This window comes from Flavobacterium channae, assembly GCF_021172165.1.
In the GTDB taxonomy this organism is placed as follows: Bacteria; Bacteroidota; Bacteroidia; order Flavobacteriales; family Flavobacteriaceae; genus Flavobacterium; species Flavobacterium channae.
The window spans coordinates 519,042-575,818 of sequence record NZ_CP089096.1 but is presented as its reverse complement, the minus strand read 5'-3'; the positions used below and the strand labels follow the sequence as shown (position 1 = coordinate 575,818).

Annotated in this window: 69 protein-coding genes and 1 pseudogene (1 of these 70 only partly in view); 20 read left to right on the top strand and 50 right to left on the bottom strand. The window is 33.0% G+C overall.

Annotated features, from left to right (window positions below; genetic code table 11):
• Positions 1–13: 13 nt before the first annotated feature.
• From rplQ to rpsL, 32 genes are all read right to left on the bottom strand, one after another.
• Positions 14–499, bottom strand: coding sequence for a 50S ribosomal protein L17 (rplQ, locus tag LOS89_RS02470; RefSeq protein WP_231836134.1), 486 nt, complete (start codon positions 497–499; stop codon positions 14–16).
• 62 nt (positions 500–561) lie between these two features.
• On the bottom strand, positions 562–1,554 hold the full coding sequence (locus LOS89_RS02465; protein ID WP_231836132.1) for a DNA-directed RNA polymerase subunit alpha: 993 nt from the start codon (positions 1,552–1,554) through the stop codon (positions 562–564).
• A 20-nt stretch (positions 1,555–1,574) separates the two neighbouring features.
• The gene (rpsD, locus tag LOS89_RS02460) at positions 1,575–2,180 is read right to left on the bottom strand and encodes a 30S ribosomal protein S4 (protein ID WP_231836131.1); all 606 of its coding nucleotides are present in this window, start codon (positions 2,178–2,180) and stop codon (positions 1,575–1,577) included.
• Positions 2,181–2,264: 84 nt separating this feature from the next.
• Positions 2,265–2,648, bottom strand: coding sequence for a 30S ribosomal protein S11 (gene rpsK / locus LOS89_RS02455; RefSeq protein WP_008254446.1), 384 nt, complete (start codon positions 2,646–2,648; stop codon positions 2,265–2,267).
• Positions 2,649–2,659: 11 nt separating this feature from the next.
• Positions 2,660–3,034 (bottom strand): 30S ribosomal protein S13, encoded by a 375-nt coding sequence (rpsM, locus tag LOS89_RS02450; RefSeq protein WP_231836129.1) that lies wholly within the window; start codon positions 3,032–3,034, stop codon positions 2,660–2,662.
• A gap of 2 nt (positions 3,035–3,036) precedes the next feature.
• Positions 3,037–3,153 carry a type B 50S ribosomal protein L36 gene (gene ykgO, locus LOS89_RS02445; protein WP_002987490.1) on the bottom strand — a complete coding sequence of 39 codons (117 nt, stop codon included), beginning with the start codon at positions 3,151–3,153 and terminating at the stop codon, positions 3,037–3,039.
• Positions 3,154–3,163: 10 nt separating this feature from the next.
• Positions 3,164–3,379: a translation initiation factor IF-1 gene (infA, locus tag LOS89_RS02440; RefSeq protein ID WP_014387717.1), complete on the bottom strand. Its 216-nt coding sequence runs from the start codon at positions 3,377–3,379 to the stop codon at positions 3,164–3,166.
• Positions 3,380–3,384: 5 nt separating this feature from the next.
• Positions 3,385–4,728, bottom strand: a complete 1,344-nt coding sequence (secY, locus tag LOS89_RS02435; RefSeq protein WP_231836128.1) for a preprotein translocase subunit SecY — start codon at positions 4,726–4,728, stop codon at positions 3,385–3,387.
• A 12-nt stretch (positions 4,729–4,740) separates the two neighbouring features.
• Entirely contained in the window at positions 4,741–5,193 is a 453-nt protein-coding gene (rplO, locus tag LOS89_RS02430; RefSeq protein WP_073583310.1) for a 50S ribosomal protein L15, read from the bottom strand.
• Between the two features lie 12 nt (positions 5,194–5,205).
• Positions 5,206–5,388 carry a 50S ribosomal protein L30 gene (rpmD, locus tag LOS89_RS02425; protein WP_111566953.1) on the bottom strand — a complete coding sequence of 61 codons (183 nt, stop codon included), beginning with the start codon at positions 5,386–5,388 and terminating at the stop codon, positions 5,206–5,208.
• Between the two features lie 13 nt (positions 5,389–5,401).
• Positions 5,402–5,926: a 30S ribosomal protein S5 gene (rpsE, locus tag LOS89_RS02420; protein ID WP_035693159.1), complete on the bottom strand. Its 525-nt coding sequence runs from the start codon at positions 5,924–5,926 to the stop codon at positions 5,402–5,404.
• A 6-nt stretch (positions 5,927–5,932) separates the two neighbouring features.
• Positions 5,933–6,283 (bottom strand): 50S ribosomal protein L18, encoded by a 351-nt coding sequence (gene rplR, locus LOS89_RS02415; protein ID WP_231836126.1) that lies wholly within the window; start codon positions 6,281–6,283, stop codon positions 5,933–5,935.
• Positions 6,284–6,294: 11 nt separating this feature from the next.
• A complete protein-coding gene (rplF, locus tag LOS89_RS02410; protein WP_194095193.1) occupies positions 6,295–6,837 on the bottom strand; it encodes a 50S ribosomal protein L6 in 543 nt (180 codons plus the stop codon).
• Positions 6,838–6,852: 15 nt separating this feature from the next.
• Positions 6,853–7,251 (bottom strand): 30S ribosomal protein S8, encoded by a 399-nt coding sequence (rpsH, locus tag LOS89_RS02405; RefSeq protein ID WP_231836124.1) that lies wholly within the window; start codon positions 7,249–7,251, stop codon positions 6,853–6,855.
• Between the two features lie 105 nt (positions 7,252–7,356).
• A complete protein-coding gene (rpsN, locus tag LOS89_RS02400; RefSeq protein ID WP_014387709.1) occupies positions 7,357–7,626 on the bottom strand; it encodes a 30S ribosomal protein S14 in 270 nt (89 codons plus the stop codon).
• Between the two features lie 3 nt (positions 7,627–7,629).
• Complete coding sequence (rplE, locus tag LOS89_RS02395; protein ID WP_194095195.1) at positions 7,630–8,181, bottom strand: 50S ribosomal protein L5; 552 nt, start codon at positions 8,179–8,181, stop codon at positions 7,630–7,632.
• 2 nt (positions 8,182–8,183) lie between these two features.
• Positions 8,184–8,498, bottom strand: a complete 315-nt coding sequence (rplX, locus tag LOS89_RS02390) for a 50S ribosomal protein L24 (RefSeq protein WP_231836123.1) — start codon at positions 8,496–8,498, stop codon at positions 8,184–8,186.
• Positions 8,499–8,509: 11 nt separating this feature from the next.
• Positions 8,510–8,878: a 50S ribosomal protein L14 gene (gene rplN, locus LOS89_RS02385; RefSeq protein ID WP_007803649.1), complete on the bottom strand. Its 369-nt coding sequence runs from the start codon at positions 8,876–8,878 to the stop codon at positions 8,510–8,512.
• Between the two features lie 2 nt (positions 8,879–8,880).
• Positions 8,881–9,138 (bottom strand): 30S ribosomal protein S17, encoded by a 258-nt coding sequence (rpsQ, locus tag LOS89_RS02380; protein ID WP_026725636.1) that lies wholly within the window; start codon positions 9,136–9,138, stop codon positions 8,881–8,883.
• An 18-nt stretch (positions 9,139–9,156) separates the two neighbouring features.
• On the bottom strand, positions 9,157–9,348 hold the full coding sequence (gene rpmC / locus LOS89_RS02375) for a 50S ribosomal protein L29 (protein WP_073583320.1): 192 nt from the start codon (positions 9,346–9,348) through the stop codon (positions 9,157–9,159).
• A gap of 12 nt (positions 9,349–9,360) precedes the next feature.
• On the bottom strand, positions 9,361–9,780 hold the full coding sequence (rplP, locus tag LOS89_RS02370) for a 50S ribosomal protein L16 (RefSeq protein WP_231836122.1): 420 nt from the start codon (positions 9,778–9,780) through the stop codon (positions 9,361–9,363).
• Positions 9,781–9,799: 19 nt separating this feature from the next.
• Positions 9,800–10,531, bottom strand: coding sequence for a 30S ribosomal protein S3 (gene rpsC, locus LOS89_RS02365; RefSeq protein WP_073583322.1), 732 nt, complete (start codon positions 10,529–10,531; stop codon positions 9,800–9,802).
• A gap of 8 nt (positions 10,532–10,539) precedes the next feature.
• On the bottom strand, positions 10,540–10,950 hold the full coding sequence (gene rplV, locus LOS89_RS02360; RefSeq protein ID WP_111566957.1) for a 50S ribosomal protein L22: 411 nt from the start codon (positions 10,948–10,950) through the stop codon (positions 10,540–10,542).
• Between the two features lie 9 nt (positions 10,951–10,959).
• Complete coding sequence (rpsS, locus tag LOS89_RS02355; RefSeq protein ID WP_008254487.1) at positions 10,960–11,238, bottom strand: 30S ribosomal protein S19; 279 nt, start codon at positions 11,236–11,238, stop codon at positions 10,960–10,962.
• Between the two features lie 10 nt (positions 11,239–11,248).
• Entirely contained in the window at positions 11,249–12,073 is an 825-nt protein-coding gene (gene rplB, locus LOS89_RS02350) for a 50S ribosomal protein L2 (RefSeq protein WP_231836120.1), read from the bottom strand.
• Between the two features lie 6 nt (positions 12,074–12,079).
• Positions 12,080–12,370, bottom strand: coding sequence for a 50S ribosomal protein L23 (rplW, locus tag LOS89_RS02345; protein ID WP_231836118.1), 291 nt, complete (start codon positions 12,368–12,370; stop codon positions 12,080–12,082).
• A 7-nt stretch (positions 12,371–12,377) separates the two neighbouring features.
• Complete coding sequence (gene rplD / locus LOS89_RS02340; protein ID WP_231836117.1) at positions 12,378–13,007, bottom strand: 50S ribosomal protein L4; 630 nt, start codon at positions 13,005–13,007, stop codon at positions 12,378–12,380.
• The gene (gene rplC / locus LOS89_RS02335) at positions 13,007–13,624 is read right to left on the bottom strand and encodes a 50S ribosomal protein L3 (RefSeq protein ID WP_231836116.1); all 618 of its coding nucleotides are present in this window, start codon (positions 13,622–13,624) and stop codon (positions 13,007–13,009) included. The genes rplD and rplC overlap by 1 nt, the downstream gene beginning before the upstream one ends.
• Before the next feature lie 237 nt (positions 13,625–13,861).
• Entirely contained in the window at positions 13,862–14,167 is a 306-nt protein-coding gene (gene rpsJ / locus LOS89_RS02330; RefSeq protein ID WP_009779180.1) for a 30S ribosomal protein S10, read from the bottom strand.
• 11 nt (positions 14,168–14,178) lie between these two features.
• Positions 14,179–16,335, bottom strand: coding sequence for an elongation factor G (gene fusA, locus LOS89_RS02325; RefSeq protein ID WP_231836115.1), 2,157 nt, complete (start codon positions 16,333–16,335; stop codon positions 14,179–14,181).
• Positions 16,336–16,346: 11 nt separating this feature from the next.
• On the bottom strand, positions 16,347–16,823 hold the full coding sequence (gene rpsG / locus LOS89_RS02320; RefSeq protein ID WP_231836114.1) for a 30S ribosomal protein S7: 477 nt from the start codon (positions 16,821–16,823) through the stop codon (positions 16,347–16,349).
• A 24-nt stretch (positions 16,824–16,847) separates the two neighbouring features.
• A complete protein-coding gene (gene rpsL, locus LOS89_RS02315) occupies positions 16,848–17,255 on the bottom strand; it encodes a 30S ribosomal protein S12 (RefSeq protein WP_231836113.1) in 408 nt (135 codons plus the stop codon).
• 383 nt (positions 17,256–17,638) lie between these two features.
• Here rpsL and LOS89_RS02310 point away from each other — a divergent pair, with 383 nt between their 5' ends.
• The 6 genes from LOS89_RS02310 (at position 17,639) to rlmB (ending at position 26,541) form a co-directional block, all read left to right on the top strand.
• Complete coding sequence (locus LOS89_RS02310) at positions 17,639–19,252, top strand: BamA/TamA family outer membrane protein (RefSeq protein ID WP_231836112.1); 1,614 nt, start codon at positions 17,639–17,641, stop codon at positions 19,250–19,252.
• Positions 19,253–19,346: 94 nt separating this feature from the next.
• Positions 19,347–22,391 (top strand): SusC/RagA family TonB-linked outer membrane protein, encoded by a 3,045-nt coding sequence (locus LOS89_RS02305; protein ID WP_231836111.1) that lies wholly within the window; start codon positions 19,347–19,349, stop codon positions 22,389–22,391.
• Between the two features lie 8 nt (positions 22,392–22,399).
• Complete coding sequence (locus tag LOS89_RS02300) at positions 22,400–23,887, top strand: SusD/RagB family nutrient-binding outer membrane lipoprotein (RefSeq protein WP_231836110.1); 1,488 nt, start codon at positions 22,400–22,402, stop codon at positions 23,885–23,887.
• 11 nt (positions 23,888–23,898) lie between these two features.
• Positions 23,899–24,756, top strand: a complete 858-nt coding sequence (locus tag LOS89_RS02295) for a hypothetical protein (RefSeq protein ID WP_231836109.1) — start codon at positions 23,899–23,901, stop codon at positions 24,754–24,756.
• Between the two features lie 12 nt (positions 24,757–24,768).
• Positions 24,769–25,737, top strand: a complete 969-nt coding sequence (locus LOS89_RS02290; RefSeq protein WP_231836108.1) for a hypothetical protein — start codon at positions 24,769–24,771, stop codon at positions 25,735–25,737.
• Between the two features lie 69 nt (positions 25,738–25,806).
• Entirely contained in the window at positions 25,807–26,541 is a 735-nt protein-coding gene (rlmB, locus tag LOS89_RS02285; protein ID WP_231836107.1) for a 23S rRNA (guanosine(2251)-2'-O)-methyltransferase RlmB, read from the top strand.
• A 52-nt stretch (positions 26,542–26,593) separates the two neighbouring features.
• On the opposite strand, the gene LOS89_RS02280 is transcribed toward rlmB, so the two are convergent.
• On the bottom strand, positions 26,594–27,346 hold the full coding sequence (locus tag LOS89_RS02280; RefSeq protein WP_231836106.1) for a rhomboid family intramembrane serine protease: 753 nt from the start codon (positions 27,344–27,346) through the stop codon (positions 26,594–26,596).
• Between the two features lie 72 nt (positions 27,347–27,418).
• Between LOS89_RS02280 and LOS89_RS02275 the strand changes: the two genes are divergently transcribed.
• Positions 27,419–28,696 carry a replication-associated recombination protein A gene (locus tag LOS89_RS02275; protein WP_231836105.1) on the top strand — a complete coding sequence of 426 codons (1,278 nt, stop codon included), beginning with the start codon at positions 27,419–27,421 and terminating at the stop codon, positions 28,694–28,696.
• On the opposite strand, the gene LOS89_RS02270 is transcribed toward LOS89_RS02275, so the two are convergent.
• The 8 genes and pseudogenes from LOS89_RS02270 to radC all read right to left on the bottom strand — a co-directional run bounded on the left by LOS89_RS02270 (position 28,693) and on the right by radC (position 35,030).
• Positions 28,693–29,427: a hypothetical protein gene (locus LOS89_RS02270; protein ID WP_231836104.1), complete on the bottom strand. Its 735-nt coding sequence runs from the start codon at positions 29,425–29,427 to the stop codon at positions 28,693–28,695. The genes LOS89_RS02275 and LOS89_RS02270 overlap by 4 nt on opposite strands.
• A 2-nt stretch (positions 29,428–29,429) precedes the next feature.
• A complete protein-coding gene (locus LOS89_RS02265; RefSeq protein WP_231836103.1) occupies positions 29,430–30,122 on the bottom strand; it encodes a YjjG family noncanonical pyrimidine nucleotidase in 693 nt (230 codons plus the stop codon).
• A gap of 50 nt (positions 30,123–30,172) precedes the next feature.
• Entirely contained in the window at positions 30,173–30,664 is a 492-nt protein-coding gene (locus tag LOS89_RS02260; RefSeq protein ID WP_231836102.1) for a hypothetical protein, read from the bottom strand.
• Positions 30,657–31,916, bottom strand: a complete 1,260-nt coding sequence (locus LOS89_RS02255; RefSeq protein WP_231836101.1) for an ABC transporter permease — start codon at positions 31,914–31,916, stop codon at positions 30,657–30,659. The genes LOS89_RS02260 and LOS89_RS02255 overlap by 8 nt, the downstream gene beginning before the upstream one ends.
• Positions 31,913–32,542: an ABC transporter ATP-binding protein gene (locus tag LOS89_RS02250; protein ID WP_231836100.1), complete on the bottom strand. Its 630-nt coding sequence runs from the start codon at positions 32,540–32,542 to the stop codon at positions 31,913–31,915. Before LOS89_RS02250 ends, LOS89_RS02255 begins: the two co-directional genes overlap by 4 nt.
• 467 nt (positions 32,543–33,009) lie before the next feature.
• A pseudogene (locus LOS89_RS02245) lies at positions 33,010–33,669 on the bottom strand (superoxide dismutase); the annotation flags it as partial.
• Positions 33,670–33,909: 240 nt separating this feature from the next.
• The gene (locus LOS89_RS02240; RefSeq protein WP_231836099.1) at positions 33,910–34,314 is read right to left on the bottom strand and encodes a GxxExxY protein; all 405 of its coding nucleotides are present in this window, start codon (positions 34,312–34,314) and stop codon (positions 33,910–33,912) included.
• Positions 34,315–34,346: 32 nt separating this feature from the next.
• Positions 34,347–35,030, bottom strand: a complete 684-nt coding sequence (gene radC, locus LOS89_RS02235) for a RadC family protein (RefSeq protein WP_231836098.1) — start codon at positions 35,028–35,030, stop codon at positions 34,347–34,349.
• Between the two features lie 106 nt (positions 35,031–35,136).
• Here radC and LOS89_RS02230 point away from each other — a divergent pair, with 106 nt between their 5' ends.
• Positions 35,137–35,778 carry a DUF1287 domain-containing protein gene (locus tag LOS89_RS02230; RefSeq protein WP_231836097.1) on the top strand — a complete coding sequence of 214 codons (642 nt, stop codon included), beginning with the start codon at positions 35,137–35,139 and terminating at the stop codon, positions 35,776–35,778.
• 82 nt (positions 35,779–35,860) lie between these two features.
• Here LOS89_RS02230 and LOS89_RS02225 read toward each other — a convergent pair whose 3' ends face one another.
• The 8 genes from LOS89_RS02225 to hpt form a co-directional block, all read right to left on the bottom strand.
• On the bottom strand, positions 35,861–36,307 hold the full coding sequence (locus LOS89_RS02225) for a hypothetical protein (protein WP_231836096.1): 447 nt from the start codon (positions 36,305–36,307) through the stop codon (positions 35,861–35,863).
• Positions 36,308–37,663 (bottom strand): UDP-N-acetylmuramate--L-alanine ligase, encoded by a 1,356-nt coding sequence (locus LOS89_RS02220; protein WP_231836095.1) that lies wholly within the window; start codon positions 37,661–37,663, stop codon positions 36,308–36,310.
• Between the two features lie 69 nt (positions 37,664–37,732).
• Positions 37,733–38,422, bottom strand: a complete 690-nt coding sequence (locus tag LOS89_RS02215; RefSeq protein ID WP_231836094.1) for a tetratricopeptide repeat protein — start codon at positions 38,420–38,422, stop codon at positions 37,733–37,735.
• An 88-nt stretch (positions 38,423–38,510) separates the two neighbouring features.
• Entirely contained in the window at positions 38,511–40,658 is a 2,148-nt protein-coding gene (locus LOS89_RS02210; RefSeq protein WP_231836093.1) for a S46 family peptidase, read from the bottom strand.
• Between the two features lie 182 nt (positions 40,659–40,840).
• Entirely contained in the window at positions 40,841–41,851 is a 1,011-nt protein-coding gene (obgE, locus tag LOS89_RS02205) for a GTPase ObgE (protein ID WP_231836092.1), read from the bottom strand.
• A 4-nt stretch (positions 41,852–41,855) separates the two neighbouring features.
• On the bottom strand, positions 41,856–43,079 hold the full coding sequence (locus tag LOS89_RS02200; RefSeq protein WP_231837028.1) for a hemolysin family protein: 1,224 nt from the start codon (positions 43,077–43,079) through the stop codon (positions 41,856–41,858).
• 168 nt (positions 43,080–43,247) lie between these two features.
• Positions 43,248–43,820: an adenylate kinase gene (locus tag LOS89_RS02195; protein WP_231836091.1), complete on the bottom strand. Its 573-nt coding sequence runs from the start codon at positions 43,818–43,820 to the stop codon at positions 43,248–43,250.
• Between the two features lie 58 nt (positions 43,821–43,878).
• Complete coding sequence (gene hpt / locus LOS89_RS02190; protein ID WP_231836090.1) at positions 43,879–44,409, bottom strand: hypoxanthine phosphoribosyltransferase; 531 nt, start codon at positions 44,407–44,409, stop codon at positions 43,879–43,881.
• A gap of 109 nt (positions 44,410–44,518) precedes the next feature.
• On the opposite strand from hpt, the gene LOS89_RS02185 reads away from it, so the two are divergent.
• The 9 genes from LOS89_RS02185 (at position 44,519) to LOS89_RS02145 (ending at position 51,611) form a co-directional block, all read left to right on the top strand.
• Positions 44,519–45,055, top strand: a complete 537-nt coding sequence (locus LOS89_RS02185) for a HEAT-like fold family protein (protein WP_231836089.1) — start codon at positions 44,519–44,521, stop codon at positions 45,053–45,055.
• Positions 45,056–45,176: 121 nt separating this feature from the next.
• Positions 45,177–46,331: a 5-(carboxyamino)imidazole ribonucleotide synthase gene (locus LOS89_RS02180; protein ID WP_231836088.1), complete on the top strand. Its 1,155-nt coding sequence runs from the start codon at positions 45,177–45,179 to the stop codon at positions 46,329–46,331.
• Between the two features lie 20 nt (positions 46,332–46,351).
• Positions 46,352–46,783 carry an FEKKY domain-containing protein gene (locus tag LOS89_RS02175; protein ID WP_231836087.1) on the top strand — a complete coding sequence of 144 codons (432 nt, stop codon included), beginning with the start codon at positions 46,352–46,354 and terminating at the stop codon, positions 46,781–46,783.
• The gene (purE, locus tag LOS89_RS02170) at positions 46,780–47,262 is read left to right on the top strand and encodes a 5-(carboxyamino)imidazole ribonucleotide mutase (protein ID WP_231836086.1); all 483 of its coding nucleotides are present in this window, start codon (positions 46,780–46,782) and stop codon (positions 47,260–47,262) included. Before LOS89_RS02175 ends, purE begins: the two co-directional genes overlap by 4 nt.
• 160 nt (positions 47,263–47,422) lie before the next feature.
• Entirely contained in the window at positions 47,423–49,447 is a 2,025-nt protein-coding gene (locus LOS89_RS02165) for a M3 family metallopeptidase (RefSeq protein WP_231836085.1), read from the top strand.
• Between the two features lie 112 nt (positions 49,448–49,559).
• Positions 49,560–50,063, top strand: coding sequence for a GbsR/MarR family transcriptional regulator (locus LOS89_RS02160; protein WP_026725674.1), 504 nt, complete (start codon positions 49,560–49,562; stop codon positions 50,061–50,063).
• Positions 50,064–50,119: 56 nt separating this feature from the next.
• On the top strand, positions 50,120–50,452 hold the full coding sequence (locus tag LOS89_RS02155; RefSeq protein ID WP_073583387.1) for a hypothetical protein: 333 nt from the start codon (positions 50,120–50,122) through the stop codon (positions 50,450–50,452).
• A gap of 5 nt (positions 50,453–50,457) precedes the next feature.
• Positions 50,458–51,174, top strand: a complete 717-nt coding sequence (locus LOS89_RS02150; protein WP_231836084.1) for a YqjF family protein — start codon at positions 50,458–50,460, stop codon at positions 51,172–51,174.
• Positions 51,171–51,611 (top strand): hypothetical protein, encoded by a 441-nt coding sequence (locus LOS89_RS02145; RefSeq protein ID WP_231836083.1) that lies wholly within the window; start codon positions 51,171–51,173, stop codon positions 51,609–51,611. The genes LOS89_RS02150 and LOS89_RS02145 overlap by 4 nt, the downstream gene beginning before the upstream one ends.
• Positions 51,612–52,060: 449 nt before the next feature.
• Here LOS89_RS02145 and LOS89_RS02140 read toward each other — a convergent pair whose 3' ends face one another.
• Complete coding sequence (locus LOS89_RS02140; RefSeq protein ID WP_231836082.1) at positions 52,061–52,876, bottom strand: UbiA prenyltransferase family protein; 816 nt, start codon at positions 52,874–52,876, stop codon at positions 52,061–52,063.
• Between the two features lie 150 nt (positions 52,877–53,026).
• Here LOS89_RS02140 and gcvP point away from each other — a divergent pair, with 150 nt between their 5' ends.
• From gcvP to LOS89_RS02125, 3 genes are all read left to right on the top strand, one after another.
• Positions 53,027–55,867 (top strand): aminomethyl-transferring glycine dehydrogenase, encoded by a 2,841-nt coding sequence (gcvP, locus tag LOS89_RS02135; protein ID WP_231836081.1) that lies wholly within the window; start codon positions 53,027–53,029, stop codon positions 55,865–55,867.
• A 113-nt stretch (positions 55,868–55,980) separates the two neighbouring features.
• Positions 55,981–56,352: a group III truncated hemoglobin gene (locus LOS89_RS02130; RefSeq protein WP_231836080.1), complete on the top strand. Its 372-nt coding sequence runs from the start codon at positions 55,981–55,983 to the stop codon at positions 56,350–56,352.
• A gap of 137 nt (positions 56,353–56,489) precedes the next feature.
• Positions 56,490–56,777, top strand: partial view of a 3-oxoacyl-ACP synthase III family protein gene (locus tag LOS89_RS02125; protein WP_231836079.1) — the 5' end (the start) only. It continues 771 nt past the right edge of the window; the window shows 288 of its 1,059 coding nt (coding positions 1–288); it begins with the start codon at positions 56,490–56,492; the stop codon falls past the right edge of the window.

Below are 56,777 nucleotides of genomic sequence, written 5' to 3'. Positions count from 1 at the left end.
AATGGTTTCATGATTATTCTGTAGCTTCAGTATTTTCAGAAGTTTCAGCAGCTGGAGCTTCAGGAGCAGTACCTTCAGCTTTTTTAGCTCTACCACGACGAGTAGTTTTCTTAACTTCTTTTTTACCACCATTGTACAATGTGTTGAAATCTACTAACTCGATCATTGCCATATCAGCGTTATCTCCTAAACGGTTACCTAACTTAATGATACGAGTGTATCCTCCTGGACGGTCACCAACTTTAGCAGCAACTTCTCTGAAAAGCTCAGTAACTGCATATTTGTTTCTTAAATAAGAAAAACAAATACGACGGTTGTGAGTAGTATCTTCTTTAGATTTTGTTACTAATGGTTCAACAAATTGTTTTAAAGCTTTAGCTTTAGCAACAGTAGTATTGATACGTTTATGTTCAATTAACGAACAAGCCATATTAGCTAACATAGCTTTTCTATGTCCTGTTTGTCTACTTAAATGATTATTCTTTTTTCCGTGTCTCATGACGTCTATTATTTATCTTCATCTTGCATCAATCCATTTTAGGAGCGCAAAATATGAAGCAATTATTCTTTATCTAACTTATATTTAGTTAAATCCATTCCAAAAGTCAGGTTTTTATTAGCCACTAACTCATCTAATTCAGTTAATGATTTTTTACCAAAATTACGGAACTTCATTAAGTCGTTTTTGTTGAAAGATACTAAATCACCTAATGTATCAACTTCAGCCGCTTTTAAACAATTTAATGCTCTAACAGATAAGTCCATATCAACTAATTTAGTTTTCAATAACTGTCTCATATGAAGAGACTCTTCATCGTAAGACTCTGTTTGTGCAATTTCATCTGCCTCAAGAGTAATTCTTTCGTCAGAGAACAACATAAAGTGGTGGATTAACGTCTTAGCTGCTTCAGTTAATGCATCTTTTGGATGGATAGAACCATCTGTAATGATTTCAAAAACTAATTTTTCGTAGTCAGTTTTTTGTTCCACACGGAAATTCTCAATAGCATATTTTACATTCTTTACTGGAGTGTAAATAGAATCCGTAAAAATTGTTCCTATTGGAGCATTTGATTTTTTGTTCTCTTCAGCAGGAACATAACCTCTACCTTTTTCGATAGAAAGTTCCATGTTGATAGATGTTTTACTGTCTAAATTACAGATTACTAAATCTGGATTTAAAACTTGAAAACCAGAGATGAATTTTTGAAAATCACCTGCAGTAATCTTATCTTTACCTGAAAGAGAGATAGAAACAGACTCATTATCGATATCTTCAATTTGACGTTTAAAACGTACTTGTTTAAGATTTAAGATAATTTCTGTAACGTCTTCAACAACACCAGCGATTGTAGAGAACTCATGTTCTACACCTTCAATTCTTACTGATGTAATTGCGTATCCTTCAAGTGAAGAAAGCAAAACTCTTCTAAGTGCATTACCAACAGTCAATCCGTAACCAGGTTCCAAAGGTCTAAATTCAAATTTACCTTCGAAATCCGTAGAATCGATCATGATAACTTTATCGGGCTTTTGAAAATTAAATATTGCCATATTTCGACTAATGTCAATTATTATTTGTTATACAACTCAACGATTAGTTGTTCTTTAATATTTTCTGGAATTTGAAGTCTTTGAGGTACAGAAACGAAAGTACCTTCTTTAGTATCATTATTCCAAGTAATCCACTCATAAACTTGAGAAGATGCAGCTAAAGAACGGTCAATAGCTTCAAGAGATTTTGATTTTTCACGTACAGCAACTTTATCACCAGCTTTTAAGTGGTAAGAAGGTACATTAACAACTTCACCATTAACAGTGATGTGTCTGTGAGATACAATTTGACGAGCAGCTCTACGAGAAGGAGCAACACCCATTCTGTAAACAACGTTATCTAAACGTGCTTCACATAATTGTAATAAAATTTCACCTGTTACTCCAGAAGCAGCAGATGCTTTTTTAAATAAATTTCTGAATTGTTTTTCTAAAATACCGTAAGTATATTTAGCTTTTTGCTTTTCCATTAACTGAACAGCATATTCAGATTTTTTACCTCTCTTTTTAGCTAAACCATGTTGCCCTGGAGGGTAATTTCTTTTTTCGAAGGCTTTATCATCTCCGAAGATTGCTTCGCCAAATTTACGAGCAATTTTAGTTTTTGGACCAGTATATCTTGCCATTTTAAAAATTTTAAAAAAGGTAGGAATTATGAATTCAGGTCTATATCCTTCGATAATTTTAAACCTACCCGTATTATACTTAAATTATACTCTTCTTCTTTTCGGAGGACGACATCCGTTATGTGGCATTGGAGTTACATCAATGATTTCTGTAACTTCAACTCCTGAGTTATGGATTGATCTGATAGCAGATTCTCTACCATTTCCAGGACCTTTCACATAAACTTTAACTTTTTTAAGTCCAGCTTCAAGAGCTACTTTACTACAATCTTCTGCTGCCATTTGAGCTGCATAAGGAGTATTCTTTTTAGAACCTCTAAAGCCCATTTTACCAGCTGAAGACCAAGAAATTACTTCACCTTTCTTGTTTGTCAAAGAAATGATGATGTTGTTAAAAGTAGCATTAATATGTGCTTCTCCCGAAGATTCAACGATAACTTTACGTTTTTTTGCAGTTGCTTTAGCCATATTATTACTTATTATTTAGTTGCTTTTTTCTTGTTAGCAACAGTTTTTCTCTTACCTTTTCTAGTTCTAGAGTTGTTTTTAGTTCTTTGACCTCTTAATGGAAGTCCAGCTCTATGACGAATACCTCTTTGACATCCGATATCCATTAAACGTTTGATGTTTAATTGAACTTCAGAACGCAATTCTCCTTCAATTTTGTAGTATGATACCGCCTCACGGATAGCTCCGATCTCGTCATCATTCCAATCTTGAACTTTCTTGTCTTCGCTCACTTGAGCTTTAGCTAAAATATCTTTAGCTCTGCTTTTACCAATACCGAATATGTATGTTAAAGCAATGATTCCTCTTTTTTGTTTAGGTATATCTACCCCTGCAATTCTTGCCATAATTATCCTTGTCTTTGTTTAAATCTAGGATTCTTTTTGTTAATAACGTATAATCTTCCTTTTCTACGTACAATAATGCACTCGGCACTTCTCTTTTTAACTGATGCTCTTACTTTCATTTTAATAGCTTTAGTATCTATAAGTAATTCTTGCTTTAGACAAATCGTAAGGGCTCATTTCAAGTTTTACCTTGTCTCCTGGTAACAACTTAATGTAATGCATACGCATTTTTCCAGAAATATGAGCAATTACAACATGTCCGTTTTCTAACTCTACACGAAACATAGCATTTGATAATGCTTCTACAATTGTTCCGTCTTGTTCTATTGCTGATTGTTTTGCCATAAAAATTAAGCTACTGCTTTTCTATTTTTACCACTCTTCATCAAACCATCATAGTGTTTATTCAATAAATAAGAATTTATTTGCTGAATAGTATCTATTGCAACTCCAACCATGATTAATAAAGAAGTACCTCCATAAAAATAACCCCAAGCACCTTGAACTCCAAGTAAACTTACAGCAATAGCTGGGAACACAGCTATTAAAGCAAGAAATAATGAACCTGGAAAAGTAATTAAAGACATAATTTTATCTAGGTAATCTCCAGTTTCAACACCTGGCTTAACACCTGGTATGAAACCTCCACTTCTTTTTAAATCATCTGCCATTTTATTAGTAGGCACTGTAATTGCGGTGTAAAAGTACGTAAAAATTACGATTAACAAAGCAAAAACAATATTATATACTAAACCGAATGGATCGTTGAACATTCCTGCAATAGAAAGTGCAGTATCTGATTCTTTTGCTAAACCAGAAACAGCAGCAGGAATAAACATAATAGCTTGAGCAAAAATGATCGGCATAACACCTGATGCATTTAACTTTAATGGGATAAACTGTCTGTTTCCACCCATCATGTCTTCTTCAAAATCCCCAGAAACTGTACGTCTTGCATACTGTACTGGAATTTTTCTTACAGCCATTACTAATAAAATACACGCAATTATTACTAAGAACCAAAGTATTAATTCGATAACAATCATCATAACACTACCATTTACCTGAGCAGTTCTAGATGAAAACTCTTGAATAAATGCTTGCGGCATTCTTGCAATAATACCTACCATTATCAATAAAGAAATACCATTACCAATACCTTTATCAGTAATTTTTTCTCCTAACCACATTGCAAAAATTGTCCCTGTAACTAAAATAAGCACAGAAGAGAAAATGAAAGTAGGACCAGTTAACATAAATGCTTCACCTGGTAAAGTTCTGTACAAGTTATAGATATAACCAGGACCTTGAACTAAAGTAATTAAGATTGTTAACCATCTTGTAATTTGGTTAATTTTCTTTCTACCACTTTCACCGTCTTTTTGTAATTTTTGTAAATATGGTACCGCAATTCCCATTAATTGAACTACGATAGAAGCTGATATGTACGGCATGATACCTAATGCAAATACAGAAGCTTGCGAAAACGCACCTCCTGTAAATACATTGATTAACCATCCGATACCTTCATCAGTTTGGTTTGTAAGATTTGTCAATTTAGTAGCATCAATCCCCGGAAGGGTTACTTGTGCACCAAAACGGTACACTAATAATAATCCAAGAGTTAATAAAATACGATTTTTTAACTCTTCGATTTTCCAAACGTTGATGAATGAATCTATAAATTTCTTCATTTTACTAAAGGATTATAAAGTTACAGCTTCTCCACCAGCAGCCTCGATAGCCGCTTTTGCAGATGCAGTAAATTTGTGAGCACTTACTTTAAGTTTTGTTTTTAGCTCACCTCTTCCTAAAATCTTTACTAAGCTATTTTTTGTAGCTAAACGAGTATCTACAAATACAGAAAAATCAACTGTATCAGTTACTACACCGTTATCTACTAATAATTGTAACGAATCAAGATTAATACCTTGATATTCTACTCTATTGATGTTCTTGAAACCAAACTTAGGAACACGTCTTTGAAGTGGCATTTGACCTCCTTCAAAACCAATTTTCTTAGAGTATCCAGAACGAGACTTAGCTCCTTTGTGACCACGTGCAGCAGTACCACCTTTACCAGAACCTTCTCCTCTACCTACTCTTTTATTTTGGTTGTGAACTGAACCTTCAGCTGGTTGTAAGTTACTTAAATTCATAACTGTATAGTGTTATTTAGTTTCTTCAACAGAAACTAAGTGTTTAACTTTATTTACCATTCCAAGGATAGCAGGATTTGCATCATGCTCAACAACTTGTCCCATTTTACGAAGACCTAAAGCTTCCAAAGTTCTCTTTTGATCAAGAGGACAATTGATTTTACTTCTTACTTGTTTTACTTTTAATTTTGCCATGATTTCCTGTTAATTAACCTTTGAATACTTTTTCTAAAGATACTCCTCTTTGTTTAGCTACAGTAGCAGCACTTCTCATTTGCAATAAAGCATCAAAAGTTGCTTTTACCACATTGTGAGGGTTAGATGAACCTTGCGATTTAGATAATACATCGTGAACACCTACAGACTCCAATACCGCACGAACAGCACCACCAGCAATAACTCCAGTACCGTGAGAAGCAGGCATTAAGAATACTCTAGCACCACCAAATTTACCTTTTTGCTCATGAGGAACAGATTGACCTTGAAGAGGAATTCTCACTAAATTTTTCTTAGCATCTTCCACCGCTTTAGCGATTGCTTCAGAAACATCTTTAGATTTTCCTAATCCATGACCCACTACTCCGTTTTCATCACCAACTACTACGATAGCAGAGAAACCAAATGCTCTACCTCCTTTAGTAACTTTAGTAACACGATTTACACTCACCAAACGATCTTTTAATTCAAGACCTCCTGGTTTTACAATCTCTACGTTTTTATAATTATGATACATAATTTCTTAGAATTTAAGTCCAGCTTCTCTAGCTCCTTCAGCTAATGATTTCACACGTCCATGGTACAAATACCCACCTCTATCAAAAGAGATTGTAGTGATACCTGCTTTAAGAGCTTTTTCAGCAACTAATTTACCAACTGCTTTTGCAGTTTCAACAGCAGTTCCTTGTGCAACACCTTTATCTCTTGATGAAGCTGCTACTAAAGTAGTACCGTTTACATCATCTATGATTTGAGCATAGATTTCTTTATTACTTCTGAATACAGAAAGTCTTGGTTGAGCAGCAGTTCCGCTTACAATCTTTCTGATTCTGAACTTAATTCTTTGTCTTCTTTCAGATTTTGTTAATGACATAGTCTTAATTTTTAAGCTGATTTACCTGCTTTTCTTCTTAGTTCTTCTCCTACAAACTTAACTCCTTTTCCTTTATATGGCTCAGGTTTGCGGAAACCTCTGATCTTCGCAGCTACTTGACCTAATAATTGTTTGTCGAATGAAGATAATTTCACTATCGGATTTTTACCTTTTTCTGATACTGTTTCAACAGTAACTTCTTTTACAACTTCTAGAACGATGTTGTGAGAGAATCCTAAAGCTAAATCAAGTTTTTGACCTTGATTAGATGCTCTATAACCAACTCCTACTAATTCTAATTCTTTTGTAAAACCTTCAGAAACACCAACAATCATATTGTTGATTAATGCACGATAAAGTCCGTGTTTCGCTCTCTCAGTTTTATAATCAGATGAACGTTCTACGATAACTTGGTTATCTTCGATTTTAACGGTTACATCAGAAAATTCTTGAGTAAGCTCGCCTAATTTTCCTTTTACTGTAATTACAGCATCTTTAACTTCTACAGTTACACCAGCTGGAATTGCAATTGGATTTTTACCTATTCTTGACATTGTCTCGTCTTTTTATTAATATACGTAACAAATTACCTCTCCACCAACATTTAATTGCTTAGCTTGTTTTCCAGTCATCAATCCTTTTGATGTAGAAACAATAGCAATACCTAAACCATTTAAGATTCTAGGTAAGTCTGATGAACCAGCATATTTACGTAAACCTGGTTTACTAATTCTTTGGATATCTTTGATAACAGACTCTTTTGTGTCTTTATCATATTTAAGTGCAATTTTGATAGTACCTTGAACAGTAGTATCTTCAAATTTGTAACTTAAGATATATCCTTGATCGAATAAAATCTTTGTGATTTCTTTTTTCATGTTAGAAGCAGGAATCTCAACCACTTTGTGGTTAGCTCTTACTGCATTTCTTACACGTGTAAGATAATCGGCAATTGGATCTGTATACATATGTATAGATTTGCGGTTATGGTTTTCAATCCGCCCTCAGCGGATTGAACCTTTAACCAATTAAACTTATTTTTTGGATTGCAAAAGTAATAACTTTTTTTTGAATTACCAAGATGCTTTTTTAACACCTGGAATTAATCCTTGATTTGCCATTTCACGGAAAGTAACACGAGAAATACCAAACTGACGCATATACCCTCTTGGTCTACCTGTTAATTTACAACGATTGTGTACTCTAACTGGACAAGAATTTTTTGGTAATTTTTGTAAACCTTCGAAATCACCAGCTTCTTTTAAAGCTTTTCTTTTCTCAGCATACTTTTCTACTAATGCAATTCTTTTCACCTCACGGGCTTTCATTGATTCTTTAGCCATGTCTTAATTCTTTTTAAAAGGTAATCCTAATTCCGCTAATAATGCTTTTGCTTCTTTATCTGTTTCAGCAGAAGTTACAAAAGTAATATCAAAACCAGCGATTTTATTTACTTTATCAATATCAATTTCTGGGAAAATGATTTGCTCTAACACTCCTAAATTGTAGTTTCCTCTACCATCAAATCCTGTTGATTTGATTCCGTTAAAGTCTCTTACACGTGGTAAAGATGAAGTAATCAATCTATCTAAGAATTCATACATTCTTTCTCCACGTAAAGTTACTTTAGCACCAATTGGCATACCTTTTCTTAATTTGAAAGAAGCAACGTCTTTCTTAGAAATTGTAGCAACTGCTTTTTGCCCAGTAATTTTTGTTAATTCTTCAACAGCGTAATCTACTAATTTTTTATCAGATACAGCTGCACCAACTCCACGGCTTACAACAATTTTTTCAAGTTTAGGAACTTGCATTACATTTTTGTAACCGAACTCTTCTGTAAGAGCAGCAATTACTCTACTCTTATATTCTTCTTTTAGTCTAGGAATATATGCCATAACTATAGTACTTGATTAGATTTTTTTGAAAATCTCACTTTCTTGTCTCCTTCTTGTTTAAAACCAACTTTAGTTACTTCTTTTGACTTAGGGTCAATCAAAGACAAGTTAGACACATGGATAGGAGCTTCTTTCTTAACGATTCCTCCTTGAGGGTTTTTTGCACTTGGTTTTGTATGTTTAGAAACCATGTTAACTCCTTCAACAATCGCTTTGTTTTTCTCACGAAGAACACGAAGAACTTTACCTTCAGAACCTTTATGGTCTCCAGCAATAACTCTTACTACGTCTCCTGATTTAATTTTTAGCTTTATCATTTGTATAAGAATTAAAGCACTTCTGGTGCTAATGATACAATTTTCATGAATTGTTTTTCACGAAGTTCTCTGGCAACCGGACCAAAAACACGAGTTCCTCTCATTTCACCTGCAGCGTTTAACAATACACATGCGTTATCGTCAAAACGGATGTAAGATCCATCAGCTCTTCTCACTTCTTTTTTGGTACGTACAACTACTGCAGTTGATACCGCTCCTTTTTTAACGTTTCCGTTTGGAGTAGCATCTTTAATTGAAACTACAATTTTGTCACCAACAGAGGCATAACGACGTTTCGTTCCTCCTAAAACACGGATCGTAAGAACTTCTTTCGCTCCTGTGTTATCTGCTACTTTTAATCTTGACTCTTGTTGTACCATAATTATTTCGCTCTTTCAATGATTTCAACTAATCTCCAACATTTAGATTTACTTAATGGACGTGTCTCCATAATTCTTACAGTATCTCCAATGTTACAATCGTTTGTTTCGTCGTGTGCAACATATTTCTTAGTTTTCAACACGAACTTACCGTATAATGGGTGTTTCACTTTTGTAGTTTGTGACACAACAATAGATTTCTCCATTTTGTTTGAAGTCACCACACCAATTCTCTCTTTTCTTAAATTTCTTTTTTCCATCTTTCAGCTAGTGTACAATTATTGTAACTCTCTTTTAGTTAACTCTGTGTGTAATCTCGCAACTGATCTTCTTAAAGTTCTTAACTGAAGAGGATTTTGGATTGGAGATATTGCATGAGCATTTTTTAGGTCGGTATACGTTTTCTTTAACTGACTAAGTTGTTCTTGTAACTCAGCTGCAGATAGATTTTTAATTTCTGATTGTTTCATAATAAATTTTGATTATGCTTCGAAATCTCTAGCAACGATAAACTTAGTTTTAACAGGAAGTTTTTGAGCAGCAAGACGTAAAGCCTCTTTTGCTACTGATAGAGGCACACCTCCAACTTCAAACATAATTTTACCAGGTTTAACAACTGCAGCCCAATATTCAACTGCACCTTTACCTTTACCCATACGTACTTCTAATGGTTTCTTTGTAATAGGTTTATCTGGAAATATTTTGATCCATAATTGACCCTCTCTTTTCATGAAACGTGTTGCTGCGATACGAGCTGCTTCAATTTGACGAGAAGTAATAAATGCAGAATCTAAAGATTTGATACCAAACATTCCGTTAGAAAGCTCGTGTCCTCTTTGAGAAACGCCTTTCATTCTACCTTTCTGTACCTTACGGTATTTTGTTCTTTTAGGCTGTAACATTTTTCTTTAGTTTAAATAATTACTTTCTTTTGCGTGCGTTTGGTTTACCATCTCTCTTAGGAGCAGAAGATCCTGAAGGTTTAGACTTTTGTTTGTCCATTCCTACTAACGGAGAAAGATCTCTTTTTCCATAAACCTCACCTTTCATTATCCATACTTTGATACCCATTCTACCATAAGTAGTATGCGCTTCACCTAATGAATAATCAATATCAGCTCTGAAAGTTGACAATGGAATTCTACCTTCTTTGAAGTTTTCAGAACGTGCCATTTCAGCTCCATTCAAACGACCAGAAATTTGTACTTTGATACCTTCTGCGTTCATACGCATAGCAGCAGCAATAGCCATTTTAATTGCTCTTCTATATGAAATACGACTTTCAATTTGACGAGCGATACTTGTAGCTACTAAATAAGCATCTAGTTCAGGTCTTTTAATTTCAAAGATGTTGATTTGAACTTCTTTGTCAGTAATTTTCTTAAGTTCTTCTTTTAACTTGTCTACCTCTTGACCACCTTTTCCGATAATAATACCAGGTCTAGCAGTAGTGATAGTAACGGTTACAAGTTTTAAAGTTCTCTCGATAATTATTTTTGATACACTAGCTTTTGATAAACGTGCATGGATGTATTTACGGATTTTAGCATCTTCAGCGATTTTATCACCGTAATCATTTCCTCCATACCAGTTTGAGTCCCATCCTCTGATGATACCAAGTCTATTTCCGATTGGATTTGTCTTTTGTCCCATACTGTTTATTAATTGCTTTGTGTGTTATTATTTGATCCTAACACGATAGTTACGTGGTTAGAACGCTTTCTAATTCTGTGTGCACGACCTTGTGGAGCTGGACGAAGTCTTTTTAACATCATTCCACCATCTACAGTAATCGTTTTTACAAATAAGCCAGCTTCTTCTAAATTAGCATCAGCATTTTTTTGCTGATAGTTATTAATTGCTGATAACAACAATTTCTCTAATTTTCTTGAAGCTTCTTTTTGACTAAATCTTAATATATTAAGAGCTAATTCTACTTTCTGACCTCTAACTAAATCCGCAACTAAGCGCATTTTTCTTGGTGAAGTAGGGCAGTTATTTAATTTAGCAAAAGCAACTTGTGTTTTTGCCTCTTTAGTCTGCTCTGCTCTTTCTCTTTTACGAACTCCCATAGCTTCCTATTATTTTTTACCTTTATTTTTAGCCCCAGCATGACCTCTAAAAGATCTTGTTGGTGAAAACTCTCCTAATTTGTGTCCTACCATGTTCTCAGTTACATAAACTGGAACAAATTGACGACCATTGTGAACTGCGATAGTCTGCCCAACGAAATCCGGAGTAATCATTGATGCTCTAGACCAAGTCTTAACAACACCTTTATTACCACCAGCAATATTTTCTTGAACTTTCTTCTCTAATTTAAAGTGAACGAATGGTCCTTTTTTTAATGAACGTGCCATGTCTATCTAATTATTTCTTTCTACGTTCTACAATATACTTATTACTCGGGTTAACTTTAGAACGAGTTCTATAACCTTTAGCAGGTAAACCTTTTCTTGAACGTGGATGACCTCCTGAAGAACGTCCTTCACCACCTCCCATAGGGTGATCAACTGGGTTCATTGCAACTGGTCTTGTTCTTGGTCTTCTACCTAACCATCTTGATCTACCAGCTTTACCTGATACGATTAATTGGTGGTCTGAGTTAGAAACAGCTCCAATAGTAGCCATACATGTTAACAAGATTAATCTTGTTTCACCTGAAGGCATTTTAATTGTTGCATATTTTCCGTCTCTTGCCATTAACTGAGCGAAAGTTCCTGCTGAACGAGCGATTACAGCTCCTTGACCTGGTCTTAATTCGATACACGAAATAACAGTTCCTAGAGGAATTTTACTTAAAGGCATTGCATTTCCAATTTCTGGAGCTGCATCAACACCTGAAACTACAGTTTGTCCAACTTGCATTCCATTTTGAGCAATAACGTAAGTTTTAGCTCCATCAGCATACACTAATAATGAAATAAAAGCTGAACGATTTGGATCGTACTCTATTGTTTTAACTGTAGCAGGAATTCCAGCTTTAGTTCTTTTAAAATCAATAATACGATACTTTTGTTTGTGACCACCGCCTGTGTAACGCATGGTCATCTTTCCTTGACTATTTCTACCTCCTGAGTTTTTTTTCGGCGCGATTAATGAACGCTCCGGCTTATCAGTTGTAATAGTGTCAAAGCTATTTACAACTCTAAAACGCTGACCCGGGGTAATAGGTTTTAATTTTCTAACTGACATTTTCTATTAGATATTAGTATAAAAATCTATTGTTTCTCCCTCTTGAACTTGAACAACTGCTTTTTTATATGCATTTGTTTTACCACTGATTAAACCACTTTTAGTGTATTTAACGCTTCTATCCGCTCTGTAGTTCATTGTATTAACAGCAACTACATTCACCCCAAAAGCTGCTTCAACAGCATTTTTGATTTGAATTTTGTTAGCATTTTTATCTACAATAAAACCAAAACGGTTGAAAACTTCACCATCTTTAGTTATTTTCTCAGTTATAATAGGCTTAATTATGATACTCATAATCTTATTATTTACTTAAATTAGCTTCAATTCCGTCTACAGCACCCTCTAAAAGAACTAAACTTTTTGCATTTAAAATCGCATAAGTACTTAATTCCAAAGTAGTTACAACGCTAGACGCTTTTAAATTGCGTGACGACAAATATACATTTTTATTTGTATCACCCAACACAAATAAAGATTTTTTATTCTCTAACCCTAAAGATTTCAATACGTTAATGAAATTTTTAGTGCTTGGTGTGTCAAATGTAAAATCTTCAACTACTACTAAATTTGACTCATTTACTTTTAAAGATAAAGCTGATTTACGAGCTAATCTTTTTAAGTTTTTGTTCAATTTGAACGAGTAGCTTCTTGGTCTAGGTCCAAAAATAGTTCCTCCACCTTTGAAAACTGGACTCTTTGCAGATCCTGCACGAGCAGTACCAGTTCCTTTTTGTTTTTTGATTTTACGAGTACTTCCTGCAACCTCAGCTCTTTCTTTAGCTTTGTGAGTACCTTGTCTTTGATTAGCCAAATATTGTTTTACATCTAAGTAAACAGCATGTTTGTTTGGCTCAATTGCGAAAACTGAATCAGAAAGTTGAACTTTTCTACCAGTTTCTTTTCCGTTGATATCTAAAACTTTTACTTCCATTACTTCTGAACGATTACATAAGAGTTTTTGTGTCCAGGAATTGCTCCTTTAACTACAAGTAAGTTCTTTTCAGCAACTACTTTTAAAACTCTAAGGTTTTGTACTGTTACATTATCTCCTCCCATTCTACCAGCCATACGCATTCCTTTGAATACTCTTGACGGATAAGATGAAGCTCCAACAGAACCAGGCGCTCTTAAACGGTTATGTTGTCCGTGAGTAGCTTGACCTACACCACCAAAACCATGACGTTTTACAACCCCTTGGAATCCTTTTCCTTTAGAAACTCCAACTACATCAACAAACTCACCTTCAGCGAATAAGTCAACAGCGATTACATCGCCTAATTTGTACTCCGTTTCAAAACCTTTGAATTCAACAACTTTCTTTTTCGCAACTGTTCCCGCTTTCTTAAAGTGACCTAACTCAGCTTTAATAGAGTGTTTTTCAGTTTTGTCATCGAAACCTAATTGGATAGCTTCATAGCCATCTACATCATTGGTTCTGACTTGGGTAACAACACACGGACCACACTCGATTACAGTACAAGGAATATTTTTCCCGTTCTCATCAAAGATGCTAGTCATGCCAATTTTTCTTCCGATTAACCCAGACATATTAAACTAATTATTAATTAAACTCTTATTTATAATACAAATAGTATTTGCACACTACTCATTTTGAGGGTGCAAATATATAAATTATTTTTTAATTATCGCAAAAATAAATAGTTAAGTAAAATTTCCTTCAAAAAAGGCCATTTTACCTACTAAAAATTATAAGAAAAAAACCGTAATGTTTATCACATTGACGGTTTTTTATATTAAATCATTGCTTTTTTGCAATTGTGTTTATCACACTTTGATCTCTACTTCAACACCACTAGGTAATTCTAATTTCATTAAAGCGTCGATAGTTTTAGAAGAAGAACTGTAGATATCTAACAATCTCTTATAAGAACTTAATTCGAATTGCTCTCTTGATTTTTTATTTACGTGTGGAGAACGTAATACAGTAAAAATCTTTTTGTGAGTTGGTAATGGAATTGGACCAGTTACAACTGCACCTGTACTTTTTACAGTTTTTACAATCTTCTCAGCAGACTTGTCTACTAAATTATGATCGTAAGATTTTAATTTTATTCTGATTTTTTGACTCATCTCTTTAAAAATTAAGCGTTACCTTTTGCTTTTTTGATTACAGCTTCTGAAATGTTAGAAGGTGTTTCTTCATAGTGAGAAAACTCCATTGTAGATGTAGCTCTACCAGAAGATAATGTTCTTAATGTAGTAACATAACCGAACATTTCTGATAAAGGAACATTAGCTTTGATAGTTTTAGCACCATTTCTATCTCCCATATCATTAACTTGACCTCTACGACGGTTCAAGTCACCTACGATATCACCCATGTTTTCTTCTGGAGTAATAACTTCGATTTTCATGATAGGCTCAAGAACAACAGCTCCTGCAGCTTTAGCTACTTCTTTATAACCCATTTTAGCTGCTAATTCGAATGATAATGCATCAGAATCTACAGGGTGGAATGAACCGTCTAATAAAGTAACTTTTAAACTGTCTACTGCGTAACCAGCTAAAGGACCTTGCTTCATAGCTTCTCTGAATCCTTTTTCTACAGCAGGAATATATTCTTTTGGTACGTTACCACCTTTAACTTCGTTAACGAATTGTAATCCCATTGCTGGTTTACCATCAACGTCGTCAGCAGGCTCAAGACGGAATACGATATCACCGAATTTACCACGACCTCCAGATTGCTTTTTATAAACTTCTCTATGTTGAGCTGACTTAGTGAAAGCTTCTTTGTACTCTACTTGAGGCTCCCCTTGGTTAACTTCAACTTTGAACTCACGTTTCATACGATCAATTAAGATATCTAAGTGAAGCTCACCCATACCAGAAATGATAGTTTGACCAGAAGCCTCATCAGTTCTAACTGTAAACGTTGGATCCTCTTCAGCCAATTTAGCTAAAGCCATACCCATTTTATCTACGTCAGCTTTTGTTTTAGGCTCGATCGCGATACCAATTACCGGATCAGGGAATTTCATAGACTCAAGAATAATTGGGTGTTTTTCATCACACATTGTATCTCCAGTCTTGATATCTTTAAATCCTACAGCAGCTCCAATATCTCCAGCCTCAATATATTCGATTGGATTTTGTTTGTTAGCGTGCATTTGGTAGATACGAGAAATACGCTCTTTGTTTCCAGAACGAGTGTTCAAGATATAAGAACCAGCATCTAAACGACCTGAATAAGCACGGAAGAAAGCTAAACGACCAACATAAGGGTCAGTAGCAATTTTAAATGCTAAAGCAGCAAACGGCTCTTTTGTATCAGGACGACGTAAGATTTTCTTTTGATCTTCTTCTAATAAATCAGCATCATCAGGGTGAATTCCTTCGATACCTTCTTTATCTAATGGAGATGGTAAATACTTACATACAGCATCTAACATGAACTGAACTCCTTTGTTTTTGAAAGAAGAACCAGCAATCATAGGAATAATTGCCATGTCAATTGTAGCAGCTCTTAAAGCATTGTTGATTTCTTCCTCAGTAATTGAGTTTTCATCTTCCATATACTTCTCTAATAAGTTTTCGTCGTAAGTAGCAATCTCTTCAATTAAAATTGAACGATACTCTTTTACTTCGTCAACCATATCAGCAGGAATATCGATAATATCGAAAGTAGCACCTTGAGTCTCATCATGCCATACGATAGCTTGATTTTTAACTAAGTCAACTACTCCTCTGAAATCTGCTTCTTCACCAATTGGTAAAGTAATCGCTACTGCGTTAGATTTCAACATATCTTTAACTTGCTGACAAACTCCTAAGAAGTTAGAACCTTGACGGTCCATTTTATTTACGAATCCCATACGAGGAACTCTATATTGATCTGCTAATCTCCAGTTAGTTTCAGATTGTGGCTCAACACCATCAACCGCACTAAATAAGAATACTAAACCATCTAATACACGTAACGAACGGTTTACCTCTACTGTAAAGTCAACGTGACCAGGAGTATCGATAATATTAAAGTGATACGATTTAGATTCTGGTAAAATTTTACCTTGGTTTGTTGGGAAATTCCATTCACAAGTTGTTGCTGCAGAAGTAATAGTAATACCTCTTTCTTGCTCTTGTGCCATCCAGTCCATTGTTGCAGCACCATCGTGTACTTCACCAATTTTGTGTGATTTTCCTGTATAGAATAAGATACGCTCAGTTGTTGTTGTTTTACCAGCATCAATGTGAGCAGCAATTCCAATGTTTCTTGTATATTTTAAATCTCTAGCCATTTCTATACGAATTAAAATCTAAAGTGAGAGAATGCTTTATTAGCATCTGCCATTTTGTGAGTATCCATTCTTTTCTTAACAGCAGCACCTTCTTCTTTAGCCGCAGCTAAAATTTCAGAAGCTAATTTAGCCGCCATTGATTTTTCATTTCTTTTTCTTGCATAAAGAATCATCCATTTCATAGAATAAGAAATTTTTCTATCTGGACGAATTTGCATTGGAATTTGAAAAGTAGCTCCACCTACACGGCGAGAACGTACTTCAACGTGAGGCATAACATTTGTTAATGCATCTTTCCAAATTTCTAAAGCAGTTTTCTCTGCATCTTGCTTTTTAGTTTCAACGATATCTAATGCATCATAGAATACTTTAAAAGCAGTTGATTTTTTACCATCCCACATTAAGTTGTTCACAAAACGTGTAACTAACTGATCGTTAAATTTTGGATCTGGTAAAAGAGGTCTTTTTTTGGCCTGTCTTTTTCTCATGTCTTTTGTTTAAAAGATTTTAAATTACTTTTTCTTTCCAGCTGCAGCAGGTGCTTGTCCTGGTTTTGGACGTTTAGCTCCATACTTAGATCTACGTTGTGTTCTACCTGCAACACCCGCAGTGTCTAATGCTCCACGTACGATGTGGTAACGTACTCCTGGTAAATCTTTTACTCTTCCACCTCTAACTAATACTATCGAGTGCTCTTGTAGATTGTGACCTTCTCCAGGAATGTATGCATTCACCTCGTTACCGTTTGTTAAACGAACCCTAGCTACCTTTCTCATTGCTGAGTTTGGTTTTTTAGGAGTTGTTGTGTAAACACGAGTACACACACCTCTTCTTTGAGGACAAGAATCTAAAGCAGCCGATTTACTCTTCTTAGTTATTTGGGTTCTCCCTGTTCTTACTAATTGTTGAATTGTTGGCATAATTAAATACTAAAAATTTTTACTGTTTAAAATTCCCGCTTTTTACGGGGTTGCAAATGTAGGAATTATTTTTTACATTCCAAATCATAATTTATTAATTTTCAATAGGATTACATTTTAGTAAATATTTGATATCGATTTAGATACAAAAATGAAAGACAAAAACCACCTAGCCCCGATAGAAGCGAACTACCATGTAGTGCTGATAGCGGGAATATGGAATACAAAAATTTCAAATCCATTCGCTTCAAAATTTCATGAAAGATTCCGAAACAAGTTCATAATGATAAAGTGGATATAAAATTTATTTTTCTTTTTTTCGTTTCTTTACAGCAATGAAATCCTATTTCCTTTTTTTTCTTATTCTCTACTCGCAATTTTCATTGGGACAAAATTTCTATTTAAAAGTAAATGGAACAACAGAACAAGAAAACAAAACGATTGACAGTTTACAATACCAACCCGAACATAAGTCGGTTTCTTTATTACTAGAAGAACAAAAAAGATTTGAAAATAAACTAACTACAAAAGGTTATTTTGATTGGAGTTTATTAGAACAAAGCAAAGTAAACGATAGTACTTTTGTTTTTAAATACAGTTTAGGCATTGCAATCAAAAACAACACTATATATATAGGTAAACTTTCTAATGAAGAAAAACAATTACTTCAATTAGAAAAAGACACTTTAACCATCGCAATTGATGAGATTGAAAATTTCATGAAAAGCAAAATTGCTTTACTCGAAAAGAAAGGCTATTCATTAGCAAATTTGCAATTAATTAATCAACAAAAAACCAATACCAATCTTTTTTCGGAATTACAACTAAAACTAAATTCAAAAAGAAACATAACAGATTTAGTAATTGTAGGATATGATAAATTTCCAGATGGAATTAAAAAAGCAATAACTAAAAAAGCAAAGAAAGCTACTTTTAATCAAGACAACTTAAAACAAATTAATGATGCTTTTGATAAGTTACAATTCGTTAGTCAAGTTAAATATCCTGAAATTTTATTCACTACCGATTCTACCAAAATTTTCGTTTACTTAGAAAAGGCAAAACCCAATAAATTTGATGGATTTATAGGATTTTCAAATGATGAACAAAGCAAATTAATATTTAACGGTTATTTAGATTTACAACTTCAGAACATTTTAAACTCTGGTGAAAAATTTAATCTGTATTGGAAAAATGATGGCAACAAACAAACTTCCTTTAATATAGGAACAGAATTACCTTATATTTTTAAAACTCCCATTGGTATTAAAGCGAATCTGAGAATTTTTAAGCAAGATTCCACTTTTCAAAACACAATTACAGATTTAAATTTAGGCTACTATTTTTCATACAACACAAAAGCTTTTATTGGCTATCAAAAAACTACTTCGGTTGATATTCAAAATTCAAATTCGTTTAGCTTAAATGATTTTACAAATACATTTATAACTTCAAGTTTTGAACACATTGAATTGAATTCAGATAACTTTATATTTCCTGAAAAAGCAAAGTTCTTTTTAAAATTAGGAACCGGAAATAGAACTATAGAATCGCAAAAAACAAAACAATTTTTCACGCAAATAGATGCAAATTATCATCTCAGCTTAAATTCAAAAAACAGCATCTTCATACGAAACCAAACCTTCTATTTACAAAGTAACGATTATGTAATTAATGAGTTGTTTCGATTTGGAGGAATAAATTCTATAAGAGGATTTAACGAAAATAGTTTACAAGCTAATGCTTTTACAGGAATTTTAGCAGAATACCGCTACATACTTGCCTCTAATTTATACCTTCATTCTATTACCGATTTTGGTTATTTTCAAGATAAAACTTCCAATACCGAAGATCAATTATTAGGCTTAGGCCTTGGTTTTGGGCTATTTACTAAAAACGGTCTTTTTAATTTAGTCTACGCAAACGGCAGCACAAGCGAACAAGCAATAAAGCTTTCTAATTCAATAATACACATCAGTTTTAAGACAAATTTTTAATTTCGTACAAAAAAAGTTAAAAAAAATTTAATTTTAGACTAGGTTTGTTATAAAATTATTCAGATTTTTGAAACATTAATTCAAATCAACCAATATGAAATCAAAAATTAACTTATTACTAACCCTTTTGACGTTATTGTTGAGTCAACAATTTTTTGCTCAGGCAAAATCTGTTTCTGGTACAATTATAGACGAAGGAGGAGTACCTCTTGCGGGAGTAACCGTCCTTGAAAAAGGAACAACAAATGGAACGCAGTCAGATTTTGACGGGAATTATCAAATCAATGTAAAAGATGGAGCTACTTTAGTTTTCTCTTATGTTGGAATGATTCCTCAAGAAGTTGTGGTTACATCTTCAAAAATCAACATCACTATGAAAGATGATGTTAAAGAACTTGAATCTGTTGTTGTAACAGCTTTAGGTATCAAAAGAAAGCCAGACGAAATTACAACAGCATCACAAGTTGTAAAATCAGATGAACTTAATCAGGCCAAAGCAACAAACGCTGCAGTTGGTTTAATTGGTAAAGTTTCTGGTTTACAAATCAACACAATTAACAATGGTGTTAACCCAAGCACAAGAATTCAATTACGTGGTTTCCGTTCTATTACTGGAAACAATGAAGCTCTAGTTGTTATTAACGGAGTTATATCAACCTCAGGAGCTTTAGCTGAATTAAATCCTGAAATAATTGAATCTATAAACGTAATAAAAGGTTCTAATGGTGCTGCATTATACGGATCTCAAGGATCAAATGGTGTTATCATTGTTACTACAAAAAAAGGAACTAAAGAATTAAATAAATTCAACATTACTTTAAATTCAACGGTTACTTTTGAAGAAGTTTCGATGTTACCTAAATTACAAAACAGATTTGGACAAGGATATCAAGGTGCTCAAGATTTCACAGAAAACACAAGTTGGGGACCAGAATTAGACGGCTCATTACAACCTACTGGACTTCAACAAACTTTATTACCATATTCTTTTATTAAAGATAATTACAAACCATTCTTCAATACAGGAACAACTAAATTAAATTCTGTTGCTATTTCTTCAGGAAATGAAAATGGATATATAAACTTCTCAATTGGAAATCAAGAAACTGAAGGAATTATTCCTACTGATTCGTTCAAGAAAAATAATTTCTATTTTAATGGAGGAATGTCGAATGACAAATGGAGTTTAAGTGCTAACGTTCGTTATACAACTAGCCACCAAAATACTGCCGGAGGTGTTGAAGGATCTGTTTACAATTCTTTAACTCAAGTACCTGTTAATGTACCAGTAGAAGCATTCTCAAACCCTGACAATGCAACTCACTGGACTTATTGGGAATTAAGTCCATATTGGAGACTTAAAAATGAAAGAGTTGATTCTAAAGGGCAAACTATTGAAGGAGTTGGAGAAATTGGATACAAAATCAATAAAAACATCGACGCAACTTATAGAGCAAGTTTTAGAACAACTTCTTTTAACGGCTATAGTTTCTTTAATGGCTATGAAGCTGAAGTAGTTTATTGGGATTCTCCTTTTGACTACGTATCTTCTTATAGTGTAAACAATAGTAATTCAAGAAGAATTTATTCAGATTTCTTGTTAAATTTCAACTACATGCTTAACGATGATATTTCGTTTAAAGCAAATGTTGGTAATAACATTACGAATATAGAATCAAACGCGACTTCAATTAGCGGAACTAGATTAGTTGTTCCAGGAGTTTATAACATTTCAAACATTACAGGAAACGCAACCCCTACAGATTACAAATCTCAACAAAGAGGTTATGCATTCTTTGCTAATGTTGATTTAGGGTATAAAGATTTCTTATTTTTAAATTTAACTGGAAGAAATGATTGGACATCAGTATTAAGTAAAGAAAACAACTCATTTTTCTACCCAAGTGCTGGAGTTTCTTTTGTTCCAACTAAAGCTTTTGAAAATTTCGGTGGCGATGTGCTAACGCATGCTAAAATTTCTGCAAGTATTGTAAAAGTAGGAAACGCAGTTGTTGGCCCTTACCAAATTAACGATCGTTTTTTAAGTGGTAGTAATATAGGTTTCCCATATAGCACAATTAATTCATTTGTTCAAGATCTAGAACTTACAAAAAGCGATTTAAGAAACGAATACAATATTTCTAATGAAATAAATCTAAATCTTGAATTTTTCAAACGAAGAATTACTTTTGACGCAAGTTATTATACTTCAAAAAACAAAGACCAAATCCTTGGAATTACTCCATCAACCGCTTCTGGTACTAACTCTGCAACAATTAACGTTGGAGAAACCACTTCTACTGGTCTTGAATTGGATTTAGGTTTAACACCTGTTAAAACTGACAATATCACATGGGATTTACGCTTAGGATATAGTGCACCAAAAACAACTGTTGACAAAGTAACTGAAAGTTCTACACAAGCAGCTGTAGGAGATTATCTTGGAACAGCAGGTATTGCTGCAATTGCAGGAGAGCAATTCCCTATGATTGTAGGTACAGGATACCAAAGAGACGAAAATGGTAATGTTGTTATTGATGCTGCTACTGGAGACCCATTAAAAGCAAACAATGTTAAATTAGGAAAAACAACTCCAGATTACATTTTAGGCTTATCGACTTCTTTACGTTACAAAAACTTCAAACTTTCTGGAGTATTTGACTATAGAACAGGACACGTATTTTATGCAGGTGTAAAAGATGCTTTAATTCAAAACGGAACTGATATTTCTACAGCTCAAGGAGGAAGATTACCTTTTGTTTTCCCTAATTCTGTTATCGAAACTTCTCCTGGTGTTTATACAGAAAATACAAACGTGACAACTTCAGGCGGTCAAGATTATTATACAGGAATTTACAGAGAAATTGATGAAAACTTTGTTTTAGACGCAACGGCTTTTAAATGTAGAGAAATCGCATTAACATATACTTTCTCTCAAGATTTCTTAAAAAGAGTAGGCATCAATGGATTATCAGTTGGTTTAAATGCTAGAAATGTATTCATGATTTTACCAAAAGAAAACAGAAATTATACTGACCCAGAGTTTTCATTCACAACTGGAAACAATGTTGGATTAAGCACTGGAAACCAAGCTCCTCCAACAAGAACTTACGGATTTAACATTAACCTAACTTTTTAAGAAATACTATGAAAAATATTTTTAAACATATCGCTTTTGGATTAGTACTACTTACTAGTCTAAATTCATGTGATGATTATTTAGATGTAAATGATGACCCAAACAATCCTACATCTGAAAATGTTGACCCAGAGATTGTACTAGCAGCAACACAAGTATATACATACAATACTTTAGCTAGAGACATGAACCAACTAGGAAATCTTATGATGAACAATTGGACAAGAGACGTCGGGGCTTCAAATTCTAGTTATTATTTTAACGAACATAACTACAATGTGACTTCAGATTTTTATTCAAGTATTTTTGAAAACTTAATGTTAAGAACCTCAAATTATACTTTTATTCAAAATGTTGAAGGATCAGAATATGACAACTATAAGGCTATTGCTAAAATTATGAAAACGTATTATTTTCAATATTTAGTTGACCTATATGGTGACATTCCATATTCTCAGGCACATCTTCGTGGACAAAATTTAACTCCTGCTTACGATGATGATATGGCTATTTACCGTGACTTAGTAGTTGAATTAGATGAAGCAGTTGCTCTTATCGATAACGCATCTTCATCTGCTTTAAATCCTGGAGGAAATGATGTTATGTTAAATGGAGACATGGAAACATGGAAAAAATTCGCTAACACTATTAAACTTAGAATCTTATTAAGAGAATCTGAAAGAGCTGCATCTGGAACTTATGTTCAAGATAAAATTAACGAAATGGAATTAGCTGGTGCTGAATTTTTAGGAGCAGATGATAATATTAAAATTAATCCTGGTTACTCAGCAGCTACAAATCAGCAAAACGGTTTCGCATCATTATTCTTAAATGTAAACGATGCATTTGTAAACAACTACAGTTCTACTGCTGCAACAAAATACACTATCGAATATCTTACTAACACTAATGATACCAGAAGAAATCGTATTTATGCTGCTGCTTCAAACGGAACGTATGCTGGTCATGAACAAGGCTCTGTTTTAAATTCTTCAACAAACTATCCAGTTTCTCATATTGGACCTGGTTTATTAATCAATTCTGCACAAGATGGTATTATCTTCACTGCAGCAGAAAGTTTCTTATTACAAGCTGAAGCTGTTCAAAGAGGATATTTAGCTGGATCTGCAAAAGATTTATACGAAAGTGGAATTACTGAATCTTTCAAAATCTTAGGTTTAACTGCAACTGACGCGATGAACTATTATACTCAAACGACTTCACTTGTCGGTTGGGATAGTTCAGCTGGTAATGAAATTGAAGCAATTATCAATCAAAAATGGATTGCTTTAAACGGAATTAATGGAGTTGAAACTTGGATTGAAAATACAAGAACAGGTTTCCCTGCTCATGTTCCTTTATCAACTGTAGCGCCAGGAACTTCAAGACCTATTCGTCTTTTATATCCAAGTTCTGAAATTGCTGGAAACACCGCAAATGTTCCACAACAAACAGAATCACAAGCATTTACTAGTAAAATTTTCTGGAACGAATAAAAAAAAGAAATATGAAAAAAATTAAAAATATATCATTAGCAATTTTTGCACTTTTAATGGTAACATCGTGTGTTAAAGACGATGATGAAAACATGGCAACTGGAGCTAGAGTTGTAGGATTCAGTAGAAGTTTTAATTCGTTTATCTTTACAGGAGCTGATACTGATCCTTACTTAATAAATGAAAAAATCAATTTTATAGGTGGTAATGACGGAACTCCTTCAAATGAAGACATTGTGATTACATTCTCTATTGATCCAAGTAGTACAGCTATTCAAGGAACAGATTATACTATTTCTGGAAATACAACAACTTTAGCAGCAGGAGCAAATTTCACTCAAATTCCTATTACGATTAATCCATCTGTACTTCCTGGAAATACACCAAAAACAATTGTAATCAATTTAGATGGTACTGATTCTGAAAAATCAGTAGTTGCTAACAATAAAAAACAAATTACAATTACAATTGCTAAATGTGAATCAAACTTAGCTGGAATATACGATTTAGAAGTAACTAGAACTGACAACAACACGACTTATTACTTCCCTAATGAAGTAATCACACAAATTGGTATCGGTCAATATGTAACTTCTTCAACAGGCCCTTATGGAAATGGAGACTTAACTGGTTCAGGTGCTCCTAGAGACGGGTTTGTTTTCAATGATGTTTGTCAATCTATCCAAATTGAAGAACAATACTTAGGTGATTATTACTCAAATTTAGTTGAAGGTGATAGCGACTCTGGTTCGGTAACTTTAGATCCAATTACTGGAGAAGTAGTTTCAATCACAATGTACTATTCTATTAGAGGTTTCTCTTCTGGAACGTATCAGAGAACTTTTACGGCGGTATACACTAAAATTTAATATTGATTAAACATGAAAAAAATAAATATCATAAAACTTCTATTTACAACCGCACTTTTTTCGTCGATTGTAATGCTTACTGGTTGTAATGACGACGATGTTAATTTAGGACACAATGTAAAACCAGTTTTAACTTCTAGTACAACTAGCTATACTGCTAAAGAGGGAGACGTTGTAACACTTAATTTTACGTTAGACAAAGCTATTAACAAACCTATCGAATATCGTTTGGTAATGCTTGACGAAAGTACTGCAACTGATTTAGAAGATTATTCTATTCCAGGTTGCCGTAGTAACGATCCAGATTGTGTAGCGATTGAAGAAAATGGCGGACCAGTAGGTTACATTTTTGAAATCCCTGCTTATACAACGAGTTATAGCCTTGACATTTCATTACTTAATGATTTAGAAATCGAAAGCACTGAAAACTTAAAATTAAAAGTTGTATCAAACAGAACGTTATTAGGAACTGTAGGTGATTTAGTTTTCGATATCAATATTGAAAATTCTAGTGATTTAGTTATTGATTTAAATTGGGCTGGAACATTTGATGATGGCGGAACAATGGTTGACAACTGTGATTTAGATATGGATTTAGAATTACTAGACAGTAATTTTGATTATATCGATTATAGCTATAATGATTGTCCTGAGCAATTAACTTTAAGTACTTCAATGCCAGACGGAACTTACTATCTAGATGTGAGTCTTTGGACAACTTCAGGTTATTTCCAACCAATCAACATCCCAGCTTCTGTTACTTTCAACAAACCTGGTATCCCGCTTTTAGAAACTGAAGATATTTCTTCATATTTCCCAATGGATCAAGGAGGTTTAGACGATGGAAACTCTAATGCTATTATAACATTTGAAATCACTAAAGTGGGTCATAATTTCACAATTACAAACCCAGATAATCAAGTAGTTTTCAACGGAAGAAAAGCAAAGAGAACAGGAAACAGAAGAAACTTGAAAAAATAACTCAAACGAGTTAAAAAACATAAATTAAAAACCACTTCAATTGAAGTGGTTTTTTTATACCTTTGTCCCATGGAAAAAGACAACCAAATATTCGGGATTAGAGCGATAATTGAAGCTATTAATGCAAAAAAAGAAATCGACAAAGTATTCGTTCAAAAAGATGCTCAAGGAGACTTGATGCAAGATTTGATGAAAACAATGAAAAGAAACAACATCAACTTTTCATACGTTCCTGTCGAAAAACTTAACCGATTAACACCAAATAACCACCAAGGCGCAATAGCAACCATTGCTCCTATTTCTTTTGTTTCACTTGAGACTTTAGTAGAAGGTGTTATTGAAACCGGCAAAAAACCTTTATTCCTAATTTTAGATCAATTGTCTGATGCGCGTAACTTTGGCGCAATCATTAGAACTGCAGAATGTACAGGTGTTGACGGAATCATTATCCAAAAACAAGGTTCTGCTCCTGTAAATGGCGATACAGTTAAAACTTCAGCTGGTGCTGTTTTTAACGTTCCTATTTGTAAAGTAGACCATATTAAAGATGCTATTTTCTATTTACAAGGCTCAGGAATTAAAACCGTAGCTGCAACTGAAAAAACAGAACAGCATATTTACGATATCAACTTCAACGAAGGAGTTGCAATTATTATGGGTAGCGAAGATAGAGGAGTTAACCCTTCTGTGTTGAAAATTGTAGATGAAAAAGCAAAATTACCAATGTTTGGCACAATCGAATCATTAAATGTATCGGTTGCTTGTGGTGCTTTTTTATATGAAGCTTTGAGACAGAGAATGTAATCTCATAAAATATTCAACCAAATGCTTCTAAATTCAGAAGCATTTTTTTTAATTATTTCTTCCCTCCTAAAAACTCATAAACTACTCTCATTGAAGAAGTAAAATATTCTCGAATCACATCTTCTGGTTTTGGAGGTGGATTGAAATTTCCTTTTTCATCGAAATTTTTCATAAAAGGATCGAGTTCTGGATTGAAATCGGGTTTTTCCCACTCGTAGAAAATCGGTTTTGAAAATTGGGGTGTTTTTAAGACTAAAGCTAAAGCCAATCCTACAAGAAAACCAGCTAAATGTCCTTCCCACGAAATGCCTTCTTTAATATTCGGAAACATATACCAAACACTTCCACCATATAAAATTACAATCAAAAAAGACAAGGCAACTAATCTATAATATTTAGTAAAAATTCCTTTAAAGAATATAAAACTCACCAATGCATAAATTAGTCCACTTGCGCCAATATGATAACTAGGCCGTCCTAACAACCAAGTACCTAATCCTGAAAAAATAATCCCTAAAAACAATACTACAAACGACTGTTCCTTGTAGAAATATCTCAAAATAGGCAATAATATTAATAATGCTAATGAATTATTAGCCAAATGTTCAATATCACCATGTAAAAATGGACTGAATAGAATTCCTTTTAATCCAAAAGCTTCTCTTGGATAAATTCCAAAATGAGACAAGCTCTCATTAAAATGCATTTCATACCAAAAGATTAACCACAAAGACAAAACAAAAAACAATGGCAAAAAAATTACCGATTTTGTAAACTGAAAAGGATTATCGTGATGTTTTTCCATAGTTGAATGAATTCAAAGATAAAGCCAAAAATATTTCTATGCACATTTGTCATAAAATTGTAATTTTACGACATGAATCAACCATTAGCCGAACGCATTCGTCCACAAGAATTATCAGATTACATCAGCCAATTACATCTTGTTGGTCCTGATGGTTCGTTAACGCAACAAATTGCAAAAGGTTTGATTCCAAGTTTGATTTTGTGGGGTCCTCCAGGAACTGGAAAAACAACTTTAGCTCAAATCATGGCGCAAGAAAGTAAGCGCCCATTTTATCAATTAAGCGCTATACATTCTGGAGTAAAAGACATTCGCGAAGTTATCGACAAAGCAAAACAAAGTAGTGGTTTATTTACCGCAAAAAATCCGATTTTATTTATAGATGAGATTCATCGTTTTAGTAAATCACAACAAGATTCGTTATTAGCTGCGGTTGAAAAAGGTTGGGTTACCTTAATTGGTGCAACAACTGAAAATCCGAGCTTTGAAGTTATTCCTGCATTATTGTCAAGATGTCAGGTTTATGTTTTAAATGCGTTTACCAAAGACGATCTGGAAGCGTTATTACATCGCGCTATGAAAACCGATGTGGAACTTCTAAAAAAAGAAATCCATTTAAAAGAAACGGAAGCATTATTACGTCTTTCTGGTGGTGATGGAAGAAAATTATTAAATATTTTCGAATTGGTTGTCAATGCAACTGAAGGAGACGAAATTGAGATTACAAATGATAAAGTAATGCAATTGGTTCAAAAGAATACGATATTGTATGACAAAACTGGTGAACAACATTACGATATAGTTTCAGCTTTCATAAAATCGATTCGTGGTAGCGATCCTAATGGCGCTGTGTATTGGCTAGCACGAATGATTGAAGGTGGTGAAGATGTAAAATTCATTGCTCGAAGAATGCTGATTTTAGCCAGTGAAGATATTGGAAATGCAAATCCTACAGCTTTGATAATGGCAAATAATACTTTTCAAGCCGTAACAACTATTGGTTATCCTGAAAGTCGTATTATTTTGAGCCAATGTGCCATTTATTTGGCTTCGTCAGCCAAAAGCAATGCAAGTTATATGGCTATTGGAAAAGCCCAACAAATGGTAAAACAAACAGGCGATTTACCTGTTCCAATTCATTTACGCAACGCTCCTACCAAATTAATGAAAGAATTGGGTTATGGTGAAGAATATAAATATTCACACGATTATCCTAATAACTTTGCTGAACAAGAATTTTTACCAACCGAAATTTCGGAAACTAAATTCTTTGAACCTGGCGAAAATGCTCGAGAAAAAGAATTACGTCAATTTTTAAAAAATAGATGGAAAGATAAGTATGGATACTAGAACTTAATCTCTAATTTTTCAGAAACTAATTTTTCAGCATTGTAATATTCGAAAAACCAACTATTATTATTCTTTAATAAAACTCCAGACAAAGCTCCTTTTTGAGCAATAAAAACATTTTCTACTGAAGAAGATTTTAAAATCATAATTGTTTTAGGTTCCGCGTCAACTAATTTAAATCCATTTGATGTTGGAATAGCAAAAAGTTGGTTTTCATTTACAATAACAGTTGCATTAGGAGTTGGCTTTTGTTTATTCTCATTCACAACTACTACAGCAGGAACTTCTTCAGATTTTACAACTTCAATTTCCGTAGGTTTGATTTTCAAAAGTCCACGCATGCTTACTAGAGCAGTTCTGAATGATTCATTATAAGCCTTTTCATATTCTTTATCTCTCGACTCTCCTTGTTTGCTAGTTAAAACCAATCTATTCTGACAATCTTTAATTTCAAAAGTAATCTTTGTTTTTAACATATTACTTTTTTCTAAAACATTTACATATAAAGCAGAACATCTATTAGCAGCTAAATCAGCCGGAAACGGATCTGTATCATAAACAACTTGAAATCCTTCCTTCTCAAAGAAAGACTTCGTGATTGAATTTAAATTGTATTTGTTTTCTTCTTTAAAAAAATTAAACTTTTTAGGAACAATTACGTATTTATAACTTTCTTGTCCAAATGAAAATATACTAACAAACAAAACAAATAACAATACTAACTTCTTCATCTTTATAATATTTTTTTTAATTCTAATAAATGATTTATTTGAAAAACTGGCTTTTCAACTTTACTATTTTGCTCATTAAAAAACACAGCTTCAATACCTGCTTCTTGTGCTCCAATAACATCGGCTTCATAACTATCGCCAATCATCAAACTTTCTTCCTTTGATGCTTTTGCCAAAGATAATGCAAAATCAAATATGTTTCGATGTGGTTTTTTAACTCCAGCTAATTCTGAATTGGTAATCGTTTCAAAATAATGATCAATTTTGGAATTTTTCATTTTTTTGGTTTGAACTGAAGCAAATCCGTTGGTAATAATATGCAATTGATATTTTGGTTTTAAATAATCTAAAACTTCAATAGCACCATCAAACAAATGATTGTACTCGGGAAGATACTTGATATATTCTTCCGAAAGATGGTGTATCATTTCATCTGAAACTTGAAATTGTAATGCATCAAAAACATCCTTTAAACGATAATAACGTAAATCTTCATGCGAAATCTTATTTACTTGATATAACTTCCAATAATGTTGATTTCTTGGAATATAAATATTTAAAAAATCGGTTAACGAAATATCAAAGCCTTGATTTTTAAAAATTGTATCAAATGCATGACCTGAATTTTTATCAAAATCCCAAAGCGTGTGATCTAAATCGAAAAAGAGATGTTTTTTATGTTTGAAAGTAATCACTTTACTATCTTTTAATGATTAAAAAAAGCCCAAACAATTGGGCTTCTAAATTATTTACTTTGAGAAACAATTACTGCGTCTTCGATATGGTAAATCCAATCTTCAACATCCGTTTCATTATATCTAAAAGTTCCTTTTAACGTTACATAAGTATCAGTTTTCAACTTAGGAAAAGCGCCGCCTTTAAATTTAATACCTGCAATAGTTTCTGGTCCCGATTTTCCACAGAAAAAACAAGCTGCAAATACATTTTTACTTAATGCATAGTTTTTATTGTCGATAGGCACAATGAATCCACTCATAACAACTGGTTTCTTTTGCATCATTTTTAATTTCATGTTTACTTGAGGAAATTCAACCTCTCCATAAGTAGCATGTTTTTTTCTTACATATTTGATATCGCCTAACAATTTCCAAGTTAATGTATCTATTGCCATTGTTGTTTTGCTTTCAGATTTCATTGGAGAAACTGTTCGATTTGAAAAGCTCATCATCGAAATGAAAACAACTAAAGCCAAACTTAATTTAATATAATTACGCATTTGCTAATGTTTTTGAAATATTTAAATTGTATGCTTTCACTGCAGGAATTAATGCCGCTATGAAGCCTACAAATATAGTTAGTAAAAATAATGTTCCTTCTTTTTCCCATACAAATTCGTACGGATTAAAACTCATTTTGAAATCTTCTTCCGCTGAATTTGACAACAAGCTCAATCCTACTCTTCCCAAAATCGTACCAAAAGCAAATCCAACAATACATAAAAGTAAACTTTCAATCATAACTACTTTTAAAAGCTGTAATCTTTTAGCGCCATTTACACGCATTAAGGCAAATTCATTTTCTCTTTCTTTCAATGTATTGTACAATGCAATAAAAATTGAAATTCCAGAAATCAACATAATTCCGTAAGCCAAATATTGTAAAGCTGAAATTCCTATTCCAAATAAAGAAAACAAACGATTTACTTCAATTGCAGGTGAAGCCACTTGCATTTTAGTATTTTGAGCAATGATTCTTGGCCAAGTTACGATGCCCATTTTGTTTCTAAACTTTAATAAAACAGCTGTAATTTCCATTCCAGGTTCTGCTAAAGTCATATCTGTTTCTTCATGATGCTCCTCACCTTCTTCATGAATGTGACCTTCTTCACCATGAACTGGATTTGCATTTTCTTCATGTCCGCCATGCATTTGCCATACACTTGGAATTGTACATAAAATCAAATTATCTACCACTTTTCCTGTTGGTTTAGCAATACCCACAACTTTGTAAGCAAAATGATCATGAACTTCTCCTTCAGCCGCATCACCATGAGATCCAAAGAACTCATCTCCTACTTTTAAACTCAATTTTTGAGCAATATCACTTCCGACAACTACATCAAAATTCTTTTCGAATATTTTTCCTTCAGAAATTTTAGCTCCGTATTTATCTAAATAATCAGGAGTTGTTCCTAAGATTTTATAACCACGATAATTATCTCCAAATGCTAATGGAATCGCTTTCTGAACAAACGGATGTTGCATCCAAACCTTTGCCGAATCGTAACTGATATTTCCAGTTGGTGAATCAACTTGATAAACTGCAGACAAAATCAACTGTAATGGACTTCCTTGCGCTCCCATTACCAAATCAACTCCGTCAATATTACTCGAAAATTTTTCTTCAAATTGCTTTTCCACCAATACTAAAGTCGTAATAATAGCAACACTCGAGGTTAGTAAAATAACACTCAAGATGGTATTTAATGGTTTAAACCAAATATTTTTCCAAGCTAGTTTTGCTATCATACTAAGGTAATTTTATTTATAAATCGCTCTTTAATTCTATTGTCATGTGTTACAATTAACAGAGCAGCTTTATATTCTTTAGACAATGATGTTAACAACTCAATTACTTTTTCTGCATTTTTATCATCCAAACTCGATGTAGGTTCATCGGCTAATAAAACTTTTGGTTCGTTCATTAATGCACGTGCAATTGAAACACGTTGTTGTTGTCCAATACTCAATTGTGAAGGCAATTTAGACGCTTGGTTCTCGATTCCCAATTGTTCTAATAATTTCTTTGCTCTTTTGGTATGTTTTTTTCCAGTAGCCAACCAACTTGCCATTTCTAAATTTTCCAAAACAGTTAAAGCGCCAATGAAATGTGATTTTTGAAAAACAACTCCAATGTGTTTTCCTCTAAATTTATCGGTTGCTTTCTCAGATAAAGAAACAATATCTGTATTATCTATTACAATTTCTCCTGTTTTAGGTTTTAATAGACCTGCTAAAATATGCAAGTAAGTTGTTTTTCCTTTACCAGAATCACCTGTTATCAAAATAGTGCTTCCTGCATCGCAATGCAAATCGGGCATATGAAACAGTTGATCTTTATTGTAAGAAAAGGTTATTTTTTTGGTGCTAATCATAGTTCAACCAACATTAATTTTAATGATGCAATATAATAAATTACAAAGAAAAATTTCTCAATTAAACTTTAATAAAAAACCTTGCGCTTTATAACGAGCACAAGGTTTTTTCAAATCAAATTCAATATTTATTCTTCTTCATGAGTACACAATCCTACAATCGTATGAAAAGTGTCGTGTAATCCGTTTAAAGCCTTTGTAATTTTATCATCAGATGCTTTTGCTTTAACTAATTTATCTAAAGCTTTACTATCTTTTGCTAATTTATTTACTGCTGCTACAATTTCTTTTTTATTAAATTGCGCAGGAATTTTAGTAATTTTTAAAGCATTTGCTTTTTCAGCCATTTCAGCACTTCTTTCTTTTATTGGCTGTAAGTTTCCTTCTTCGCTTGGGTGGAAAGTTTGCGACATTACTTTATGAAAAGCTTTAATTTCAGGCCAAGAAGCAAAAGTATCTGGTTTTGGCATTGCCGCTTTATATCTTTTACTTATTTCTGTCCAGTTTACCACATTCCATAAAGCAGATAAATAGTCACCTCTCTTATTTTGATATTTTAAATAATAAGCATGTTCCCAAACATCAATTCCGAAGATTGGTGTTCCTTTTACTTCTGCGTTATCCATTAATGGATTATCTTGATTAGCCGTTGAACAAACAACTAATTTTCCTTCTTTAGTTACAACTAACCAAGCCCAACCTGAACCAAAACGTGTAGCTCCAGCAGCGTTTAATTTTTCTTTCAATCCGTCTAAACCTCCAAAAGTTTCATTTACTGCTTTTTCTAATTCGGCAGACATTTTGGTATTTTTCTCTGGTGTTAAAACCGACCAAAACAACTCGTGATTGTAGTGACCACCAGCATTATTTCTAACAGCAGTTGACATAGATGAAACTTTTGCGAAAATTTCATTTAAACTTAATTTTTCATCAGCCGTTCCAGCTAAAGCTGCATTTAAATTTTTAACATATCCAGCATGATGCTTGCTGTAATGAATTTCCATAGTTTGTGCATCAACAAAAGGTTCTAAAGCATTGTAAGCATATGGTAATGCCTTTTGCGTAAACTGTGCAGATGCCGAAATTGTTACTAAAAGTGTTGCAACTATAAGTTTGATATTTCTCATATTGTAAATTTTTTATAAAAATACAGTTTATCGATAAGATAAAAAATTATGTAATCTTAAAATTTCCATAATTGTTGGATTAAACGAAAAGAGCGCTAAGATTTTTCGCAAAATTCTCAATGAAAAATTTTAATTAAAAAACTATGTGACTATGTGTTAGTTTATTTTTAAACACATAGGCACATAAGTTTATGCTGGCGTGCAAAAGACGTTTCACTATAACAATAGAAAAACATAGATTTATGGTAAATTTCTGTAGATTTCATTTACAAATGTTTTTTGTCCTTCTTTGAAAATATTTTTACAATTAAAATTTATCAAAATCCCTTTTGGAGCATTAAGTAAATTCATATAAGTTAGAATTTGAGACTCAAAAACTTTATGCATATCTATAGTGGATTTCAATTCTACTACAATAAGATTTTCTATATACAAATCACATCTTAAATTTGTTTCAAGTTGCTTTCCTTTGTATATAATAGGCACTATTTTCTCTGTGTGAAAATTTATTTTCCTCAATCGCAACTCTTCTTTCATACATTCGTGATATACAGATTCTAACAAACCCGCTCCCAAATTTTTATTTACTTCAATTGCCGCTCCAATTATTTGAAACGACAAATCATCAATATACTTTTTGTTCATAATAAAATAACTATGTGACTATGTGTTTTGAATCAAAAAATCCCTTCGTCCTGAAAACTCAAATAACCATTTTCAGTAATTATCACATGATCCAAAACATTAATTTCTAAAATTTTACCTGAACTTTTAATCTTGTTAGTAATTTGAATATCGGCTTCACTAGCCATTAATTTTCCAGAAGGATGGTTATGGGTTAAGATTATTCCCGTTGCATTTTGTTCAAAACCAATTTTAAAAATCAATCGAATATCTACAACAGTTCCTGTAATTCCGCCTTTTGAGAGTTGGGCTTTGTAAATTACCTTATTAGAATTGTTTAGATATAACACCCAAAATTCTTCATGTGGTAATTCGCCAATTATGGGTTGCATGATTTCAAAAACAGCTTTACTTGAAGTAATCTTACTTAGTTCTACAGCATCTTCAGCTCTTCGTCTTCTTCCAAGTTCTAAGGCTGCAGCAATTGAAATGGCTTTAGCTTCCCCAATCCCTTTGAACTGCATAAGTTGGGAAACCGACATTTTCCCTAAAGCATTTAAATTGTTTTTTGAAGCTGCTAAAATACGCTGACACAATTGTACTGCACTCTCATTGCGAGAACCAGAACCAATTAAAATAGCAAGTAATTCGGAATCAGATAAGGTAGCTTTACCTTTAAGAAGAAATTTTTCACGTGGGCGATCATCTTCGGCCCATTGATTGATTGGCGTGTACATAAAATTTTATTTTGGCGTTTATAAAAACAAAGTAAATTAATTTTTTAAACACCTCAAAATAAATGGCTTAAAAATTGCGTTTAAATCAACAAACCATAAATAAAACATGAAGCTAATTCTTCCTCTTCTTTTAATATGTTTTTCTTTTGGATGTAAAAAACCTGAAACAAGTGCTGAAAACATATCGGAATCAAAACCAACAACACTACTCATAGAAAACCCAACTGATTTCTATGAAAAACTATCCAATGCAGCGATTTCGATAATTGATCCTGAAGTGATTTATACTCCGGATTATGTTGGGATAAAATATCCAAATGGTGATGTTCCTGCAAAAACGGGCGTTTGTACAGATGTAGTAATCCGTACCTATAGAAAATTGGGAATCGATTTACAGAAAGAAGTTCATGAAGACATGAAAGCGAATTTTTCTTTGTATCCCAATTTAAAAAAATGGGGTTTGAAAACTACCGATAAAAACATCGACCACAGAAGAGTTCCGAATTTAGAAATTTTCTTCGCTCGAAAAGGAACAACTTTACCGATTACTCAAAATCCAAACGATTATAAAGCAGGTGATTTAGTCACATGGATGATTGGTGATAAATTACCGCATATTGGCATTGTAACGCACTTAAAATCTGAAAATGGAAACCTTATGATAGTGCACAACGTAGGAAGCGGACAAGTTTTAGAAGACTGCTTGCTGAGTTGGAAAATTGTTGGGCATTTTAGGTATGGAAAATAACCGCAAACTTGTCATTCCGTAGGAATCTCATAATTTGAGTAACCAAAGAGACTCCTTCGGAGTGACAAAATAGCGTTTAATTCTATTGCTTTAATTCATTCCAAACATTGAAATTGTAATTTTGCAATGAATTTACAAATAAATCTCTTTGCTTTTTAGTGAACTCAATCCTAAAATCTACAATATCATGATTATTCTTTAATTTTATATTCATAAATCTACCTCCAAAATTTCCTGATTTATTATTATAAAATCGAATCTGTTCAATTTGAGTTTTCTGAAAAACTTTTTTTCTAACAAACCAAAAAGGTCTTATAATTGATAATTCGTTATTCGAAACCGTAAAATATTTCAAATAATGAATACAATATAAAAAGGTAATAATCAATACTGCTATTAAATATAAATTAACTTTTTCTGAACCTAAATAATCAACATAAGTAAAAACTGAAACTGAAAGAATTAACAACAAAGTATTCAGATATGAATACCAAGCAATTTTCGAATTATATAAAATTTCTTTCTCCATTTATTTAATCAACCCTTTCACCTCATCAAAATTCAATCCACCGTAATTTCCTGAGCTCATTAATAGTAAAGCGGAATTTTCTAAATTTTGGCTGAATAAAAAGTCTTTGAATTCGACTGGATTAGTGTAAATGATTAAATCTTCTCTTTGAAACGATTGTGCAATTTGGTCGTAGGTAACTTCTTCCAAACGTTTAATTTTTACTGCATCGGGTGAATAGAAAACAACCGCAACATCAACTGCATCTAAAGCTCCTTGGTATTCTTTTAAAAACTCGGCATTTAAACTGCTATACGTGTGTAATTCTAAGCAAGCAACTAATTTTCTATCCGGATATTGTGCTTTTACGGCTTTGGTAGTGGCAGCAACTTTACTTGGTGAATGCGCAAAATCTTTGTAGGCAACTTTATTAGCACTTTCTGCAATTTTTTCTAATCGTTTTGAAGCACCTTTGAAACTTGCAATAGCTTCGTAAAATTCGGCTTCGTCAACACCCATGCATTGGCAAATCCACTTTGCACCGGCTAAATTACTCAAGTTATGTGCCCCAAAAACTTCAATTGGCATTGGACCTTCTGGTGTATCTAATAATGTAGTTCCGTTTTCAACTGAATAACTAGGTGTTTGGTAGGCAATTTTTCTAATTGGATTTTCCGTTTCTTCGGCTACTGATTTTACAGCTTCGTCTTCTTCATTATAAACTAAAATTCCGCCACGAGTGATTTGGTTAGCGAAAATTCTAAATTGTTCAACGTAATTATCAAATGTTGGAAACACATTGATATGATCCCAAGCAATTCCAGATAACAACGCAATATTAGGTTGGTACAAATGAAATTTTGGTCGCAAATCGATTGGTGAAGTCAAATATTCATCGCCTTCTAATACTATAAAATCGTTGTCTTCGGTTAAATGTACCATCGTATCAAAACCTTCTAACTGTGCTCCTACCATATAATCTACTTCAACATTATGATAATGCATTACATGTAAAATCATCGAAGTAATTGTGGTTTTTCCGTGTGAACCACCTATAACAACTCGGGTTTTGTTTTTTGATTGTTCGTATAAAAATTCAGGATAAGAATAAATCTTCAAACCTAATTCTTGTGCTTTCAACAATTCCGGATTATCCGCTTTAGCATGCATCCCCAAAATGATTGCTTCGATATCGGTTGTGATTTTTTCTGGAAACCAACCTTCTACGGCTGGCAATAAACCTTTTTTCTCTAAACGTGATTTTGATGGTTCAAAAATAGCATCATCGCTACCCGTTACACGATATCCTTTGTTGTGTAATGCTAATGCTAAATTGTGCATGGCTGCTCCGCCAATTGCTATAAAGTGTGTTCTCATTTTTATGTCGAATTGTTAAACTGTTAATTTGTCAAATCGATTAAACGATTCAACATTATAACAATTACACTATTTGTTTTCAAATTGTTCTTTTAACTTATTTGCTTTTGCTTTGTCTTTCAACTTGTTCAAATATAAGTCATATAATTTTTCAAAAGTAGTTTTTGAATTACCAATTTCGTGTGCTTTTTTATAATTGATTTCCGCTTTTGTATAGCGTTCAAAATATACATCGATATAACCTTTTGCCAAATAACCATCTACTTTTGAAAGTGCCATTAATTCATCGGCATATTTTTGGGCTTTTTTTTCGCTTCCGCCAATGATTCCGGGCAATTCGATGTATAACATAACTAATGCCCAACGCGTATCGATATGCTTTGTATCTAATTTGGCAGCGGTTAAAAAGGATTCTTCTACTTCATCAATCATCCCTAAAGCCTTAAATTTATTAGAATTTTTAGCTTTCATTCCCAATGCGCCACCATATTTGTACCAATAATTAGCGTTTTTGGGATAACTAACTTTTAGTTTCTTATAGTTGGTAATCGCAGCATCCCAATCTTTTTGATGTCCAGCAATATCGCCAAGAAATTCTATAGCTTTAGCATGATTGGGTTGTAATTTCAAATGTTCAGAAAATAGTTTCTCGGCTTCGTTGTATTTTTTTTGAGCATACAATTTCTCTGCCTTTTCAAACGTTGATTGTGAAAAGACTGAAAACGAAAACATTAGAAAAAAGATTTGAATGATTTTCATTTTTCAAAAATAGTGAAATGATTTTGGATATTACGCATAAAAAAACGACTTGAGAAATCAAGTCGTTTTAATTGTTTTTATTTAGAAATTACTTCACAATAGTCATTTCGTCTACAATGTGTTTAGCACCTGAGAAATTCTCAATTACCCATAACACATAACGAATATCAACGTTAATTGTTCTTTGTAATTTTTTGTCGAAGATTACGTCACCTGCCATAGCTTCGATATTTCCATCAAATGCTAAACCGATTAACTCCCCTTTTCCGTTTAATACTGGAGAACCTGAGTTACCACCAGTAATATCATTATCTGTTAAGAAACAAACGTGTAAAGAACCGTCTTTATCTGCATAACGACCATATTCTTTTTTAGCGCTCATGTCTAATACTTTTGTAGGTAAATCAAATTCTAAATCACCTTTTTTGTATTTTTTAACTTGACCAGCTAAAGTAGTGTAGTTGTTGATTGTTGCATCATTACGTTTGTCAGCAGGTAAAGCACGAACTTTTCCATAAGTTAAACGTAAAGTTGAATTTGCATCTGGATATTTGATTTCACCAATTTTAGATTCTCTTAATCCTTCAACTAATAAACGGAAAGATGCTCCAAAATCGTTTTGTGCTTTAGTTAATTCCTCACTTCTTGCGCTATAATGATTTAATAAATCATTAGATAAAACGTTTAATGGATCATTTTTAACTAATTCTTCTGATGGTAAATCTAAGAATGCTTTTACTCTATCAACAGAAGTAAAAATACTTAAATCAAAAGCAGCATTTACATATTTTGTAAAATCACCATTGTTTTCTTTAGCTAATTTTTCAACCATTGGCGCTAAAGTATAACCTGCTTTTTTACTATACAAACTCAATTGAGCAGCTAAGATATCTTTTTCAGCAGGAATGTGTAATTCACTGTGCATTCCTTGAGCCATTTCTAAAATAGCTGGAGCCATTTGTGCTCTTTTTGTAGCATCAGCTTTAGCATACGCTTCTAATTGTCTTCCTAAACCTCTACTAACAGTTCCGAAAGCTGAAGTTCTCAATAACTGCATTAAATAATTGTCATGACGAGATTTCTCATTCGTCATTGCATAATATTTATTGATTGTAGGCACAACATTTCCGTATTTTGCTTTGTTCTCTGGTTTATTAGCCCATTTGTGGAATTTAGCTTCTTGAGCTGCTTTTGTTTTAGCTGTACCAAATTTAGTCAACGCATCAATCATTCCTTGACGGTTTTTCCAGTAGTTAGCCACACCAGCAAATTTTGAAGCATAAACAAGATTTAAAGCTTCCGATTGAACCATATATTTTTTCATATTGTCCATACCCACTTTTGAACCTTCAACCCAAGCTGGGTAAGCAAATTTTACGTTTTGCTCAATTCCACCTGCTGGCATCCAACGGTTAGTTCTACCTGGATAACCTAAAATCATAGCGAAGTCATTTTCTTTAACTCCTCCAATATTTACTGGTAAATGATGTTTTGGTTTTAATGGAACGTTGTTAGTTGAATAATCTGCTGGATTTCCATTTGCATCAGCATAAACTCTGAATAAAGAGAAATCAGCAGTGTGACGAGGCCATTCCCAGTTGTCTGTATCACCACCAAATTTTCCTAAACTTTCTGGAGGAGTTCCTACTAAACGAACGTCTTTATAATCTTGGTAAACGAAATAGTAATATTCATTTCCTTGGAAAAATGGACGAACAGAAACGGTATATTTTCCACCTTCGTTGTTTTCTTTTTCAATTTTAGCGATTTCAGCATTAATAGCTTTTTCTCTATCTGCTTCGCTCATACTAGGATTTACAACAGATAAGATTCTTTTTGTACAATCGTCCATACGCACAAAGAAACGTACATATAAACTTGAAGGTTTTAATTCATCAGCTCTGTTTTTTGCCCAATATCCATTTTTTAAATAGTTTTTTTCTGCTGAAGATAATTCTGCAATTGCATCATACCCACAGTGGTGATTGGTTAAAACTAATCCGTCTTTTGAAATCATTTCAGCAGTACATCCACCGTTAAATTGCACGATTGCATCTTTTAAACTGTGGTTATTAATACTGTAAATTTCTTCGGCTGTTAATTGCAAGCCCATTTTTTGCATGTCGCGGTGATTTAAACGCTCAATGAACATTAAAAACCACATTCCTTCATCTGCTTTTACCGAAGCTGGCACAAGCATAATAGCAGAAACGACAAATAATAATAATTTTTTCATAATAAATCTGTGTTCTTTTGATTTGTGAGGCGAATATACTTAAAAATACGATTTCGTTAAAATTATCATTTCAAAATCAGATTAGATTGAGTTAATTTTAACTTTTTATTATATAAACTGATTTAAAAATAAAAAAGCACCTTCTAATAGAAGATGCTTTTTCTTACTTTTTATATTTTTTTTTATTTTTCCTCAGCATTTAGCATTTGCCACAATTTGTCTTTCAATTCTTGCAAACCTTGTTGGGCAACAGATGAAATAAACATATAAGGTGTTCCTTTTAACTCTTTATCCAATTGTTTTTTCAATTCCGATTTTAATTCGTCGTCTAACATATCACATTTTGAAATAACCACTAAACGATCTTTGTCTAACATTTCTGGATTATATCTACGTAACTCATCCAATAGAATTTCGTATTCTTTTTTAATATCTGTTGCATCAGCTGGAACTAAAAACAATAACGTAGAATTACGCTCAATATGTCTTAAGAAATAATGTCCTAATCCTTTTCCTTCCGCTGCACCTTCAATAATTCCAGGAATATCGGCCATTACAAACGATTGGAAATCTCTGTAAGCTACAATTCCTAAATTTGGTTTTAAAGTTGTAAAAGGATAATCTGCAATTTTTGGTTTAGCCGAAGTTAACACAGAAAGTAAAGTCGATTTTCCGGCATTTGGAAAACCTACTAACCCAACATCTGCTAATACTTTTAATTCCAAAGTAACATCAACTTCTTTTACAGGCATACCAGGTTGTGCATAACGAGGTGTTTGATTCGTAGCACTTCTAAAATGCCAGTTTCCTAAACCACCTTTTCCGCCCTCTGCTAGAATTTTCATCTCATCATGTTCTGTAATTTCAAACAAAACATCACCTGTTTCTTGATCTTTTACAACTGTTCCTAATGGTACTTCAATAATTTTATCTTCTCCATCATGTCCTGTACTTCTAGAACTTCCTCCATCTCCTCCATGACCAGCACGCATATGCTTCATGAATTTCAAATGAAAAAGCGTCCAAAGATTTTTATTTCCTTTGATATATACGTGTCCACCACGGCCTCCATCTCCTCCATCAGGACCACCTTTTTCAATAAACTTTTCTCTATGTAAATGCGACGAACCTTTTCCTCCCTTTCCGGAAGAAACATATATTTTTACGTAGTCTACAAAATTTCCCTCTGTCATTGTTTTATTCTTTTAAATTGGTGATTAAAACTTTATCAATTTTAACACCGTCCATATCGATAACTTCGAACTCTAATTTGTTCCAAATTAACTTTTGTCCTTGTTTTGGAATTACTCCTAATTCCGTTATAATTAACCCACTTACTGTGGTAACATCATAATCTCCAATTAACTCATCCATATCAAAATAAGTTAAGAAATCATGTAACGAATAATGACCATCAACTAACCAAGAGCCATCTTCTCTTGCTACTAATTTAAACTCATCTTCGTAGAAATCTGCTGCATCACCTACCAAGGCTTCTAAAATATCATTCAAAGTGATAATTCCCTGAAAAACTCCGTGTTCATCGGTAACTAATGCGTAATGCACTTTCGTTTTTTTGAAATTTTCTAACGCTTTGTAAGCCGAAGTGTGTTCGATAAAATAAACAGGCTCTTGAGTAATTTTCTTCAAATCAAAACTACCCTGCTCAAAACTAGCAAACAAATCTTTTAAAGAAACCACTCCTTCTACATCATCTAAATTATCTTCACAAACGGGATAAACCGAGTGTAATTCGTCTAAAACTTTTGCTTTGATTTCTTCAATTGTATCTTCGTATGACAAATAAACAATCGATTTTCGATGCGTCATTAACGAATTTACCTTTCTATCTCCAATATGAAAAACTCGCTCTACTATATTTTGTTCAATTTCTTGAACCTCTCCAACTTCAGTACCTTCTTTTATAATTGCCTTAATTTCTTCTTCCGTAACTTTTCCATCAGCTGTTGGTTTTATTTGAAAAATTTTCAATAAAAACTCTGTAGAAGTTGTTAGTAACCAAATAAAAGGCATCGTAACTGTTGAAACCAATTTCATTGGAACAGCAACTGCTTTTGCAATTCCTTCAGGATAATTCAAACCGATTCTTTTTGGCAATAATTCTCCTAAAACTAGAGAGAAAAAGGTTAACACTACAACTACAATTCCAACAGCAATTGATTCCGAATACGGTTTTAATGCTTCAAACCCTGAAACAAAATTTTGAACATCAGTCGTGATTTTATCTCCTGAATAAATACCCGTTAAAATTCCAATTAAGGTAATTCCAATTTGAACGGTTGACAAAAATTCGTTTGGTGAATTGGCTAAATCTAAAGCGGCTTTAGCATTTTTATTTCCTTTTTTAGCCGCAGTTTCTAGTCGATTCTTTCTAGCCGAAATCAATGCGATTTCCGACATTGAAAAAACGCCATTCAAGACAATAAGAAAAAGAATAATTAAAATTTCCATAGTTAAAATTACAAAAAAAGAGCAATATTCCGTTTTAAGAAATCGCTCTTTTCCGTTTGCAAATATCTAAAAAAAAAATGAAAGCCCGAAATTTATCTCTCGGGCCTTATTTTATCATTAAAATGTATCTAAAACTAAACTTAATCTTTCAGTAACTTCTTCGATAGTTCCTATCCCATCAACAGCATAAAACTTATGTTGCGCTTTATAAAAATCCATTAATGGCGCTGTTTTTTCATTGTACTCTTGGTAACGATTTCTGATTTTCTCTTCGTCTTGATCGTCTGCTCTTCCTGAAGTTTTTCCTCTTTCTAACAAACGTTTTACTAAGATTTCATCATCGGCTTCTAAAGCAACTGTAGCTGTGATTTCTTGATTTTTACTTTCTAAAAATTTATCTAAAGCTTCAGCCTGAGCAATTGTTCTTGGAAAACCATCAAATAAAAATCCTTTAGCTTGTGGATTTTTCTCTACTTCGTCTTGTAACATATTAATGGTTACTTCATCTGGAACCAAATCACCATTATCGATGTATGATTTTGCTAATTTCCCTAATTCAGTGTCGTTTTTCATGTTAAATCTGAAAATATCTCCAGTAGATAAATGCACTAAATTATATTTATGTTTTAAAAAATCGGCTTGTGTTCCTTTTCCTGCTCCAGGTTTACCAAATAATACGATATTAATCATTGTTTTTGTTGTGTTTAATTTTTTTTTGTCTTTACTCTATTCTCTTTTTCTGTTTTCTTTATACAGATAATTGATAAATGTCTTTTAAATTTCTTCCTAATCCATCGTAATCTAAACCATAACCAACGATGAAACGGTTTGGAATACGAATACCTACATAATCCAACTTAATGTCTTTTTTATAAGCTTCAGGTTTTAAAAATAACGTAGCAATTTTAAAATGCTTAACCTTATGTTGTTTAAAAATTGCTTTTAATTCTTCAATAGTATTTCCTGTATCTACAATATCTTCTACAATAATTACAGAACGACCTTCTAAATCTTGGTTCAAACCAATCAATTGCTTTACTTCATTTGTAGTTTGTGTTCCTTCATAAGATGCCATTTTTACAAACGAAACTTCACAGTTATGACTGTATTTTTTTAGCAAATCGGCCACAACCATAAAAGAACCGTTTAAAACACCTACAAATACCGGAACGTCATCACAAAAATCATCTTCAATTTGTTTGGCCATGTTTTCAATGGCGAAGTTAATCTCCTCTCCCGAGATAAAAACTTCAAATTTTTTATCGTGTAGTTGTATCACTTTAGGTTAGTTTTATAAATAAACAACAAATTTAAGAAAGTCAACCGAATAGCTCCAAAGTATTTCAACTTTTTTGCAAATTTGATATATTTACCAAATGAAAACTCAGATGTATCAGAAAATTGAAGCAAGTACTTGCCATGTAGCAAGCCGAAAAATGGTAAGCAATTTTGCAATGAAAAATGAAAATCATCTCAGCGAAATGATAACATTCGCATTTGATATCAATAATGAATTACATGTAAAAGCATTTTGGAGTTTGGATTTGGTTTGTGAAAAAAAATTAAAACAATTTGTTCCTTATATTGAAGACTTCTGTAACATCCTTCCTAAAATAAAAGACGATTCTGCATTACGACCAGCAACAAAAATCGCCTATTTTCTTGCTAAAAGTAATCATCGAAAAAATGGCATTTCGCTAACGCAAGAACAAGAGCATAATTTAATTGAAGCCTTAATAGACAGACTAATTCAGGAAGAAAAAGTAGCTTCAAAAGTGTATGACATGAAAGCACTTTTTGTTTTAGGAAAGAAATACAATTGGGTTCACGACGAATTAAAAACCATCATTTCGCAAGATTATTCCAACCATTCCCCTGCTTATCAAGCAGCAACAAGAAATCTATTAAAAAAACTCAATAAGTAACAAATTGTTAATTATCAATTGTTAATTATCAATTGTCTAAGTATCTTTGCAACACAAACAACAACACACAACGATTCCGATAATATAAAGGAGGAATCGAATTAAAAATAACTACAACAAAATGAATTATTTTTCTTCTGATTTTAAATTAGGAATTTTAGGAGGAGGTCAATTAGGGAAAATGCTTTTGACCGAAACTCGAAAATTCGATATTCAAACTTTAGTTTTAGAACCAAGCGAAGAAGCTCCAGCACGATATAGTTGCAACGGATTTTACAAAGGCAGTTTAATGGATTTTGATACGGTTTACCAATTTGGTAAAATGGTCGATTTGTTAACGATCGAAATTGAAAATGTAAATTTAGATGCATTAGATAAACTGGAAGAAGAAGGACTACCGATTTACCCTTCGCCAAAAACCTTACGTTTGATTCAAAACAAAGGAAAACAAAAAGATTATTACGTTTCAAACGATATTCCCACTTCGCCACACCAAAGATTTGTTGACTTAAACGATTTGAGAAACGCTTTAGCCAAAGACGAATTAGAATTTCCGTTTGTTTGGAAATGTGCGCAATTTGGTTACGATGGAAATGGCGTTAAAATTTGTCGCTCTGCATTAGACTTGGTAAAATTACCAGATGTAGAATGTATTGCTGAAGAAATGGTTCCGTTCAAAAATGAATTGGCGGTAATTGTAGCGCGTTCAGTTTCTGGCGAAGTGCAAACCTATCCAGTTGTAGAAATGGAGTTTCATCCAGAAGCCAATCAAGTAGAATATGTAATTTGTCCAGCTCGAATTGACGAAAAAGTAGCGCAAAAAGCTACCGAAGTTGCCTTAAAAGTTTCAGAAGCTTTCAATCACGTTGGACTATTAGCTGTGGAAATGTTCCAAACAGAAGACGATGAAATTTTGGTAAACGAAGTTGCTCCTCGCCCACATAATTCTGGACATTATTCCATTGAAGCGAGCTATACTTCACAATTCGAAAACCATTTACGTGCGATTTTAAACTTACCTTTAGGAAACACCGATAGCAAAGTTGCCGGTATTATGGTAAATTTGGTTGGTGAAGAAGGTTTTTCTGGACAAGTAGTTTACGAAAACATCGAAAAAATCATGGCAATTGATGGCGTAACTCCACATATTTACGGAAAAAGAGAAACCCGACCTTTCCGAAAAATGGGACACGTTACAATTGTAAATGAAGACATGACGGAAGCAAGAAGAATTGCAGAGGAAGTGAAGAATTCAATTAGAGTAATTAGCCAATAAGACAATGTGTCAATTTGAAAATGATAAATAAAATAATATTTTTCTTCATATTGATAAGTTTGAGCATGAGTTATGGTCAAAATAAATCATTTCAAGATGCTATCGATGAAAGTAATGTAAATAAAATATTACTTGAAATCGATTGCAATTCTATAAATCCAATAGTTGAAGAAGATATTAAGAATGAACGTGTTTTTATTTTTCTAAATGGAGGAGCATCGCCCATCAGATTTAGTAATGATGATTCTTTTGAAAAGAAATATAACATTTACTTTTTCGAACAAGGATGTATAAATAGTCTATGTGCTGAAAGTTATAATATGATAATATTTGATTATCTAAAAAAAACTTATGGCAAAAAGTGGATGAAAGAAATTAGAGATGATGCTGTCGGATTTAAAAAATGGAAAAAACTTAACCGAAAACAAAAAAACAAGAACAATAAAACATGAGTAAAGTAGCTATCATCATGGGAAGCATTTCGGATATGCCGGTAATGCAAGAAGCCATCGACATATTAAAAGGATTTGATATTCAAACCGAAGTAGATATTGTTTCGGCACATAGAACACCTGAAAAATTATTTGACTTCAGTAAAAACGCACACCAAAGAGGTATTTCAGTAATTATTGCTGGTGCTGGTGGTGCGGCTCATTTACCTGGAATGGTTGCTTCTATGTCGCCACTTCCTGTAATTGGTGTTCCTGTAAAATCGAGCAATTCTATTGATGGATGGGATTCAGTTTTATCGATTTTACAAATGCCAGGCGGAGTTCCTGTAGCAACTGTTGCGTTGAACGGAGCAAAAAATGCTGGAATCTTAGCCGCACAAATTATCGGAAGTTCAGATAAATGTGTTTTAGATAAAATCATCACCTACAAAGAAGGTTTGAAACAAGCGGTATTAAAAGCTTCGGAAGGATTAAAATAAAAATAGAAAACCCCGAATTATTGCTAATTCGGGGTTTCTACTCACAATTAAGTGACAACTATAAAAAAATTCTACTCTCTCTCTGATTTGGGGCAAAAAGGATGTTCCTACATCATTTCATCGACAAAATTATACACTTTATCGATAAAAACAAATTTTTATGACACATTTTTTAAAAAAATTTACAACAAAGTACAATACAGCGCCGTTTAGTAAGATTAATCTTTCAGAATACAAAGTTGCGTTTGAAAAAACTATCGAACTAGCTCGTAATGAAATCAATAGCATTGTAAACAATACAGAAAAACCAACTTTTTCGAATACAATTGAAGCTTTGGATTATTCTGGAGAGCAATTAGATCGTTTATCAAATATTTTCTTCAATTTGAATTCGGCTGAAACTTGTGATGAAATGCAAAAAATTGCGCAAGAAGTTTCGCCTTTACTTACAGCATTTAGTAACGATATTGCTTTGAACGAAGACCTATTCAAACGAGTAAAAGCCGTTTATGATCAAAAAAACACTTTGAATTTAACAACTGAACAAGCGACTTTATTAGATAAAAAATTCAAAGGTTTTTCTAGAAATGGTGCGTTACTTAATGAAGAAGACAAATTAAAATTACGCGAAATTGATACCGAGTTAGCCAAAATAAAACTGACTTTCGGAGAAAATGTTTTGGCAGAAACTAATAATTATCAATTACACATTACCAATGAAGCCGATTTAAAAGGTTTGCCTGATGGCGCTAAAGAAATGGCGGCAAGTTTGGCAAAATCGAAAAATTTGGAAGGTTGGGTTTTTACTTTAGATTTCCCAAGTTATTTACCTTTCGTAACTTATGTAGAAAATCGTGAATTGCGAAAAAAAATTGCAATTGCAGCAGGAAAAAAATCGTTTCAAGATAACGAATTCGATAATAAAGAAAACGTAAAACGAATTGTAGAATTACGTCACAAGCGTGCGAATTTATTGGGTTATCAATCACATTCGCATTTTGTTTTGGAAGAACGAATGGCGCAAAATCCAGAAAAGGTACAATCGTTTTTGAATGATTTATTGGAAAAAGCAAAACCAGCGGCTCAAAAAGAATTTGCTGAATTAACCGCTTTCGCAAAAGAATTAGACGGAATTGACCAATTAGAAAAATGGGATGGCGCGTATTATTCGGAAAAATTGAAACAAAAATTATTTAGTTTGGATGATGAATTGTTGAAACCGTATTTCAAATTGGAAAATGTATTGAATGGTGCTTTCACGATTGCTGAAAAGTTATTCGGAATTACTTTCAAAGAAGTTTTTGATATTGACAAATACCATGTCGATGTACAAACTTTTGAAGTATTGGATTTTGAAGGAAATTTAGTTGCTGTTTTCTATTCGGATTTCTTCCCAAGAAAAGGAAAACGAAATGGCGCTTGGATGACCTCTTTTAAACCACAATATATTAAGGACGGAATCAACGAACGACCTCATGTTTCTATCGTTTGTAATTTTACACCTCCAACCGAAACAAAACCGTCATTGTTGACTTTTAATGAAGTAACGACATTATTTCACGAATTTGGTCATGCATTACACGGCATGTTAGCCAATACAACGTATCCAAGTTTGTCTGGAACATCGGTTTATTGGGATTTTGTGGAATTACCAAGTCAAGTGATGGAAAACTGGTGTTACGAACCCGAAGCATTGGCTTTATTTGCCAAACATTATGAAACAGACGAAATTATTCCTCAACATTATGTAGAAAAAATTAAAGAAAGTGCCAGTTTCTTAGAAGGAATGGCAACATTACGCCAATTGAGTTTTGGAATTTTAGACATAGCATTTCATGCAAAAGTTCAAACAATAGAAGATGTAAAAGCATTTGAAAAGCAAGCTATGGAAATCGCCTCTTTATATCCGGATGTAGAAGAAAATTGTATGAGCACATCGTTTTCTCATATTTTCCAAGGTGGTTATTCTTCTGGTTATTACAGCTACAAATGGGCAGAAGTTTTAGATGCTGATGCGTTTGCTTATTTTCAAGAGAATGGCATTTTTAACAAAGAAGTGGCAACCAAATTCAAAGACAACGTACTTTCAAAAGGCGGCACCGAATTACCTATGGAATTGTATAAAAAATTCAGAGGTCAGGAACCGAAGGTAGAAGCTTTGTTGAAAAGGGCTGGGTTAATATAAGTACAAAGTTAAAAGTATAGAAAATGAGCCGAAGTTTATTGCTTCGGTTTCTTTTTAAAATAAACTTTCACTTTTTTTTGAAACTTTAAAAACTTTGTTGTACATTTGTGTCATGGAATTCAAAGAAGCAAAAAATAAATTCGTACAAACATGGGGAGCTTTAGGTTCTCAATGGGGCATTAACAAGACCATGGCACAGATTCATGCGTTGTTGATGGTTTCGCACGAACCCGTTTCAATGGAAGACATTATGGAAGAATTACAAATTTCGCGCGGAAATGCTTCTATGAATTTAAGAGCGTTAATGGATTGGGGCATCGTTTACAAAGAATACAAAGCAGGCGAACGACGTGAATTTTTCACTGCCGAAAAAGATTTAGACGAATTAGCCGTAAAAATTTCGAGAGAACGAAGCAAACGTGAAATCAAACCCGCTTTGAAAGTTTTAAAAGAAGTTTCTACAATCAAATCGGATGGTACAGAAGCTGAAAAACATTTCGTAGATCAAACCACAAAATTGTACGACTTCGTATTAAAAGCCGATAACGTTTTGGATAAAATCACAGAATACAAAGACAATTGGTTGGCAAAATTAGTTGTTAAAATCATGAAGTAACTCTTTTTTTAATCAAAACTTTCAATTATTTCTGAAAGTTTAAAATAATAAATACTATGAAAAATTTAAAATTAACTAATTCAATCGCAATAATAATTCCTTTATTCCTTGGGGTTTTGGGAATTGTAGAACCAATCAGTTTATATTTTGCGGCATATTCAACAATGTTAACAGGTTTACTACAAATAATTGTTGGAATCTTTTTCTGGAAAAACCATAAAGAAAATATTCACATAAAAATATATTTTCTACTAGTAACCACATTTTTTAGTTTGTGGTATTATAACGTGAATGTAAACTATATAGATGCTCTGACTTGGCCGTTAATTTTTACTCCATTGGTGCTTTGTATTTATATTTCAATTATTATTTATTCAACAAAAAAATAACTAACATGAGCTTCTTAACCGCACAATGGAAAAACTTAGCATTATTCAATTATGAAGTTGATGCTAAAATCTTAGAACAATACATTCCAAAAGGAACAGAGATAGATATTTGGAATGGAAAATGTTACATAAGTTTAGTTGGATTTATGTTTGAGAATGTAAAATTATTGGGATTGAAAATTCCGTTTCATATCAATTTTGAAGAAGTCAATTTACGATTTTATGTAAAACGTTTTGAAAATAGTGAATGGAAACGCGGTGTTGTTTTTATTAAAGAAATTGTCCCAAAACCAGCACTAACAATTGTAGCAAATACAATCTACAAAGAACATTATCAAACATTACAAATGAATCACTCAATTACTGAAAACAAGCTAAAAAAAGTAGATTACGTTTATCAATGGAAAACAAAAAACAAATGGAACACCATTTTAGTTGAAACTGAAAAAACTCCAACTGAAATTGAAGCAAATTCTGAGGCTGAATTTATAACCGAACATTACTATGGTTACACTAAAGTAAACCATGAAAAAACATTTGAATATGAAGTTAGACATCCAAAATGGCAGCAATACAAAGTAACAAATCATTATTTAGATATTGATTTCAAAAAAACTTATGGTGAAGCGTTTGAATTTCTAAACAATCAAAAACCAATTTCAGTCATGCTTGCAGTTGGCTCTGAAATTAGCGTTGAAAATAAAAAACAAATAAAATCATGAACTATAACATCCCAAATTGGCTAATTATCACAAGCGGAATTGGTCAAATATTTACAGCTTTAATTTACCCTTACATTCGTCATCAAGTTTTTGATTGGTATAACGATGTGAAACAACTAAAACCATTAAATCAAGAAATTGCAAAAACCTACGGAAGATATATACAAGGCTTAAATTTCTCTTTCGGATTAATTACAATTTTATTTACAAATGAATTAAAAGAACAATCAGCATTAGCGGTTGCATTAACAGGATTAATTACTGCGTATTGGGTTGGGAAAGTAGCCACTCAAATTGCTTATTATCCAATGTATGATATTCCTAAAAGAAAATTATTTAAAGTTGGAAGCTATTTTATGAATACTCTCTTTGTGCTTTTTGCAGTGGTAAATACTATTCTTTTTATATATAATTTAATTGGTCATTATAAATTATAAAACAGAAAACAATGACACAAATAAAAACCTTAACAACAATCAAAGCACCAATTGAAATTGTTTTCAACAATTGAAGAAACATCGATATTCAGCAATATTCAGCAAGTAAAACAAATGAAAAAGCAATTGTAGGAAGAACTTCAGGATTAATTAACAAAGGAGAAACGGTAACTTGGAAAGGAAAACATTTTGGGATTTACATTCAGCATCAAAGTATAATTTCTGAAATGAATTTTCCAAACTATTTCGTCGACGAACAATTAAAAGGACACTTTAAAAGCTTCAAACATCAACATTTTTTTACCCAAAAAGAAAACCAAACTATAATGACTGATATTTTAGATTATGAAACTCCGTTTGGTTTTATTGGAAAGCTATTCGACAAATTGCTCTTAGTAAATCATCTAACTAATTTCATAATTTATCGAAATGCTATTTTAAAAGAACTATCAGAAAACCACCAACACCAACCACCACAAAATCGGAACACTTTCTACCCAAAATGACGCGTAATATCTGGAACGGTTTTCATTGGCAAAAAAGAGAAAAATTGCAATCGTTCCACAAACCAAAAGTTTAAAAAAGAATGGCAAAAAATGATGATTATTGGTATAGAAAAACTCTAAAATCAAGAGTAAAAAAAGCAAAACGTAACCTAGTTTTTTCGTCAACTCCACTCCTATTTTCTGCGGAACAGTTTGCAAATGGATATCATCTTGTTTAACATCAACAATATCAAACACCAAAACCATAGAAAAAATAAGCAAAAATCGTTGCACTGCCATCAAAAGTACATCAGTAGAAAATTGAATTTCTGCTTCTACCAAAGGTAAAATCACCGTTACGCCTACCCACGTGATTCCAACAATGTAAATTTTTACGCCTTTCCAGTTTCGGGCGTTTTGTTTGTTTGGAAAAAAAGGTAATGTGTATAAAAGTGTTAGCCCAAAAAAAGCAAAGGCACTAATTTTTGACATCCAACTCAATTGGGTAAAAAAGTAAAAACAAGCCAACAATGAAATAAAACTCAGAAAAACGATTGTTTTCAGTTCCTTTTTAATTTGGGATCTGTTTAACCTTGTAATAGCATCGTACTTCACAAAATTATAGCCCACAACAGTGCCAAAAAAAGCAAACAAAGCAACCTCTAAACCCGCATTAATACCCACAAAAAACTGCGTCATCGACACCAATGCAAATGCAGAAAAAGCCACATGCAAGCTACTATTGATGTAAAAATCGATAATTTTCTTTAGAACAACCATTCAACAAAATTAATTAATCTGTTAATAAGACTTGAAATTAGTTGATAAAATCACAAAATTTCACATTTTAAAAACAAAAAATTACAAGATTAATAATTACTTTTGTTGTCCAAAACAACACATAATAACACACATACACATTTTTAATAAATGAGAACAGATGCATTCGCTTTGAGACATTTAGGGCCACGTGAAAGTGACTTAAATCACATGTTAAAAACTATTGGCGTAGATACTTTAGACCAATTAATTTATGAAACTATTCCAGATGATATTCGTTTAAAAAACGACTTAAATTTAGAAGCTCCAATGTCGGAATATGAGTATTTAACTCACATTCAAGAATTAGGAAAGAAAAATAAAGTATTCAAATCATATATAGGTTTAGGGTACCACCCTACCATTTTACCTGCGGTTATTCAAAGAAATATTTTTGAAAATCCGGGATGGTATACCGCCTATACGCCTTACCAAGCTGAAATTGCTCAAGGTCGTTTAGAAGCGATTTTGAATTTCCAAACTACGGTTATCGAATTAACAGGGATGGAAATCGCAAATGCATCTTTATTAGACGAAGGAACTGCTGCTGCAGAAGCAATGGCATTACTTTTTGATGTAAGAACTCGAGATCAAAAGAAAAACAACGTAAACAAATTCTTCGTTTCGGAAGAAATTTTACCACAAACCTTATCGGTTTTACAAACACGTTCAACTCCATTAAATATTGAATTAGTGGTTGGAAATCACGAAAATTTTGATTTCTCAACTGAATTCTTTGGTGCTATTTTACAATATCCAGGAAAATATGGTCAAGTTTACGACTATACTGGATTTATCGCAAAAGCTGCAGAAAACGAAATCAAAGTAGCAGTTGCTGCTGATATTTTATCGTTAGCTAAATTAACACCACCAGGTGAAATGGGTGCTTCAGTAGTAGTTGGAACAACTCAACGTTTTGGTATTCCAATGGGTTACGGTGGACCACACGCTGGATATTTCGCAACTAAAGAAGAATTCAAACGTTCGATGCCGGGAAGAATCATCGGTGTTTCTATCGATGCAAACGGAAACCGTGCATTACGTATGGCATTAGGAACTCGTGAGCAACATATCAAACGTGAAAAAGCAACTTCAAACATCTGTACAGCTCAAGTTTTACTAGCAGTTATGGCGGGAATGTATGCAGTGTATCACGGACCAAAAGGTTTACAATATATTGCTGACAAAGTACACGCTTCTGCGGTTACCACAGCTGACGCTTTGAATAAATTAGGAGTTTACCAAACAAATACAGCTTTCTTCGATACAATTTTAGTAAAAGCTGATTCCGCTAAAGTAAAAGCGATAGCTGAAAAACACGAAGTGAACTTCTTCTATCCAGATAGTGAATCGATTTCAATTTCATTCAATGAAACAACTTCAATTGCAGACATCAATCAAATCATTGCGATTTTCGCAGAAGCAACTGGAAAAGAGTACGTTCCTGTAAAAATCCTTTTACCTTCAGGTAGAATTGAAGGTTTGGAAAGAACTTCAACTTTCTTACAATACGATGTTTTCAACAACCATCATTCAGAGTCGCAATTGATGCGTTATATCAAAAAATTAGAACGTAAAGATTTATCGTTGAATCACTCGATGATTTCGTTAGGTTCTTGTACCATGAAATTAAATGCTGCTGCTGAAATGTTGCCGTTGTCTATGGCAAATTGGAACAGCATTCACCCTTTTGCTCCAGTTGAACAAGCAGAAGGTTACCAAATCATGTTGAAAAAATTAGAGCAACAATTGAATGTAGTAACTGGTTTCCAAGGAACAACCTTACAACCTAATTCAGGTGCACAAGGAGAATACGCTGGTTTGATGGCTATTCGCGCTTACCATCAATCAAGAGGTGATCATCATAGAAATGTGTGTTTGATTCCGGCTTCTGCTCATGGAACTAACCCAGCTTCTGCTGCTATGGCAGGTATGGAAATCATCGTTACTAAAACCATGGAAAATGGAAATATCGATGTAGAAGATTTAAGAGCAAAAGCTATCCAACACAAAGATAATTTATCTGCTTTAATGGTTACTTATCCATCAACTCACGGAGTTTTTGAAAGTGCTATTATTGAAATTACCAATATCATTCACGAAAATGGCGGTTTAGTTTATATGGATGGTGCGAACATGAATGCTCAAGTAGGATTAACAAATCCTGCTACTATTGGCGCTGATGTTTGTCACTTAAACTTACACAAAACTTTCGCCATTCCTCACGGTGGTGGCGGACCTGGTGTTGGACCAATTTGTGTGAACGAAAAATTAGTTCCTTTCTTACCAACTAATCCAATTATTCCAACAGGAGGAAACCAAGCTATTACAGCTATTTCATCGGCACCTTATGGATCGGCTTTAGTTTGTTTAATCTCTTACGGTTACATCACGATGATGGGCGCTGAAGGATTAACAAATGCTACTAAATATGCCATCTTAAATGCTAATTACATGAAAGCCCGATTAGAAACCCACTATCCAATTTTATATTCTGGAGAAATGGGAAGAGCGGCTCACGAAATGATTTTAGATTGTAGAGCTTTTGAAGAAAAAGGAATCAAAGTAACCGATATTGCAAAACGTTTGATGGATTACGGCTTCCATGCACCAACAGTTTCTTTCCCAGTAGCAGGAACTTTAATGGTGGAACCAACCGAATCAGAAGATTTAGCAGAATTAGATCGTTTTTGTGATGCAATGATTTCAATACGTAAAGAGATTGAAGCTTCAACAAAAGATGATGCTAATAATATTTTAAGAAATGCACCACATACTTTAGCAATGGTTACAGCTAACGATTGGAATTTCCCATACACAAGAGAACAAGCAGCATTTGCATTAGATTATATTGCAGAGAATAAATTCTGGCCAACTGTTCGTCGAATTGATGAAGCGTATGGCGATAGAAATTTAGTTTGTTCTTGTGCACCTATTGAAGCTTATATGTAATTCAAAGTACGAAGTACAAAGTTAAAAACACAAAGTATATAAAAGGTTTCAAATTTTTAATTTGGAACCTTTTTTTAACCCATTACCCATCACCTTTAACCCATTACCAAAAAATGAGCGACATCGAAACCCGAGAAGATATTCTATTAATCATGCGTAAGTTTTATGAGAAACTTTTGGCAGATAATTCTATTAATTTTTTCTTTACCAAAGTAACTTTAGTTGACCAACATTTAGAAGTTCATTTTGAAATTTTAGCGACCTTTTGGGAACAATCATTGTTTTTAAAAGGTGGTTATTACAATAATATGTTTTCGATTCATAAAGAGGTTCACGACAAACATGCTTTTTCAAAAGACCATTTTAATACTTGGTTATCACATTTTAATTCTACAATTGACGAGAATTTTGAAGGAAAATATGCCGAACAAATGAAAACTCAAGCCTTGAGTATGGCTACCATTATGCAGATAAAATTCAATTAAACGTATTTAATTTCTGAATTTCGTTTTTTTAACAACCTTTTCATACGAAATTCATAAAAATATTAGAAACCAATACATTACCAAATCATTAACAGACTATTATTTGTAAATTCGTTTAACCAAAAAATACTAATAAAATGAATATCAAAATAACTGGTTCTGGTTCATACATACCTACTGAAATAGTTTCTAATTTAGATTTTGCAAAACACGTTTTTTTAAACGATGATGGAACTCCTTTTCCTCACCCAAATGATGTTGTTGCAGAAAAATTTTTAGAAATAACTGGAATACGAGAAAGAAGATATGTGTCTGATGATTTATGTACTTCGGATATTGCATTAATTGCTGCTGAAAAAGCTATTGATGATGCTAAAATTGACAGAGAAACTATTGATTATATCATCATGGCTCACAATTTTGGC

Excerpts from the sequence above, each read along its gene's own strand:
- rpsC (WP_073583322.1), bottom strand. The coding sequence starts at position 10,531 with ATGGGACAAAAGACAAATCCAATCGGAAATAGACTTGGTATCATCAGA.
- LOS89_RS02185 (WP_231836089.1), top strand. The coding sequence starts at position 44,519 with ATGTATCAGAAAATTGAAGCAAGTACTTGCCATGTAGCAAGCCGAAAA.
- rpsH (WP_231836124.1), bottom strand. The coding sequence starts at position 7,251 with ATGTATACAGATCCAATTGCCGATTATCTTACACGTGTAAGAAATGCA.
- rplB (WP_231836120.1), bottom strand. The coding sequence starts at position 12,073 with ATGTCAGTTAGAAAATTAAAACCTATTACCCCGGGTCAGCGTTTTAGA.
- rpsK (WP_008254446.1), bottom strand. The coding sequence starts at position 2,648 with ATGGCTAAAGCAACTGCAAAAAAACGTAAAGTTATCGTTGAATCTTCG.
- rplQ (WP_231836134.1), bottom strand. The coding sequence starts at position 499 with ATGAGACACGGAAAAAAGAATAATCATTTAAGTAGACAAACAGGACAT.
- fusA (WP_231836115.1), bottom strand. The coding sequence starts at position 16,335 with ATGGCTAGAGATTTAAAATATACAAGAAACATTGGAATTGCTGCTCAC.
- LOS89_RS02270 (WP_231836104.1), bottom strand. The coding sequence starts at position 29,427 with ATGAAGAAGTTAGTATTGTTATTTGTTTTGTTTGTTAGTATATTTTCA.
- LOS89_RS02280 (WP_231836106.1), bottom strand. The coding sequence starts at position 27,346 with ATGGAAAAACATCACGATAATCCTTTTCAGTTTACAAAATCGGTAATT.
- LOS89_RS02230 (WP_231836097.1), top strand. The coding sequence starts at position 35,137 with ATGAAGCTAATTCTTCCTCTTCTTTTAATATGTTTTTCTTTTGGATGT.
- LOS89_RS02160 (WP_026725674.1), top strand. The coding sequence starts at position 49,560 with ATGGAATTCAAAGAAGCAAAAAATAAATTCGTACAAACATGGGGAGCT.
- LOS89_RS02260 (WP_231836102.1), bottom strand. The coding sequence starts at position 30,664 with ATGCGTAATTATATTAAATTAAGTTTGGCTTTAGTTGTTTTCATTTCG.
- rplC (WP_231836116.1), bottom strand. The coding sequence starts at position 13,624 with ATGTCTGGGTTAATCGGAAGAAAAATTGGCATGACTAGCATCTTTGAT.
- infA (WP_014387717.1), bottom strand. The coding sequence starts at position 3,379 with ATGGCAAAACAATCAGCAATAGAACAAGACGGAACAATTGTAGAAGCA.
- LOS89_RS02220 (WP_231836095.1), bottom strand. The coding sequence starts at position 37,663 with ATGAGAACACACTTTATAGCAATTGGCGGAGCAGCCATGCACAATTTA.
- rpsJ (WP_009779180.1), bottom strand. The coding sequence starts at position 14,167 with ATGAGTCAAAAAATCAGAATAAAATTAAAATCTTACGATCATAATTTA.
- LOS89_RS02250 (WP_231836100.1), bottom strand. The coding sequence starts at position 32,542 with ATGATTAGCACCAAAAAAATAACCTTTTCTTACAATAAAGATCAACTG.
- rplP (WP_231836122.1), bottom strand. The coding sequence starts at position 9,780 with ATGTTACAGCCTAAAAGAACAAAATACCGTAAGGTACAGAAAGGTAGA.
- rplW (WP_231836118.1), bottom strand. The coding sequence starts at position 12,370 with ATGAGTATCATAATTAAGCCTATTATAACTGAGAAAATAACTAAAGAT.
- LOS89_RS02195 (WP_231836091.1), bottom strand. The coding sequence starts at position 43,820 with ATGATTAATATCGTATTATTTGGTAAACCTGGAGCAGGAAAAGGAACA.
- LOS89_RS02210 (WP_231836093.1), bottom strand. The coding sequence starts at position 40,658 with ATGAAAAAATTATTATTATTTGTCGTTTCTGCTATTATGCTTGTGCCA.
- rplN (WP_007803649.1), bottom strand. The coding sequence starts at position 8,878 with ATGGTACAACAAGAGTCAAGATTAAAAGTAGCAGATAACACAGGAGCG.
- LOS89_RS02295 (WP_231836109.1), top strand. The coding sequence starts at position 23,899 with ATGAAAAAAATTAAAAATATATCATTAGCAATTTTTGCACTTTTAATG.
- LOS89_RS02180 (WP_231836088.1), top strand. The coding sequence starts at position 45,177 with ATGAATTATTTTTCTTCTGATTTTAAATTAGGAATTTTAGGAGGAGGT.
- rplX (WP_231836123.1), bottom strand. The coding sequence starts at position 8,498 with ATGATAAAGCTAAAAATTAAATCAGGAGACGTAGTAAGAGTTATTGCT.
- LOS89_RS02275 (WP_231836105.1), top strand. The coding sequence starts at position 27,419 with ATGAATCAACCATTAGCCGAACGCATTCGTCCACAAGAATTATCAGAT.
- LOS89_RS02240 (WP_231836099.1), bottom strand. The coding sequence starts at position 34,314 with ATGAACAAAAAGTATATTGATGATTTGTCGTTTCAAATAATTGGAGCG.
- rpsS (WP_008254487.1), bottom strand. The coding sequence starts at position 11,238 with ATGGCACGTTCATTAAAAAAAGGACCATTCGTTCACTTTAAATTAGAG.
- rplD (WP_231836117.1), bottom strand. The coding sequence starts at position 13,007 with ATGGAAGTAAAAGTTTTAGATATCAACGGAAAAGAAACTGGTAGAAAA.
- rplV (WP_111566957.1), bottom strand. The coding sequence starts at position 10,950 with ATGGGAGTTCGTAAAAGAGAAAGAGCAGAGCAGACTAAAGAGGCAAAA.
- rpsN (WP_014387709.1), bottom strand. The coding sequence starts at position 7,626 with ATGGCTAAAGAATCAATGAAAGCCCGTGAGGTGAAAAGAATTGCATTA.
- rpsD (WP_231836131.1), bottom strand. The coding sequence starts at position 2,180 with ATGGCAAGATATACTGGTCCAAAAACTAAAATTGCTCGTAAATTTGGC.
- LOS89_RS02225 (WP_231836096.1), bottom strand. The coding sequence starts at position 36,307 with ATGGAGAAAGAAATTTTATATAATTCGAAAATTGCTTGGTATTCATAT.
- rplF (WP_194095193.1), bottom strand. The coding sequence starts at position 6,837 with ATGTCAAGAATAGGTAAAAATCCAATTGCAATTCCAGCTGGTGTAACT.
- LOS89_RS02305 (WP_231836111.1), top strand. The coding sequence starts at position 19,347 with ATGAAATCAAAAATTAACTTATTACTAACCCTTTTGACGTTATTGTTG.
- LOS89_RS02150 (WP_231836084.1), top strand. The coding sequence starts at position 50,458 with ATGAGCTTCTTAACCGCACAATGGAAAAACTTAGCATTATTCAATTAT.
- LOS89_RS02200 (WP_231837028.1), bottom strand. The coding sequence starts at position 43,079 with ATGTCGGAAATCGCATTGATTTCGGCTAGAAAGAATCGACTAGAAACT.
- LOS89_RS02300 (WP_231836110.1), top strand. The coding sequence starts at position 22,400 with ATGAAAAATATTTTTAAACATATCGCTTTTGGATTAGTACTACTTACT.
- LOS89_RS02175 (WP_231836087.1), top strand. The coding sequence starts at position 46,352 with ATGATAAATAAAATAATATTTTTCTTCATATTGATAAGTTTGAGCATG.
- ykgO (WP_002987490.1), bottom strand. The coding sequence starts at position 3,153 with ATGAAAGTAAGAGCATCAGTTAAAAAGAGAAGTGCCGAGTGCATTATT.
- rpmD (WP_111566953.1), bottom strand. The coding sequence starts at position 5,388 with ATGGCAAAATTAAAAGTAAAACAAGTAAGAAGTAAAATCAATTGTCCT.
- rpmC (WP_073583320.1), bottom strand. The coding sequence starts at position 9,348 with ATGAAACAATCAGAAATTAAAAATCTATCTGCAGCTGAGTTACAAGAA.
- LOS89_RS02290 (WP_231836108.1), top strand. The coding sequence starts at position 24,769 with ATGAAAAAAATAAATATCATAAAACTTCTATTTACAACCGCACTTTTT.
- LOS89_RS02215 (WP_231836094.1), bottom strand. The coding sequence starts at position 38,422 with ATGAAAATCATTCAAATCTTTTTTCTAATGTTTTCGTTTTCAGTCTTT.
- LOS89_RS02145 (WP_231836083.1), top strand. The coding sequence starts at position 51,171 with ATGAACTATAACATCCCAAATTGGCTAATTATCACAAGCGGAATTGGT.
- rpsM (WP_231836129.1), bottom strand. The coding sequence starts at position 3,034 with ATGGCAAGAATTGCAGGGGTAGATATACCTAAACAAAAAAGAGGAATC.
- rplO (WP_073583310.1), bottom strand. The coding sequence starts at position 5,193 with ATGAATTTAAGTAACTTACAACCAGCTGAAGGTTCAGTTCACAACCAA.
- LOS89_RS02155 (WP_073583387.1), top strand. The coding sequence starts at position 50,120 with ATGAAAAATTTAAAATTAACTAATTCAATCGCAATAATAATTCCTTTA.
- rplE (WP_194095195.1), bottom strand. The coding sequence starts at position 8,181 with ATGGCATATATTCCTAGACTAAAAGAAGAATATAAGAGTAGAGTAATT.
- purE (WP_231836086.1), top strand. The coding sequence starts at position 46,780 with ATGAGTAAAGTAGCTATCATCATGGGAAGCATTTCGGATATGCCGGTA.
- LOS89_RS02165 (WP_231836085.1), top strand. The coding sequence starts at position 47,423 with ATGACACATTTTTTAAAAAAATTTACAACAAAGTACAATACAGCGCCG.
- rpsL (WP_231836113.1), bottom strand. The coding sequence starts at position 17,255 with ATGCCAACAATTCAACAATTAGTAAGAACAGGGAGAACCCAAATAACT.
- rplR (WP_231836126.1), bottom strand. The coding sequence starts at position 6,283 with ATGTCATTAACAAAATCTGAAAGAAGACAAAGAATTAAGTTCAGAATC.
- gcvP (WP_231836081.1), top strand. The coding sequence starts at position 53,027 with ATGAGAACAGATGCATTCGCTTTGAGACATTTAGGGCCACGTGAAAGT.
- rlmB (WP_231836107.1), top strand. The coding sequence starts at position 25,807 with ATGGAAAAAGACAACCAAATATTCGGGATTAGAGCGATAATTGAAGCT.
- LOS89_RS02465 (WP_231836132.1), bottom strand. The coding sequence starts at position 1,554 with ATGGCAATATTTAATTTTCAAAAGCCCGATAAAGTTATCATGATCGAT.
- rpsG (WP_231836114.1), bottom strand. The coding sequence starts at position 16,823 with ATGAGAAAAAGACAGGCCAAAAAAAGACCTCTTTTACCAGATCCAAAA.
- rpsE (WP_035693159.1), bottom strand. The coding sequence starts at position 5,926 with ATGTATCATAATTATAAAAACGTAGAGATTGTAAAACCAGGAGGTCTT.
- rpsQ (WP_026725636.1), bottom strand. The coding sequence starts at position 9,138 with ATGGAAAAAAGAAATTTAAGAAAAGAGAGAATTGGTGTGGTGACTTCA.
- LOS89_RS02130 (WP_231836080.1), top strand. The coding sequence starts at position 55,981 with ATGAGCGACATCGAAACCCGAGAAGATATTCTATTAATCATGCGTAAG.
- LOS89_RS02255 (WP_231836101.1), bottom strand. The coding sequence starts at position 31,916 with ATGATAGCAAAACTAGCTTGGAAAAATATTTGGTTTAAACCATTAAAT.
- secY (WP_231836128.1), bottom strand. The coding sequence starts at position 4,728 with ATGAAGAAATTTATAGATTCATTCATCAACGTTTGGAAAATCGAAGAG.
- LOS89_RS02140 (WP_231836082.1), bottom strand. The coding sequence starts at position 52,876 with ATGGTTGTTCTAAAGAAAATTATCGATTTTTACATCAATAGTAGCTTG.
- radC (WP_231836098.1), bottom strand. The coding sequence starts at position 35,030 with ATGTACACGCCAATCAATCAATGGGCCGAAGATGATCGCCCACGTGAA.
- obgE (WP_231836092.1), bottom strand. The coding sequence starts at position 41,851 with ATGACAGAGGGAAATTTTGTAGACTACGTAAAAATATATGTTTCTTCC.